This is a genomic window from Priestia sp. GS2 (genome assembly GCF_036409025.1).
Lineage (GTDB): Bacteria > Bacillota > Bacilli > Bacillales > Bacillaceae_H > Priestia > Priestia aryabhattai_A.
The window spans coordinates 2,434,095-2,491,765 of the sequence record NZ_JAZGJX010000001.1 but is presented as its reverse complement, the minus strand read 5'-3'; the positions used below and the strand labels follow the sequence as shown (position 1 = coordinate 2,491,765).

Genomic DNA, 57,671 nt, shown 5'->3' with positions numbered 1-57,671 from the left:
ACAATGATCATGACATGACAAAGGAATTTATGACATTTGCGAGAGCCCAAGAAGAAGTAGAGGTTATTGATTGTCAAAAAGCGATGACGGGAGAAGATTTCGGTTATATGCTAAAAGAGATTCCAGGCTTTATGTTTTGGCTTGGGGTAAATTCTCCGTATGGCCTTCATCATTCAAAGCTTCAGCCAGATGAAAAAGCAATTGAGGTGGCCATTTCTCTTATCACTAGCTACTTTGAAATGAAAGGCAACGCATAAGAAAACCCCGGAAGCTTCCGGGGTTTTTTATTATCCGTTATCTTTAGCAAGCTGTGTTGATTCGCCATTCGACTTTTCAACGTATACTTGGTGTGGGAACGGGATTTCAATTCCATGCGTGTCAAAAGCTTCTTTAAACGCTTTACGAAGCTTACGTTCTACGCCCCACTGTTCGCCGTTTTTCGTTTTTCCAACAACTCGTAACACAACGTCCGATGCACCTAGGCCCTGAACGCCAAGGACGTTTGGTCCATCTACAATGTTCTCATCTTCTTGTGCAATACGATCACACACTTCTTGTAAGATGGAAGCTGCGCGATCAATATCGTCATCATATGAGATGCCGATGTCCACAAGTGCTCGCATATTTCCACGAGAGTGATTGCTTAGGCTTGTAATCTCACGATTTGGCACGTAGTGCAATGTGCCATCAAATCCGCGGATTTGAGTTGTACGAAGTCCTACAGATTCAACAATACCTGAAAAACTCCCTGTTGTTACATAGTCGTCTACATCGATTTGTTTTTCCAGCAGTAAGAAAAATCCTGTAACGATGTCGCTCACAAGTCCTTGAGCGCCAAAACCGATTGCTAACCCCACTACTCCAGCACCGGCAAGAAGTGCGGTCGCTTGTACGCCAACAGTTTCAAGTAACATCACAACAACAATAAAGATAAGAACGTATGAAAACACATTTACCATTAAGCTTTTAAGCGTAAGTGCTCGACCTTTTGATACAGTATCACGTTCCATCATACGGTTGAAAGAACGGTCAATAATACGCGTTCCAATGGAACGTACGATTAAGAAACCAATTAAGATGAGGACAAGCTTTAAAACAACTAATCCTGCAACCGTCAGAAGCTGTTCCCAATTGACTTCTGAAAAATTTAACATAAAAAATTCATCCTTTCTAAACATAAAACACTTAACTGGAAATAAATCAAAAAGATAACCATATGTAATGTAAAAACTTGCTTAGTTTCTGGCTCTTTCAGTACATTATTTTATTCCCGCTATTAGACATGCTAAACTTAATTTGTCCCTTTTTGCAAGTCATTAATGCTATTTTTTCTAGAAGTGAACAAAAAAAGTTCGTTTATCTTAGATAAAAATAGGGCATACCATGTATGTCGTCCTATTTCATGTAGTTTATAACTAATTAATAGGTATAATTTACTATATTTAAATGAAAAGCAGAATAAACATGAGCTTATTATTATGTTGGAGGGATGATTCATGCCAGAACGCATGGTAGCCAAGCAGGCCCCACGCTTTGAAATGGAAGCAGTACTGCCGAATAAAGAGTTTGGAAAAGTAAGCTTAGAAGAGAATATGAAACAAGAGAAATGGACAGTTCTTTTCTTTTACCCTATGGATTTTACAGCAGTATGTCCAACTGAAATTACGGCTTTGTCAGATCGCTACGATGAATTTAAAAAGCTAGAGGCAGAAGTAATTGGTGTTTCAACAGATACTATTCATACGCATTTAGCTTGGATTAAAGCAGATCGACGAGATAACGGACTAGGCCCAGTTAATTATCCTTTAGCCGCAGATACAAATCATATTGTTTCACGTGAATATGGCGTTTTAATTGAAGAGAAAGGCGTAGCTTTACGCGGGTTATTTATCATTAGTCCTCAAGGAGAACTAATGTATGCTGTTGTCAACCATAATAATATCGGCCGAGATGTAGATGAAACGCTGCGAGTGTTACACGCTCTACAAACTGGTGAGCTTTGTCCCGCAAATTGGAGACCAGGACAAGCAACGTTATAAAATCACGAAAAGCGTATGCTAAACATGAACATAAGAGATTTCTTACAGCTAAGTTCAGCTGTAGAGTTAGGTAAAACCAAGTGAAAATACATAAATGCTGATGTTTCTGAAAAGTAGACATCAGTGTTTTTTATGTTTTGTTTGTTCAGAAAGTGGAAAATACGTTTGAAGATGCCGAATTTATATCATACTAACGATAATTTAGTATTGAAGGAGGAATTTAGATGCAAATTGGAATGATTGGTTTAGGAAAGATGGGAGCTAACCTTTCTCTAAACTTGATGGAATACAACCATGCAGTTGTAGCATTTGACGTGAATAAAGAAGCAGTTAAAACGTTGGAGGAACAAGGAGCTTTAGGAGCTCATTCAGTAGAAGAATTAGTTAAAAAGTTAGAAAAGCCTAAAGTAGCTTGGGTTATGGTACCAGCAGGCGATCTTACAGAAAAGGTAATCAATGAACTTCACGACTTGCTTGATGAAGGAGATATTATTATAGATGGTGGAAATTCAAAGTATCAAGATTCTGTTCGTCGTGCTGAAAAAGCTCATCAAAAAGGAATTCACTTTTTTGATGTCGGAACTAGCGGCGGGATGGAAGGAGCACGAAATGGAGCTTGCATGATGATTGGTGGAGACAAGGAAGCTTTCGCACACATTGAACCTATTTTTAAAGATATCAATGTAGACAAAGGCTATCTATATGCAGGAGATGCAGGAAGCGGCCATTTCTTGAAAATGGTGCATAATGGAATTGAATATGGCATGATGCAAGCAATTGCAGAAGGATTTGATGTCTTGGAAAAAAGTCAGTTTAATTATGACTATGAAGCAGTTGCAAGAGTATGGAATAATGGCTCTGTTATCCGCTCATGGTTAATTGAACTGATGGAACGTGCCTTTTCAAAAGATCCTCGTTTGGATGATATCCGAGGTGTGATGCACTCTTCTGGAGAAGGAAAATGGACCGTTGAATCAGCTTTAGATTTACAAGTTCCAACACCAGTTATTGCTCTTTCACTAATGATGCGCTATCGTTCATTAGAAGATGATACCTTTACAGGAAAAGTTGTGGCTGCCCTTCGGAACGAATTCGGTGGTCATGCTGTAGAGAAGAAGTAAAGGAAAGCCTAAAAGCTGTGGAAATCCGCAGCTTTTTTTCTGCAAGCTGCTATGTAAAAAGGAAAGAAGCCTTACATTATGGTAAAATAAAGTAGTATATGGACTTCACTTGTTACTTTATGGAGGATTTTTCATGAAAAAGGAATTTGCAGTAATTGGATTAGGGAGATTTGGCGGTAGCATTTGTAAAACACTAAGCGATCAAGGCATGGAAGTACTGGCAATTGATACGGATGAAGAGAAAGTAAATGAGTATGCGAGTATTGCTTCACATGCTGTAGTAGGAGATTCTACGGATGAAGGTGTATTAAAAAGTTTAGGTATTCGCAACTTTGATCATGTCATAGTAGCAATTGGTGATAATATTCAAGCAAGTATCTTAACCACGCTGATTTTAAAAGAGCTAGGCGTAAAGAAAATTACGGTAAAAGCGCAAAACGATTATCATGCTAAGGTACTATCAAAAATTGGAGCTAACTTTATTGTGCATCCAGAGCGTGATATGGGTAGAAGAATTGCCAATAGTATGATTTCCAATAGCGTACTTGACTATTTAGAGCTATCGGATGAACATAGTATTGTTGAGTTAGTTGCTAGTAAAAGAATGGCGGGAAATACGCTTATTGATTTAGATATCCGTGCCAAATATGGTATCAATATTGTGGCAATTAAGAGGAACCAAGATATTATTGTCTCTCCGCAAGCATCAGAGTCAATCAAGCAGGGTGACATTTTAATTGTTATTGGTGCAGATGTAAATATTAATCGATTTGAAAATAAATTCGCAGATATGTAATGAAAACCTGCTTTCATCAATGGAAGCAGGTTTTTTACTATGTATTTATAGAAAATATGGATTTTATTGGTGTTTTGCTAGTACAATAGTAATCGGAGGAATGAAAGGTGAAAAAATTTTTAATACAAACCACTATTTTTTTAGCAATATGGATTACGCTTTTTATTTCAGTGTATGAAAGCGTAAATACTCTTGAATTACTTTTTTTAAATTTCCTCTCAATGCTTATTTATTTTACAAAACCGCTGTGGAAGCAGAAGTTTGGAAATCAAATGTGTCAGGTATTGGTACTATCAACCTTAGGGTTCTTTCTATCGTTCTCTCCACTTTTAATTGCACTTTTTCTATATGTTAGTGTTGAGACAGCTAGTGAAGTGAATGGGGGTTATTTTCGAATCTATGCTGTATGTACAATGGTTGCTTTTTTACTCTTAAGCTGGATTAAGCTAGAAGTGCCATTACTGCCAACAGTTATCATAACTGTACTAATTGGCGTCGTCTTGTATCAATTATGTATAAGCAGGGAAGATACGCAACAAAAACAGCTTTTATATGATGAGCTAAGAGGGGAATACCGTTCTCTCAAACGAATGAGTTTGGAGGCAGAGAAAGCTGCTCGAAATGAAGAAAGAACAAGAATTGCTCGAGATATTCACGATTCTGTCGGTCATAAATTAACGGCTTTATTATTAAATATTCAGGTGTTAAAGATGAGTCAAGAGTTAGAAAGTGTACAGTTGGACCAATTAAAACATTTGGCGGAAGAAAGCTTAGCGGAAACACGTCATGCTGTAAAAGAGTTGGATAAATCAACTTTACAAGGAGTAGCATCTGTTGTTCATTTAATTAGAAAGTTAGAATCAGAGAGTCATATGAACGTGTCGTTTACAGTGAAGCAACGAGTATTATCGCTGGCGTTGTCTAATATTCAAAGCGTTGCGTTGTATCGCGCTATTCAAGAGGGGTTTACAAACGCCATGCGTCATGGTAGTTCAAGAGAGTTAGCAATCACTTTAATGCTATCACCAGTAGGTGATTTATCTTTCCAGATAAAGAATAGCATTGCCACTGATACACCGCCTTTTCGAGAAGGGTTTGGGTTAAAATCACTAAAGCAACGGATTGAAAGTATCGATGGGCAAGTAAGTTACTTTCAAACACCTGAACATTTTTTTATAGAAGGCATTATTAAACTAGATTAATGAACGTGAAGAAGGTGAATTACTTGATTCATATTTTACTTGTAGAAGACCAAAGTATTGTTCGATCAGGAATTAAAATGATGATTGAACAGGATGTTTCGCTTTGCGTGCGAGCAGAAGCGAGTAATGGCAAAGAAGCGCTAGAGCAGTTGGAACGCCATTTGATTGATCTTGTAATCATGGACGTATCAATGCCAATTATGAACGGAATTGAATCGACACAGAGAATAAAAGCGCAGTGGCCGACAATACGCGTGCTAATGTTAACGACCTTTAATGATGAGGAGTATGCCATGCAGGCTCTTCAATATGGAGCAAATGGGTTTATGCTAAAAACCGCTGACCCTGAGCATCTCATTCAATCCATTCATAGCTGTATGAACGGTGGTTTAAGTATTCACGATCATGTAACAGCTAAAATTATGCCAAGGCTATTAAGGCAAGAGTCAACAGAGCCTATACAAGTTGAACTTACAAAAAGAGAACGAGAATTAGTCAAGCTTGTGGGGGAAGGAAAGACGAACAAAGAAATTGCAACAGAGCTTTATTTATCAATTGGAACGGTTAAGAATCATCTTACACAAATTTTACATAAGTTTGAGCTACGTGATCGCACTCAGTTAGCTATTTATGCTGTAAAAAATCACTTAGCGTGAAGAAATCTTCTGACAATCGATCAGAAGATTTTTTGTCATGTGACGGAGGTCATAGTTTGGGGAAGAAGAAGTGACGGAGGTAAGTGGTGAAGAAAGTGTTGAATTTATAAGATGAAGTAAGAAAGAAAATAAGGGAGTGAAGCCTCATGCTAGAAGTTGTCGAACTAAATAAAGTATACAAAAAAACGAAAGTAGTAAATAATGTTAGCTTATTTTTGGAACGCGGCGAAACAATTGGATTATTAGGGCCAAACGGTGCAGGAAAGTCAACAACCATTTCTTTGATTTCGTCTCTTATTAAACCGTCAAGCGGTGACATACGTATCAATGGGAAAAGCAGCATAGGTAATCCAAGTCATATGAGAAAAGTACTGGGCGTTGTACCTCAAGAACTAGCTTTATATGATGAATTAACCGCAAGAGAAAACCTAGACTTTTTTGGAAGAACTCAAAGGATGAAAGGAAAACACTTGGCTGAAAAAGTAGATGAAATTTTAAATATGATTAGCTTAACAAATCGCCAGCATGATCGTGTCAAAATCTTTTCTGGAGGAATGAAAAGACGACTTAATATTGGTATCGCTCTTCTTCATAGTCCAAAGCTTTTAATTATGGATGAACCAACCGTTGGAATTGATCCGCAGTCTAGGTTTCATATTTTAGAGTCAGTTAAGCATTTAAATCAGCACTATGGTATTAGCGTAATCTATACAAGCCACTATATGGAAGAAGTGGAACAGCTTTGCCATCGCATTTACATTATGGATAAAGGAAATATTATTGCTTCTGGTACAAAAGAAGAGCTTCGAAGTATTTTATCTTCTGAACAAGTTATTCATTTTAAGGCCGATTGGATTAAAGAAGGACTTATTCATAAGCTACAGTCTCACCCAGCTGTTTCAAAGTTAACGCATACGGATGGATCTGTTCAGTTCTCTGTTCCCAAAAATGTGAATATACTAGCCGATTTATTTAAGTTTGCTGAGGAACAAGAGATGATGATTTCTTCTGTTCAGATTGAAGCACCTACGCTTGAAGATGTGTTTTTACATTTGACTGGTCGAACGTTAAGAGATTAATGAGGGGGAATCAGGATGTTTTTTGCGCTTTTAAAAAAGCAGTTCATACAGTTTGTTAGACGCCCTCAAGAACTTATTATTTTATTATTAATGCCATTTGTTTTAATTGTAATCTTAGGGTTTTCTCTCGGAAGTATTATGTCTGATAAGCCTGGTTTTGAAGCTACTATTGGGATAGTTGTTAAAGGAGATGAAGAACAAGAAATAGAGAACTTTAAGGAAGAATTAGCCCAACAAGCGTTACCTGAGGAAGCGAAGAAGCAGATGCTTGCGACTGTTAATCACATGAAGCCAATAGAGTTTTTGCTGCAAAATACGTTTCAACACAAAGAAGTCATGCAGTTTATTAAGGTCAAACACCTTTCAAATAAAGAACTTGAAAAAGCTAAGCGAAGCAATGAGTATAACGTAATTGTAGTATTTCCTAAAGGTTTCTCATATGAAGTGTTACAAAAGCAGTTTTTTAATAAAGATTTTGAGAATCCACCGCTAACCATTATTCGAAATGAAGATAAATCGATTGGGGCAGATACAGCAACTAGTATAATGGAAGCTTATCAGCAAAGGTTATCTCTATACACATATGCTAGTCAAGTAAATCCTGAAAAAGCAAGTAATATCGAGATAGCAGGTTCTTTAGGAGAAAAAGAAACGGCGAACAAAGAAAAGCCAATCTCAGCTCTTGCTTACTATGCTATAGGAATGAGCATGATGTTTGTTCTCTATATTGCTCCTAGCTTAGCTACGAACGCTTATGTAGAAAAAGAAGCGCATAGCTTGTCACGAATCATTCTTGCTAACGTATCTCCAACTCTTTATTATTTTAGTATTTTCTGTACGGGTTTCTTGCTAGCTCTATGTCAATTGCTTATTTTATATAGTCTCGTGGCGATATGCTTTGGGGTTATCTGGTCGAACTTAGTAGGTTTTATTATCATTACTGTTTCTGTGAGTATGGCTGTAGGTGGAATTAGCGCATGTCTATCCTCTGTTGTTCATCGCTTGAATTCAGAAGATATGGTTTCAATTTTTCGAAATGTTGTAGTTACGATATTAGCATTTTTAGGAGGAAGCTTTTTTCCGACTGAACAGCTTTCAAGCCAGCTTGCAACAATTGGAGGAATCGTTCCAAACGGAGCTGGTACGCAAGCTTACTTGCGCGTATTGCAAGGAGAATCCATTCAAAACATTAGAGGAGAACTCTTTACGTTGTTTGTGACGACTGTCGTCATGTTTAGTACTGTCTGGTTGTTTGGAAGGAAGGGGTGGAAAAGGTGAATACGATTTTAATCGGTCGATTTAAGCAGCTGCGTAGAAATCCATGGGCGGTGTTGGTGTCCCTCTTTTTAGTTATTGTATTCGCGTACTTAATGGGAAAAGTTGATCAAACGAGCACTACGATTCTTGTGTATAGTAATGATCAACAAGAAAATATTACATCCCTTGTTCAGGACTTAAACCAAACCAAGCATTTACTATTTAAAGAAAGCAATGAAAAAGAAGCGAGAGAGCAAGTGAAAGAAGGTAAAGCAGAAGTAGCTTTAGAAGCAGGAATAAATGATTTTAAGTTGATTTTAACATCCGAAACAACACTTACAGAAAAAGTACATCAGCATGTGAAAACATATTACGAAAAGCGCATGCAAACCAAAGCACTTGCTCGAGAGTTTACAGCTAAAGAAGCAGAAATAATTAACAAACAAATTAAAGAGGCTCCTGTCTTTGAAATTAATATAGAAAGTATGCAAAAAACAGAAGGAATTATGCTTCAAGAGAATATGCAGGCCCTCTTTGGCTTTACACTATTTTTTATCATATATACCATTGGATTTAGCGTGCTCAAAATTTTGCAGGACCGTAAAATTGGAGTTTGGGACCGCCTTCTTATTTCAAGACTTTCAAGAGTGGACCTTTACTCAGGAAACTTGGTATATGCATTTTTAATTGCCTATATAGAAGTCATTGTTATTTTTAGTATCTTTCATTTTGGCCTGGGAATAGACTTTAACGGTCGATTTGCACTTAGCTTACTCGTTGTGATTCCTTACTTATTGGCAACTGTTGCTCTATGTATGTTCTTAGCAGGAGTAGTCAAAAGCATTGCTCAGTATCACGTGCTGATTCCGCTATTAGCGGTGAGTATGGCAATGATAGGAGGGGCATATTGGCCTCTTGAGATTGTCACATCTCCAGTTATGCTCACACTTTCAAAGTTTGTACCATTAACATATGGAATGGACCTTTTAAAGCAAGTTGTGCTCTATAATCATGCATGGCAAACAATTATGTATTCAAGCCTCTTATTATGCATTATTACAGTGGTATTAATGGCTCTTGGAATTAATATTTTAGAAAAGAAACATACGTAAAAAGGATTCGCGTGAGCGAATCCTTTTTCTTATACTTCCATAATGATTGGTAAAATCATTGGACGACGTTTTGTCTTTTCGTAGAGGAATGGAGCTAATGTATCTGTAATTTCATTTTTAATTTCAGACCATTGAGACGTACGGCGCTCCATTACTTTGTTTAAGTGCTTTGTAATTAATGATTGTGCATCGTTAATTAGGTCACCAGACTCGCGCATGTAAACAAATCCACGTGAGATAATATCTGGACCCGCTGCAATTTTAAAGTCTTTCATATTGATGCTAACAACAACGATTACAAGGCCTTCTTCGGATAGAATACGGCGATCTCGCAGTACGATATTACCAATATCACCAATGCCACTTCCATCAATATAAACAGAACCAGATGGGATTTTACCAGCTACAGATGCCTCATTTTCGCTTAGTGCTAATACTTCACCGTTATCCATAATGAAACAGTTCTCTTCTTGCACACCGCAGTCAGTTGCTAGCTTGATATGCATTTTTTGCATGCGATACTCACCGTGAATTGGCATAAAGTACTTTGGTTTCATTAAGCGAAGCATTAATTTTTGTTCTTCTTGTCCACCGTGACCTGACGTATGAATATCATTCAGTTTACCATGAATAACTTCAGCACCAGCACGGAATAACATATCAATTGTTTTGCTTACGCTTACTGTATTACCTGGGATTGGTGATGAAGAGAAAACAACTGTATCTCCAGGAATAATTTGAATTTGACGGTGTGTACCGTTTGCAATACGTGATAAAGCAGCCATTGGTTCACCTTGACTACCCGTACATAAAATTGTTACGCGGTTAGCAGGAATACGATTAATTTGAGATGGTTCAATAAACGTATCTTTTGGACAAGAGATATAGCCAAGCTCCTGGCCAATATCGATTGCGGCTTCCATGCTACGACCAAAAACAGCAATTTTACGGTTGTTTAATACAGCGGCTTCAACAACTTGTTGCAAACGATGAATGTTAGATGCAAACGTTGCAAAAATAATGCGTCCTTCAACTTTACGGAAAATGTCATGAATGCTGTCACCAACGCGACGCTCAGACATTGTAAAGTTAGGGATTTCACTGTTTGTACTATCTGATAGTAGACATAATACGCCGTCTTTACCGATTTCAGCCATCTTTGTTAAGTTCGCTGGCTCTCCTACTGGTGTAAAGTCAAACTTAAAGTCACCTGTATGTACAATTTGTCCGTTTGGTGTTTTAACAACAATACCGTATGAATCAGGAATGCTGTGCGTTGTACGGAAAAACGTTACCGATGTTTTGCGAAACTTAATTACGTCATCTTCTGTAATTTCATGAAGCTGTGCGCTTCTAAGTAATCCGTGCTCATCAAGCTTGTTACGCAGTAATCCTAATGCTAATTTTCCAGCATAAATTGGAATATTTACTTGGCGTAAAAGATAAGGAATTCCACCAATGTGATCCTCATGGCCATGTGTTACGAAAAGTCCACGAATTTTATCTGCGTTTTTTACTAGATAGCTGTAATCCGGAATGACATAGTCGATACCCAGTAGTTCATCTTCTGGAAACTTAATTCCAGCATCGATAAGGATAATTTCATCTTGAAACTGTACGGCATAGGTATTCTTACCGATTTCACCTAGTCCACCTAGAGCGAATACCGCCGTCTGATTATTTTTTACAAATTTCATTTTTATCATATCTCCAATACTTTAAAATCTTCGCTGTGTTGCTCATATTCTAAATAGTCTCCGTCCACTAGTTGAACAAATTCAATGTTAATTGAACGCGATTTTAACTTTTTACGAACGTCGCGTTCAGAATCTCCTTCTACATAAACAGTCTGTGTGTTTTCACGAACTGGTACTTCTGTTAATTTTTCTTGAAAATATACTTTAAAAATCATAACTTCATTCTCTCCTTAAATCCGAAATTCAAATAACTTATTTTATTATAATATAAAATGTGTATGTATTTCATGTATTTTCTAAAGAAACTTGCTTTCACTACATTTTAGACATCAAAATAACACAAGTCAATTCGTTAGGAGCAAAATAATGGCTATTTCTACAGATAAAACCTAAAAAATATTAAGAAACCATATGATTAGCTGATACAAAAATATTATTTTGTGAAAAAATTTGGATGATAGAGCTGCTTGTTTAAATAGAAAATAAGGGCTATTCTATTTTACGATGCAGACACACCCCCTGCAAATGTATTGATAGAAAGCCCTTAAATAATTAATTAAGCAATTGATTTCTTTCGCAATAATTCATTCCAACGTCTTAAAAGACGCTTTCGAAAATCTTTTAACATGAATTTCATCTCCTTTATATCTGGTGAATGCCTGTCTATATTTATAGTTGTAGTATATGAAAAAATACTTCAGACTTTCGTGGGTATATATGGAAAGATGGAGAAAGTGAATACGGTTTGTTATAATGACGTGAGAAACGAAAAAAATAGAAAAGTTAGGTGAAACAATGGACAAAAAAATAGTGTTTTTTGATATTGACGGTACATTGTTAGATCATGATAAAAAATTACCTCATTCAACAAAACAAGCGGTCAATCAGCTCAAGGAAAAAGGCTATGAAGTAGCGATTGCAACAGGTCGGGCACCGTTTATGTTTAAAGAGCTTCGAGATGAGCTCGGTATTGATACATATATTAGCTTTAATGGTCAGTACATCGTATTAAATGGTGAAGTTCTATATAAAAACCCATTGGATGTACAAGAGCTTCAGGCTCTTACCGCGTTTGCTGCTCAAAAAAATCACCCGGTTGTTTATCTAGATCATGATGATATGAGATCCAATATTGAATTTCATCCACATATTGAAGCAAGCATTAGCACGTTAAAGCTTGGTATTACACATCCAAATCACGACCCTATGTACTACGAAAATCGCGAAATTTATCAATCACTTCTTTTCTGTACAGATGGTGAAGAGAAACCTTATGAAGAAAAATTCAAGAAATTTGATTATATTCGTTGGCATGAATTCTCCACGGATGTGCTTCCTGCTGGTGGGTCAAAAGCAAAGGGAATTGAGGTTATGATTGATAAGCTAGGTTATAAGAAAGAGAATGTGTATGCATTTGGAGATGGCTTAAATGATATTGAAATGCTCTCATACGTAGGGAACGGCATAGCGATGGGGAATGCCCATGATGAAGTAAAAGAAGTGGCAAAGTATATAACAAAAGATGTGGCTGATAATGGGATTGCACACGGTCTTCAGCTTGTAGGATTACTGTCTTAACAGAAAAGTAGGAACCTGGACCGGTTCCTACTTTTTTAGCGCATATAAGGGTTTGCATTTTCAGGTTCTTTAAAGGGCTCTGTTTTATTAATGTGATCATAAAACATAACGCCATCAAGGTGGTCAATTTCATGCTGAAAGACCACGGCTAAGAGGCCTTTTAAACGAATTTTAACCTCTTCTCCTTCTAACGTGGTGCCTTTTACAGTAATACGCGCATACCTTGGGACAAACCCAGGTATTTCTTCATCTACGGACAAACAGCCCTCACCGCTTGTTAGATACGTTTTTTCAACAGAGTGGCTTACAATCTTTGGATTGAAAAGCGCATAGCTTTGTACGTTTCCACGCTCATCAGGTGCTTGAATAGCAATCATTCGCTTTGATACGTTGATTTGAGGAGCAGCTAATCCAATGCCAGGACGTAAATTATACTTGGCTGCAATTTCAGGGTCTTGGCTGTTTTGAACATACTCAAGTAGTTGTCTAAGCGTTTCTTTATCTTCAGCTGTTGCTGGAAGCTTTACTTCTTGTGCTACTTTGCGTAGAGTAGGGTGGCCATCCCTAATGATTTTATCCATTGTAATCACTGTTCACATCTCCCTAACGATATATGGTACTAATAGTTATGACATATACGTGTCAATTTAGTACTATAAAGTGTATCAAAAGACATATGAAAAGTCATCCGGGTTGCTATATGTAGAAGAGAAAGCCGTTTGACTTTCTCTTTTTTAACTAATTAACAGCCGCCCCAATTGCCTCCCCAGCTGCAGCCGATAATAACAAGTAGAATGAATAGTACAATTAAAAGAACGAAGCCTTTATTTGAACCGCCACAACCAGTTCCACATCCGTATCCATATCCTCCGTAATACATACCTAACACACTCCTGAACAGACAGAATCCCAAAAAACACAAACGATTGAACCGTTTTTTCTTGATGGGTTAGTATAATATATTAAAAGATAATAAAATGGTGTAGATGAATTGCTTAATTCGGCCAATAAAGATAAAATAGTGCTGGTATAAGGGAGGATTTACCAGGTATGAAGACTAAAAAAATAGTAAGTGCAATGGGTATAAGCATGATGCTTTTAGCAGGATGTTCAGCAGAAAGCGGAGAAGAGCTAGAGGTTTATAAAGCGCTTGAGAAAGTTGCTAATCAAGAGAAGCAGTTTATAAAAGAGCAACAACCGATGGTCGAACTCGAAGACAAAGAGAATGTTCTATATGAAGAAATCTTATCCATTGGAATGAAAGAAAAAGAAAAAGTGGATGAAAAAGCAGCGGAAGCGCTCCAGCTATTAGATGAACGAGAAGGGCATTTAGTGAAAGAGCAGGAGAGTATGCAGCGTTCAAAAGAGGAATTTGAAAAAGCCAAAGGGAAAATTGAACTGGTAAAAGATGAAGATATAGAGAAGCAAGCCAACAAGCTCGCTACTTTAATGGAAAGTCGCTACAAAGCATACGACTCGTTGTATGCTTCATATGAAGAATCGCTGGAGCTAGACAGAGAGCTATATACAATGTTTCGAAAAAACAACGTCAAGCTAAACGATTTAGAAAACCAAATTTCTTCTATTAATGAGATATACGAAAAGGTGCAAGAAAATAGTGAAAAGTTTAATCAAGCAACGGATGCTTATAATGAAGAGAAAAAGAGCTTTTATAAAAAGGTGAAATCAGATCAAGAATAAAAGCAGAAAACAGCCAAAGAAACAAGTCTTGGCTGTTTTTTTATTTGATATACAACAGTATTCGACACGAGTTAAAAAATTATAAAACGCTTTCATTCAAAGGGTTTGTAAGAAATTAAGGGGTAACATTAAGTAAGTTTTTTAACAGTTATTATAAGACAAGTAGTACAGAAGATGTTTGTGTAATAGCACAGGTGAATTTATCGTTTTTTTAAAGTAGAATAACGGAAAAAGCTTAAATTTATAAGCGTAAATAGATTGACGAACCGTTTTGATGTGGTGTACACTATTTAGCGTAGTAAGTGTTGTATTAATCATTTTGTTGAAATAATTAATACAGTTTAACGGAATGAAAGTTTCGCTTAAACTTTCCTTTTACTTAAATGTTTGAATCGAGTGCGCCCGGGAATACATAAAACATGTTGAAACAGGTAGCGGACTCAAATGAAATTCTAGTCGACAAAAAATGACTTTTAGGTGCTCGTTTTGGGTATCCTAGCAATGTGTATTTTTTGTTTGATTAGCACATTGAAAAGTAAGGCTTAAATGAAAGGAAGAGGTGACTTAGATGGCTGCTAAAACTAAAAAAGCTATTATTGATGTATCAAAGCAACTTGATAAAATTGCTGAGCAGTACCAAACGTTCCAAATTCTTAATGAAGAGGGCGAAGTAGTAAATAAATCAGCAATGCCGGATTTATCTGATGAACAATTAAAAGAACTAATGACTCGTATGGTGTACACACGTATTCTTGACCAACGTTCAATTTCATTGAACCGTCAAGGTCGTTTAGGTTTCTATGCACCAACAGCTGGTCAAGAAGCTTCTCAAATTGCATCTCACTTTGCATTAGAGAAAGAAGACTTCATTTTACCTGGATACCGTGATGTACCACAATTAATCTGGCACGGTCTTCCATTATACCAAGCGTTCTTATTCTCTCGTGGTCACTTACACGGTAACCAAATGCCAGAGGATCTAGGCGCACTTTCACCACAAATCATTATCGGTGCACAAATCGTTCAAACAGCGGGTGTTGCATTAGGTCTTAAAAAACGTGGTAAAAAAGCAGTAGCAATCACTTACACTGGTGACGGCGGAGCTTCACAAGGTGACTTCTACGAAGGTATGAACTTTGCGGGTGCGTTCAAAGCTCCAGCAATCTTCGTTGTTCAAAACAACCGTTTTGCAATCTCAACACCAGTTGAAAAGCAATCTGCAGCTAAAACAATCGCTCAAAAAGCAGCTGCTGTAGGTATCCCAGGGGTACAAGTAGATGGAATGGATCCATTAGCAGTTTATGTTGCTGTAAGCGAAGCACGTGAGCGCGCAGTAAACGGCGAAGGTCCAACATTAGTTGAAACATTAACTTACCGTTATGGTCCACATACAATGGCTGGAGATGACCCAACACGTTATCGTACAGCAGAGCTTGATACTGAGTGGGAAAAGAAAGATCCACTAGTACGCTTCCGTAAATTCTTAGAAGCTAAAGGCATCTGGAATGAAGAAGAAGAAAACAAAGTAATCGAGCAAGCTAAAGAAGATATTAAAAATGCAATCAAAAAAGCAGATGACTATCCAAAACAAAAAGTAACAGACTTAATGGATATCATGTATGAAGAAATGCCTTTCAACTTGAAAGAGCAGTATGAAATCTACAAAGAGAAGGAGTCGAAGTAAGCCATGGCGCAAATGACATTGATTCAAGCAATCACTGATGCGTTACGCACAGAAATGAAAAACGACGAAAACGTATTAGTTTTTGGTGAAGACGTTGGCGTAAACGGTGGGGTATTCCGTGCAACAGAAGGTCTTCAACAAGAATTCGGTGAAGATCGCGTTTTCGATACACCACTTGCTGAATCTGGTATCGGTGGTCTTGCTGTTGGTCTATCGACTCAAGGTTTCCGTCCAGTACCTGAAATTCAATTCTTTGGTTTCGTATATGAAGTTCTTGATTCAGTTTCTGGTCAAGCAGCTCGTATGCGCTACCGTTCTGGCGGTCGTTGGAACGCACCAATCACGTTCCGTTCACCATTCGGTGGTGGCGTGCATACACCAGAACTTCACGCTGACAGCTTAGAAGGTTTAGTAGCATCTCAACCTGGTTTAAAAGTTGTAATTCCTTCAACTCCATATGATGCAAAAGGTCTTTTAATTTCAGCAATCCGTGACAACGATCCTGTTGTTTACTTAGAACACATGAAATTATACCGTTCATTCCGTCAAGAAGTACCTGAAGAAGCTTACACAATTGAAATTGGTAAAGCTGACGTAAAACGTGAAGGTACTGACGTTTCAATCTTCGCTTATGGTGCAATGGTTCATTCATCATTAAAAGCAGCTGAAGAATTAGAAAAAGAAGGCGTATCTGTAGAAGTTGTTGACTTACGTACAGTTCAGCCTTTAGATATCGAAACAATCATCGCATCAGTTGAAAAAACTGGTCGCGCAATTGTTGTTCAAGAAGCTCAAAAGCAAGCTGGTATCGCTTCAAACGTTGTAGCTGAAATCAACGACCGCGCAATCTTAAGCTTAGAAGCTCCAGTATTACGCGTAGCTGCTCCAGATACAGTATTCCCATTCTCTCAAGCAGAGGGCGTTTGGTTACCAGACCACAAGGATATTGTAGCAACTGCTAAAAAAGTTCTTGAATTTTAATTGATTGTTACTCTATAGAAATCAGCATTTTGCTGATTTCTATTGTAAATAAGGTATAAAAACCAACTAAACATATTGCAACTAACTAGGAGGTTGAAGACACGTGGCATTTGAATTTAAACTGCCGGATATCGGTGAAGGTATCCACGAAGGTGAAATCGTAAAATGGTTCGTAAAAGCTGGAGATGAAATCGATGAGGATGATGTACTTGCCGAAGTACAAAACGACAAAGCTGTTGTTGAAATCCCATCTCCTGTAAAAGGTAAAGTATTAGAAGTTAAGGTTGACGAAGGTACAGTAGCAACTGTAGGTCAAGTTATCGTAACTTTTGATGCTCCTGGTTATGAAGACTTAAAATTCAAAGGCGACGACCATGACGATGCGCCAAAACAAGAAGAAGCTCCAAAAGAAGAAGAGCAAGTTCAAGCAACAGCTGAAGCTGGACAAGACGTAGAAAAAGCAGCAGCTAACGCACAACCACAAGCTGAAGTAGATCCAAACCGCAAAGTTATTGCTATGCCTTCAGTTCGTAAATATGCTCGTGAAAAAGGTGTAGACATTAAAGCTGTTCCAGGATCAGCGAAAAACGGCCGTATCGTAAAGGAAGACATCGATAGCTTCTTATCTGGTGGCTCAACTGCAGCAGCTTCAACAGCAACTGAAGAAGCTCCAGCGGCAACTGAAGCAGCACCAAAAGCAGCAGCTACAGCTACAGCAATTCCAGAAGGTGACTTACCAGAAACTCGTGAGAAAATGAGCGGTATTCGCCGTGCAATTGCAAAAGCAATGGTTAACTCTAAGCAAACAGCGCCTCACGTAACATTAATGGACGAAATTGATGTAACAGCACTTGTTGCACACCGTAAGAAGTTCAAATCAGTAGCAGCTGACCAAGGTATTAAATTAACATTCTTACCTTATGTTGTTAAAGCATTAACTTCTGCACTTAAGAAGTTCCCAGCTCTTAACACATCTATTGATGATTCTACTGATGAAGTAATCCAAAAACACTACTACAACATCGGTATCGCGGCTGATACTGAAAAAGGTCTTTTAGTACCTGTAGTGAAAAATGCTGACCGCAAGTCTGTATTTGAGATTTCTGATCAAATTAATGACCTTGCTGGAAAAGCACGTGAAGGTAAGTTAGCTCCTGCTGAAATGAAAGGCGCTTCTTGCACAATCACAAACATCGGTTCTGCTGGTGGACAATGGTTCACGCCAGTAATTAACCACCCAGAAGTTGCAATCTTAGGTATCGGACGCATTGCTGAAAAACCAGTTGTACGCGACGGTGAAATTGTAATTGCTCCAGTATTAGCATTATCTCTAAGCTTTGACCACCGTATCATTGATGGTGCAACAGCTCAAAACGCTCTTAACCAAATTAAGCGTTTATTAAATGATCCAGAATTATTATTAATGGAGGCGTAATAAATGGTAGTAGGAGATTTCCCAATCGAAACTGATACTCTTGTCATTGGTGCTGGCCCTGGTGGTTACGTTGCAGCAATTCGTGCAGCTCAACTAGGACAAAAAGTAACAATCGTTGAAAAAGGTAACCTTGGTGGTGTATGCTTAAACGTTGGTTGTATTCCTTCAAAAGCATTAATCGCAGCAGGTCACCGCTTCGAAGAAGCAAAACACTCAGAAGATATGGGTATTTTTGCTGAAAATGTAACTGTTGACTTTACAAAAGTTCAAGAGTTCAAAAACGGCGTAGTAAACAAACTTACTGGCGGTGTTGAAGGCTTACTTAAAGGGAATAAAGTAGACATCGTAAAAGGTGAAGCTTACTTCGTAGATAGCGAAACTGTACGTGTAATGGATGAAAATTCTGCACAAACGTATAAGTTTAAAAATGCAATTCTTGCAACTGGTTCTCGTCCAATCGAGATTCCAGGATTCAAATTCTCTGAGCGTGTAATCAACTCTACAGGTGCTTTAGCGCTTAAAGAAGTTCCTAAAAAATTAGTTGTAATCGGTGGAGGTTACATTGGTACTGAGCTTGGTACTGCTTATGCTAACTTCGGAACTGAAGTAACATTTGTTGAAGCAGCTGATGAAATCTTAGCTGGTTTCGAAAAACAAATGAGCTCTCTTGTAAAACGTAACCTTAAGAAAAAAGGAAACGTTGAAATCTTCACTAAAGCGATGGCTAAAGGTGTAGAAGAAACTGCTGATGGCGTTAAGGTAACGTTTGAAGTTGGTGGAGAAGCAAAAACAGTTGAAGCTGATTACGTATTAGTAACGGTTGGTCGTCGTCCAAACACTGACGAGCTTGGTCTTGAGCAAGTTGGCGTAAAAATGACTGAACGCGGTGTAATCGAAACTGACAAGCAATGCCGTACGTCTGTAAGCAACATCTATGCAATTGGTGATATCGTTTCTGGACCACCACTTGCACACAAAGCTTCTTACGAAGGTAAAATTGCTGCTGAAGCAATCGCTGGTGAGCCAGCTGAAATTGACTACTTAGGAATTCCAGCTGTTGTATTCTCTGAGCCTGAGCTTGCAAGCGTAGGTTACACAGAAGCACAAGCGAAAGAAGAAGGTTTAGCAATTCAAGCTTCTAAATTCCCATTCGCAGCTAACGGACGTGCACTTGCACTTAACGCTGCAGAAGGATTCTTAAAGCTAATCACTCGTAAAGAAGATGGCGTTGTAATCGGTGCTCAAATTGCTGGTCCAAGCGCATCTGACATGATCGCTGAACTTGGTCTTGCAATTGAGAGCGGTATGACTGCTGAAGATATTGCATTAACAATCCATGCTCACCCAACATTAGGTGAGATTACAATGGAAGCAGCTGAAGTAGCAATCGGAAGCCCAATTCACATTGTAAAATAATATATGAAAAAGCTCGTGCCTAAAGGCACGAGCTTTTTTGTTGTAAAACGTGGGCAAGCTGCATATAAGTGATGTAAGTGCATGATTTAAAAGTGAGGAATGAGCTATGATAAAACCCTTTTTATATGGCTTACAGCTGATAGTTTGGACCGGCTATGCGACGGTGGAGCTGTTATCAAAACGTGATGAGCTAACAGCGAAAGTTATTCTTTTCTTCGTATTTGCTTATTTAGCATATGGAATTGCAGAGATGAATGTACACTCTAAAAGAAAAGCGTTCTTTTTGACTTGTAGCTCTCTTTTTGTGTTTTTTCTGGGGTATACTATCCTTTTTTTATTTATTAATTGATAATAAAAGGATTATTTCGTTTAATGTGAAATTATAACATAGTGAAAGAAGCATTCCAAAAAAGGGAATGCTTCTTTTCTTAAATTTTTTTAGGATGTATATTTGCCTTTTTCAATTCTTCTCTAAACGATTTGATGAGGGAGAAGACCGTAAGTACCAATACGATTGAAAATGGTAGTGCGGCAATAATGGCGGCTGTCTGAAGCGCATCTAATCCACCAGTCCAGAGTAAAATAACGGCAGTTAAAGTTTGAACCAGTCCCCAAATGAACTTCACGGAATTTGATGGATTTAAGTCACCGTTCGTCGTTTGCATGCCAAGAACAAATGTTGCAGAGTCGGCTGACGTAATGAAAAAGGTAGCAATTAAACAAATAGCAATAATGGACATGACCGTTCCGAATGGAAATTGTTCTAATACATAAAAAAGAGCTACTTCTGAACCTCGTTCGTTAATGACATCCATAACCGGTATGTTTTTAAAGTAATCTAAATGAATAGCCGATCCACCGAATACAGAAAACCATAATCCACCAAATATTGTTGGGACTGCTAACACGCCAATTAAAAACTCTCGAATCGTACGTCCGCGGGAAATACGCGCTATAAAGGTTCCAACAAATGGAGCCCAAGCAATCCACCAAGCCCAATAAAAAATCGTCCAATCCTGAACCCACGTATTGTTATCAAATGGACTTAAGCGGAAACTCATGGATGGTAAATATTGAATATAAGACCCGATTGTTGTGACGAATAGGTCCATTATAAAGTTTGTAGGGCCAGCAAACAGCAAGAACAGCATTAATAAAATAGCTAAGACAATATTGGTATTGCTGAGATATTTAATCCCTTTATTAAGCCCTGTTTGTGCAGATAGCATAAATAGGACTGTAACAGAAATAATGACAATTAGCTGTGTAGTAAAGTTGTTATCAATAGCTGGAGATAAATAAGAAAGGCCACCTGTAATCTGAATGGCTCCCAAACCAAGAGATGTGGCGACACCAAATACCGTTGCAAACACGGCAATAACGTTGATAAGCGTACCTAACCCTCCGTCTAAGCGTTTACCTAGGAGAGGACGCAAAATGTTACTGATTACAAAAGGATACCCCTTACGAAATTGGAAGTACGCAAGTGCCAAAGCAAGCACGGAATAAATAGCCCAAGGATGTAATCCCCAGTGAAAAAAAGAATACCGCATGGCCGCTCTAGCAGCTTCTGCTGTATTTCCATCTCCGGAAGGGGGCGTATGAAAATGGTTAATAGGTTCAGAAGCTCCCCAGAATACTAACCCAATTCCCATCCCTGCACTAAACAGCATGGCAAACCAAGATATATAGCTGTATTGAGGTTCGTCTTCTGTCTTACCTAACTTAATATTCCCATAGCGTGAGAAAATTAAAAATAGCGTAAACCCTAAAAATAGGGTAGCAGCTAATAAGTAATACCAGCCAAATTTTTCAATAATAAATTGATGAATAGAATTGGTAACAGGTGTTAAAGCAGCACTTCCAAGGGTGCTTTCTGGAATGACTCCCCAAATAATAAACAAAACGGCAATAATAACAGAAAACAAAAACACTGGCGTCAGCTTTTTCAATTAGCTCGCACTCCTTTCGTGAAACAAATCTCTTATGTACAGTTTCTCTTTTAACCTTTTTTACTATACATGAAACCATCTTTATGATGTCTCTATGCAATACGATTCATCTTTCGTTTAAGACAATGTCAAAGAGGACAAAATGACGTAATAATAGAAAGGGGAGTCCGTATGAAAAAAAGAGTATGGCTAACTGTAGCAGTTTTAATGGCGTGTACCGTCTTTTTATTTATGAAGTTAAGTACCGAAGAAAAAGTAGGGTATGTATATAAGAAAGGAAAACCCTATTTAGATATGACGACTGAATCACCTGCTTATAATTCTGTATACAGCCCAATTGATCGTCAGCTTCAGCTTGTTGTTGCAGACAACGTTTACACATTTATTGAAAATGTACCCGTAGTCCAGATCAATAATGAACTTGTTCCACTTGCAAAAAAAGACTTTTTTATTCAAAACAACCGAGCTTTTTTGTCAGCATCATTTTTGGAAAAACATGAACCTAGCTACGTTAAAATGAAGGCATCTTATGCTATTTTAAAATCATCTGAAGCAAATGAATCAGCAGCTCAAGCTGTTAGTACTAGGCAGTTTACAAGAGAAGAAGTAATGCAATATATGAGTGGGTTAACATCGCCGTTAGAAAATGCCAAAGCAGATACGTTTCCTTCTCATTTACCAGGAGCTAATCGTACATATCGTCATGGCTTTCATGAAGGGTTAGATTGGTATACATACTCAGCAGGGGTAGTTGTCAATAAAGAAACTGAAGTATACGGAATGGGGAAAGGAAAAGTGGTACGGGTAGATCATGATTATAAGCCTTATAAATCGGTCGAGCAGCGAAATAAAGATTTAGCATATTGTAAAGAGGTTCAAAAGACTCCTGCTTATATTCTCGATAGGCTGCGTGGGAGACAAGTATGGATTCAATATGACAATGGCATGCAGGCACGATTTGCTCACCTGAATCAAGTCGATTCAGAGTTAAGCGTAGGTGACGCGGTTACAGAAGAGACGTTAATTGGTTATGTTGGCAATTCAGGTACAAGCGGAGAGGTGCAAAAGGATAATACAGAATTACATTTGCATGTGGACTTGCTAATTAACGGTACGCTGTTTTGGAAAGGGTTATCACAAGAAGACGTTAAGCATGTATTAATTAGCCAACTGAACAATAATGAATAGCTTATCTTATAAAGGCATACATATGTGTATGCCTTGTTTATGTTTGAATGTCGAAAAAAGACGGTTGAAAAAATAAATGTGACATACTAATTTGGTATTGACAGAATAAATGTTACATACTATTATAATATCAAGAAGAATAAAACGCTTTCAAAAATCTTTGAAACCAAAGGGGAGTTATACATGGGAACTATTGTATGTCAAACTTGCAACTGCACAATTGAACATTTTGAAGATGAGAAAGTGACGCGATTATATTCAAAATGTAAAGATGGAGAATGTCAAGCAAACCATGAAGATTTAGACTAATAAATAGAAAAAGGTGCGCATTATAGCGCACCTTTTTTATTGAATTGCTTTATGTTCTTTAATTACACGGAGTGTTTTTAGTTCAAAATCTTCCGGACCTTGAACGGGTAGACCAGCTTCTAAGTTTGTTTGAATATAACTCAAATTCTCTTCTGTAATAATTTCTCCAGGAATAAAAATTGGAATTCCTGGTGGATACACCATCACGAACTCAGCAATAATTCGACCAGCTGATTCGTGGAAGGGCACGACCTCCGTTTCAGCATAAAAAGCATCGCGAGGAGTAACTGCTAAGACTGGAATGTCAGGGAGTAAGATAGCTGGTTTTATTGCTTTTTCAGCTAAATGATGAACGTCCCTCGACAGCTGCTGTAAAGCATTAAGTAAGCGATCGATGTCTTCTTTGCTGTCTCCTGGTGTTACAATACATAAAACGTTATATAAATCGGACATTTCAACTTCAATATTGTGTGTCTCGCGCAGCCACTTCTCCACGTCATATCCTGTAATTCCAAGGTCTGATACGGAAATAATAAGCTTTGTAGGATCTAAATCGTACGTTGCTTTTGTTCCTAAAATCTCACGACCAATACAGTGAATATGTGCGATTTTGTTAAGCTCCGTGCGCGCATACGCAGCTAATGCAATGGCTTGATTAGCTAGCTTTTCACCTTCTGTAGCTAATCGTTTACGAGCTACGTCCAAAGAAGCCAGTAAGACATACGATGTAGAAGTCGTTGTTAACATACTTAGGATTGCTTGAACGCGCTGCGGCGATACAAGCCCCTCACGAACGTTTAAAATAGAACTTTGGGTCATTGATCCCCCAAGTTTGTGAACACTTGTAGCAGCCATATCTGCCCCTGCTTGCATAGCTGATAGCGGTAGCTCATCGTGGAAATGAATATGAACACCGTGAGCCTCATCAACCAAAACAGGCACTTTATAAGAATGAGCTACTTCAACAATTTTACGTAAATCACCTGAAATTCCGAAGTAAGTTGGGTTAATAACGAGTACTGCTTTTGCATCGGGATGCTGAGCTAGTGCTTTTTCAACCGCGTCAGTTGTAATTCCATGAGATATACCAAGATTTTCATCAATTTCCGGATGAATAAAAACAGGGGTAGCTCCAGAAAACACAACGGCGCTCATAACGGATTTATGAACGTTTCTAGGAACAATGATTTTATCTCCGGGTCCACAAGTTGTCATGACCATTGCCATGATAGCTCCGCTTGTTCCTTGAACAGAAAAGAAGGTATGATCTGCTCCGAACGCTTCAGCGGCTAAGTCCTGCGCTTCTTTAATAATGCCTTTTGGCTGATGTAAATCATCAAGTGGACCAATATTAATTAAATCAATTGAAAGTGCGTTGTCGCCAATAAAATCTTTAAATTCAGGGTCCATACCGTTTCCTTTTTTATGACCAGGAATATGAAACTGAGTAGGATTTTTTTTTGCATGTTCCACTAACCCTGTGAATAATGGAGTTGAGAATTGAGAAGTCAACTTTGCTAAACACCTCTTTAATAAAATAATGAGTGGAGCCAGCTTTTGTATGAAGGTCTCCCGTGCGCTATATTGCTATAACTAAGAATCAGTGGAGATTCATTCTCCACTGATTAAATGTGCATGACATGTAAACTGTTTTATAAAAATAAAAACAATAAGAAGAAATGTAATTTCATACGTTTTCTTCGTTATGTATTCAATAAAACAAATGAATTATAGCACTTATTAATATGTTTGCAAAGGGATTTTTTAAACATATTCGCATTATAAGAAATGAATGTAAGCTTGTGCATAGTGATAAAGTTTTGTGAAGCTGAATTCATATGATAAAGTATTATTTGAAAGTCCTAGGACAAATACATAAAAAAGTGAGCGGAGGAGTTAGATGGAATATCAATATCCTATCTCCCTTGATTGGAGTACAGAAGAAATTATTGATGTGGTTAAATTTTTTGAAAGCATTGAAAAAGCGTATGAAAAAGGAATTGAACGTGAACAGCTAATGAGTATTTACCGTCGATTTAAAGAAATTGTTCCAAGTAAAGCAGAAGAAAAAACAATTTGCAATGACTTTGAAGATCAAAGTGGATATTCATCTTATCGAACAATTCAACAAGCAAAAGCCGGAGAATCTGGTGACATTATTCGTATGAAGAAATGAAGAAAAGCCGCAAGATTGTTCTTGCGGCTTTTTTTTACGCGTGCGCTTTTTTACTTAGTTCATATAAAGGAGTCAACGTCTTAAATGTATCATCAATTAAATCAATCCATTGTTGGCCAGTCATGTTAACTGCTTCTTCTTTTGATACGTTAATTCCGCATAAAATCTCTGCTTTTTTAACATGTTCTAATCGCTCAAATAATCCCTTAAGTTCTGTCTCAGACAGGGCGCTCATTTTTTCAACAGCGGGTTTTGTATGGTCTTTTGACCAAACGAATGATTGAGGAATTTTCTCTTTAATGTGGTCTATTTGGTCAGCGAGTATTCTGCCGTATACAGACTTAATTGGTGCTTCGTATATAACTGCAAACCAAACGAAAACGTGAGTACCCCAAAGGCCAATTTGGAAGTGCGGCAACATCTTATAGCCACGTTTATTAGGAGCGAATGCTACCCATGTATCTTTTGGTGGATTAACCGTTCTACGCGCATGCTTTGCTACATGGACAAACATTTCATTGCCCGTTAATGAGGAAAGTGTAGGAGCAAAATGTGTACTTAATTCTTCGAATTTAGGACGGATTTGTGTTTTTATTGCTTCCATACGTTCATCTAAACCATCTATTGTAAATACGTTAAAATCAGCTTCTGAAAATCCTGCAAACAAATTCAATACCTCCAATATCTAATAATAGATAATTCATCTCATATTTCGTAGTGATTTTACCATAGAAAGGGCATAATCACCAATTTATTCGCATATGCTTGTCAAAAACACGTCTATCATTTTTTTATAGGTAATCACACAATTTAGTTACATGAAATTGTGCTTCAACATAGACTATACTAATCTAATAAAATTCTGAAAATTTAGTTTTATTGAAGCCGTTTGGAGACCATTCATTATTATTGAGAGGGGTGTTTCATCAATGAAACAAGTGGTGAATATGTATAAGAAGAATGATGGGCAAAAGAGACTAGGAGTTATTCGATTAGAGCTTGATTACGAATTAGCTACGCTTTATGAGGCAATGGTTGAAAATAATGAAGAGAAAAAGAATCAGTGCAAACAAAAGCTAGAAAAGCTTCGTCAAGAAATGATTGCTCTGCAATAAAGATAGCTTACTCTGGAATGAGAGTAGAAAAAACTGGCGAATATAATAGTAAAGGGAATGGAGAGAAGGGAGAGTACTTCTCTCCTTTGTTCTGTGAATTGACATCTTGCAATCGTTTTTTTAAGCTTAATATAAGACATCTAAAAAGAGGGGGAATAATAAATGAGCGATTTTTGGAATCAAGTTGATACATATGCAAAGCAATGGATTAAAGAAGCAGGTAATCGAATTAAAGCTTCTTTTAGTAGAGAGCTCATGATTGAAACAAAATCAAACCCTAATGATTTAGTTACCAATATGGATAAAGATATTGAACAGTTCTTTATTTCGAAGATTAAAGAAGTATTTCCAGACCATCGTATCTTAGGTGAGGAAGGGTATGGCGAAAAAATTGAAACATCTGAGGGGGTTATTTGGGTCATTGATCCGATTGATGGAACGATGAACTTTGTTCATCAACAGCGAAATTTTGCTATTTCCGTAGGTATTTTTGAAAATGGAGTTGGACAAGCTGGATTCATATATGATGTTGTACATGATGAGCTGTACCATGCTAGAAAAGGGAAGGGAGCATATATAAATGATCAACAGCTACCGCCTTTGAAGCAAGTTAGCATTGAAGAGTCTATTGTCAGCTTAAACGCAACGTGGGTAACGGAAAACAGAAGAATCGATCCATCTGTGCTTTCACCTCTGGTAACACGTGTGAGAGGAACAAGGTCGTATGGGTCCGCAGCGATTGAACTTGCATATGTTGCATCAGGAAGGTTAGACGCTTATATTACGATGCGCTTAGCGCCGTGGGACTTCGCAGCAGGGAAAATTTTAATTGAGGAGCTGGGGGGCGTCGTAACCGATTTAAAAGGGAAGCCTTTAGATATTTTAGACAGAAGCAGTGTATTTGTCGCAAAGCCGGGTTTACACGAAGAAATTTTGTCTACGTATCTTTCTAAGTATAAAGGCTAAAAAAAACACCCTTAGAATAAAATTGTTCCAAGGGTGTTTCGTTTTTTCTCTCTCATTTAGAAAAAAATTATAGCTGATTTTTTTCACGCATTTTCTTTTTCGTTGTAAATCCGAAGCCCATAATTGCAACGAGGACAACGAGAGATCCAATTACACCGATAGCGCTTCCTTCCCCGATAAATATACCAATTGCCATAATTGAGAACGTTGCTAGCATTGCATATAAAACAAATACCCACTTAATGTTTTTCATGTTGATTCCTCCCAAATTTATTCAATAAGTATAGTGTACAACAAAATCATTCAGCAATTCTAGATTTAGTGTGATATAATAGCTTAGTTATTACAAGCATAGGAGTGAAATGCGTGAACATTCGTAAAGATTTACGTAATATTGCCATTATTGCCCATGTAGACCATGGGAAAACAACGTTAGTAGATAAATTATTACATCAGTCCGGAACTTTCCGTACAAACGAGCACGTGGAAGAGCGTGCGATGGACTCAAATGACCTAGAGCGTGAGCGTGGAATTACAATTTTAGCTAAAAATACAGCTATTAATTATAAAGATACGCGTATCAATATCATGGATACGCCAGGACATGCCGACTTCGGTGGAGAAGTTGAACGTATTATGAAAATGGTAGACGGTGTTCTACTTGTTGTTGATGCGTACGAAGGTTGTATGCCTCAAACACGTTTTGTATTAAAGAAAGCATTAGAACAAAAATTAACACCAATTGTTGTTGTAAACAAAATTGACCGTGACTTTGCTCGTCCAACTGAAGTTGTTGATGAAGTGATTGACTTATTTATTGAGTTAGGTGCAAGCGAAGAGCAAATTGAATTCCCAGTTGTATACGCATCAGCAATTAACGGAACTGCAAGCGTAGATCCTGAGAAGCAAGATGACAACATGGAAGCATTATTTGATGCAATTGTTGAACACATTCCAGCACCAGTTGACAACAGCGAAGAGCCGCTTCAATTCCAAGTAGCGATGCTTGATTATAACGATTACGTTGGTCGTATTGGAGTAGGACGCGTATTCCGCGGAACAATGAAAGTAGGACAGCAAGTTGCTTTAATGAAGCTTGATGGTTCAGTTAAGCAATTCCGCGTAACGAAGATGTTCGGTTTCCTAGGATTAAAGCGTGTAGAAATCGAAGAAGCAAAAGCTGGAGATCTAATTGCCGTATCGGGAATGGAAGACATTAACGTGGGTGAAACGGTTTGTCCGTCAGAACATCAAGAAGCACTTCCAGTATTACGTATCGATGAGCCGACATTACAAATGACGTTCCTAGTAAACAATTCACCGTTTGCAGGACGTGAAGGTAAATTTGTTACATCTCGTAAAATTGAAGAGCGCTTAATGTCTGAACTTGAGACAGACGTAAGTCTTCGTGTTGAAAACACGGACTCTCCAGACGTATGGGTTGTATCAGGACGCGGTGAGCTTCATTTATCTATTTTAATTGAAAATATGCGTCGTGAAGGCTATGAAATTCAGGTGTCAAAACCAGAAGTAATTGTACGTGAAATTGATGGCGTACGCTGTGAGCCTGTAGAGCGCGTTCAAATCGACGTACCAGAAGAGCATACTGGTTCTATTATGGAATCTATGGGTGCTCGTAAAGGTGAAATGGTTGATATGATTAACAACGGAAATGGGCAAGTTCGCCTTATTTTCATGGTACCAGCTCGTGGATTAATTGGATATACAACAGAGTTCTTATCATTAACTCGTGGTTTTGGTATCATCAACCACTCATTTGATAGCTATCAGCCAATGCAAGCTGGTCAAGTTGGCGGACGTCGTCAAGGTGTACTTGTATCAATGGAAACAGGGAAATCATCAACTTACGGAATCCAAGGTGTAGAAGACCGCGGTACAATCTTCTTAGAGCCAGGTACGGAAGTTTATGAAGGAATGATCGTTGGTGAGCATACGCGCGAAAATGATCTTGTTGTTAACATTTGTAAAATGAAACAAATGACAAATATGCGTTCAGCTAATAAAGATCAAACAACAGGTATGAAAAAGCCTCGTATCATGTCTTTAGAACAATCTCTTGAATACTTAAACGATGATGAGTATTGTGAAATTACGCCAGAATCTATTCGTTTACGTAAAAAGATTCTAGATAAAAACGAGCGTGAAAAAATCGCGAAAAAGAAAAAATATGCTGATATGAAATAAGCAGTAAAAAAGTTGCTAAAGCGCTATGCTCTAGCAACTTTTTTGCTTTTTATAGAGGTGAAAAACCCTTTATTGTCGAATATTGTATATGTTGATAAGAAAAGAAGTCTACCTCAAAAACGAGACGTTGGTAGAATGACATAGAAGGAGGGAAACTAGGGTGAACGTAGAAGATCGTCTGTCTTTTTTTGCAGCTTTATATCGTGTTGATAAGAACTCGGATGTGGGAATGTGGATGCTTTATCTTACGATTTTATTGCTGTCAATTGTTGTATATAAATTGGGGTTTGCGAAAAAATTGCCTCTTTTAAAATCCATTATCATTTACTTGTTTTTAGGATTCGGCTGTACTGTTCTTACGTTTTTAGGTATCTTTTTGCCTGTAGCAGAAGGGTTAGTTGTGGCAGCGCTTATTTTAATTATTTATAAGATTCGGCTGTATCAATCTAAAAAAGAAGACTCAACGATAAATATGTAAAAGCCGCTAAGCACAAATCTTAGCGGCTTTTATAAATGAAGCTACATATCCATAAAGACAGAGCAAAAAGAATATGGCCCACCGTCCAATAGAAGAAAGCCAACATGTCATCAATACGTGGAGTATCTTTAATCGCTAAAGCTGTAAGAGGAAAATATAAAGGAATGGTAGGTAAAGTTAAAAAAATGGCTACAATAAGCATGCGGCCTGAAGATAAGTAATGAAATCGATTTTGAATCCACATAAAAACAATTCCAATAACTACTGCAATGACTAGATGAAAACAAAATTCAATCCATTCAGACCATTTAATGTCTCCTATAAAGGGGATAAAATCGACGTTTAACAAGAGTGTATAAACCTTTTTAGACGTCAGCTGCTCTATCCATTTTAAGATCAAACCTAGCACAGTGCCGCTTATTACTCCTACAACCATTCCTTTATAAAACATGCTTACCAGTCCTCCTCCGTTTGTTTGGATTGATATAGCTTAAAGTTTCCGGTAGCAATTCGTTCTTTTGTACGCTCTTCAATACGTTCTGAGCATTCATTGCACATATATGTATGTATAGGACGATTACGAAGTCTTTTTGCTACAACCGTTTCATCCTCAATTGATTCAATTTTATCGCATAGAACACATTTTACTCTCATCTGTCTCACCTCTTTTTCTCTATACAACATTCTAGCCCAAAGTACGTTGTTTATAAAGCTGTAAAATGTATTTAGTCATTATTTTAACGTAAAGCATTTATCTTTAAGCGTATAAACGGCGTAATCTAAAGATAAGTGCCCGGAATAGTTCACCAATGTAAAAGTTTTGAAAACAAGGAAAAGTAAGCAGGTAAAAGGATTCTCTGTCTAGAAAACAAGTAAGTATACATAAACGGGGGGAGGGATATAAATGGCAAATGAAGTTGAATCCAGTTTAGTCGAAGCACTGTACGAAGAGCTACAAGCAGAACGTTTTGTAACAGTTTCAACCGTTGATTACGAAACAAAAGGACCAAATGTAAGTGCCATTTCATGGATTTATGCTCCAACCAATGAAATCATCCGTTTTGCTGTCGCAAGCAAGTCCCGAATGGTTAAAGATATTTCGCAGTGTAAGGATGTTGTTATTAATTTAATTGCAAATGAATCTTGCTACGCTATCAAAGGACAGGCAGTTGTTGCGCAAAAGCGAATGGAAGACGTTCCAATTAAGCTGGCGCTGATTGAAGTAAGCATAAAAGAAGTAAGGGATGTTATGTTTTATGGGTCTAAAATCTCTGTCAATCCGACTTATGAAAAAACGTATGATCCAATAGCTGCTTCTAAATTAGATAAACAGGTAATGAGTGCATTAAAACAAGCTTAGCATAAACTAAGCTTGTCCATTCCTTATTCATTCTTTTGAAGATGATGATTTGATTGTTTTTCTTGCTTATCTCGTAATTGTTGCTGCTGCTCATTGTTTAACTTTTCATCATTTGTTTTAGTAGGTTCTGGATTACGGCGAATTTCTTCCGCTACTTCTGGCATCACGCGATTTACGATGGCAGCAAGTTCATCGAGAAAGCCTGTAACTGGTCGACCACGTCTAATTTCTCTGGCAATTTCTTTTAATCGCGTTACGGTATCAGGATCGGCAATAACAACGGAATTTGCTCCGTATGGGTCTGCTTTTAAGCTTTCTGCTACCGTATATTTAATCGAACTTACTTCGGAGCGATCAATTTCATTATTTACATCAATACCAACGATTGCATATTTTCCTAACACAATAACAGTGGCATCATTTACGTTTGGAACGCTTGTTGCTAAGCCTACAAGATGCTGAGAAATTTGCCCAGCAGAGCGTTTTGTTGTAGTTTCAGGCGTTGAGTTTTTCACCTGAACGATGCGGTCTGTTTTTTGTCCTTCTTCAATCTGTGATTGATTGTTGTTACAACCTGCTATTGCAAAAAAAGCTAAGCTAGCAATAAGTAATCCTTTTTTCATTGGGAGATACCTCCTTTGGTAATGGCTCATTTTTTGTAGCAATTTGTGTTTAGTTTTCAATAGTTCTTCTATCTTTATGCATATGTTCATATATTTAAAGCAAATGGTCCGTCCATTCACTCGAACTTCACGCGTGCGGTTTACATAAGATAAAAGTGAATGGATTCCTTGTTACACTCCTTAACTGGAAACCAAATGGAGTAGGAGGCTGAGTTGTTGGGAAAAATCTACGTTTTAGATACAAATGTGTTATTGCAAGATCCGCATTCAATCTTTTCATTTGATGATAATGAAGTTGTAATACCAGCTGTAGTATTAGAAGAAGTAGATTCAAAAAAGAGAAATATGGATGAGGTTGGAAGGAATGCGAGACAAGTATCAAAGCTCATTGATAACTTGCGTCAACATGGGAAATTACATGAGAAAATTCCTTTGGAAAATGGGGGACATTTACGAATTGAGCTCAACCACCGTTCATTTCATCAACTACAGGAAATCTTTGTAGAGAAAACAAATGATAATCGTATTTTAGCGGTGGCAAAAAATTTGTCGCTCGAAGAGGAAACCAAGGAAGATGGTCGTGAAGTTATTCTTGTTAGTAAAGATGTATTGGTACGCGTGAAGGCCGATGCGATCGGTTTGAAAGCAGAGGACTTCTTAAGCGATCGAGTTGTCGAGTTTAACAGTATATATACAGGATTTGTGGAAGTGTATATTCCTAGAGAAGTGTTAAATCATTTCTATGAGAATGGGGAGATTCTCACGTCTCAAATTGCAAATCATCCATTCTTTCCAAACCAATTTCTCGTTATGAAAGATGCATTTGGAGGTTCAGGTTCGGCTATTGGTATCGTAGATCAAACCGCTACAAAAGTAAAAAAACTTCTCTTTGAATATGACCATATTTGGGGAATTAAGCCGCGAAATGTTCAACAAATCATGGCCCTTGAATTACTTTTACGAGATGATGTTCAGCTTGTTACCCTTATTGGAAAAGCTGGAACCGGTAAAACGTTATTAGCTTTAGCATCAGGATTAATGCAAACAGAAGATTTAGGTTGCTTTAAGAAGTTGTTGGTTGCACGTCCAATTGTACCGGTAGGAAAAGACTTAGGTTTTTTACCAGGTGAAAAGCAAGAAAAGCTTCGACCATGGATGCAGCCGATTTATGATAATTTAGAGTATTTATTTAACACAAAAAAACCTGGGGAACTGGATGCTATCCTAGCGGGCCTTAGTTCAATTGAGGTAGAAGCCCTTACGTATATTAGAGGAAGAAGTATTCCAGAACAATTCATTATCATTGACGAAGCACAAAACTTAACAAAGCATGAGGTTAAAACAATTTTAACCCGCGTTGGTGAAAAGAGTAAAATTGTGCTGATGGGTGACCCTGCTCAAATAGATCATCCATATCTTGATGAATACAATAATGGATTAACATATGTAGTTGAAAAATTTAAAGAACAGAAAATATCAGGTCATGTAAGGCTAGTTAAAGGGGAACGTTCAGGTCTCGCACAGCTAGCTGCTGATATTTTATAAGTAGAGAAAAATGAGCGCGCAGCTTTTCCAGTCTGCGCGCTCGTTCATTATGTAATAATAATTTCTTTTAAGTACGTAAGCGGTTTGTTGCGGTTAGAGCCGTCGCGCTCATAAACATGTACTGGGCCATCTTCTGTTAATGGCTTTCCATTTTTGCTAAAACCAAAAATAAGCGTTTTAGCCTCTTCTAGTGGGTAGCTAACGGACTGATTAGCTGTTACAAACGTAACGGCTGTTGCACCTTCTAGAGGCTCAGCATTTTTCAAAAAAGGAGCAAAAGAGATACCGAACGTACCGTTCAATAATTTTTGTTTTTCGTATTTTTTTTCTGTTTTTAAAGTCGGTGGGAATACGGCTCCTTCTTGAATTTCTCGATCCCAATGTTTTGAAACAGCCTTTGTGTATTGTTCATTTTCATCTACGTTTTCGATTTCAATATCAAAAAAAGTAGTTAAGTCTACTTTTCGATCATCAAAAATCCAAACTCCAGGATCTAACGTAAGGGGATAACGTACTTTCCCATGTAGCGAAATAATTGAATTCATAAAAACGCCTCCTTACTAAAAGTATAAGCGCTTTCTTGTAATTTGTCATCCATACTCGGGATTTTGGTAGAAGTACTAAAATAGAATGTGCTATAATAAATCTATATTAATAAAGCGAGAGTTGCGATGAATAATACGCGTAATTTGTAAGAGAATTCGTAGGTCTGATGACATGCATGTTAGTTCTTGCTTTTTTACGAGTAAAGCCTTACTATTAAGAGATAGATTAGGTAATCGCTCGGAAACGGAGGGATTGAGTTTGACGCCTGAGACAATGATAGATCATCGTGAAAAAGCTTATGCATTGTTAAAAGCTGATGCAGATAAGATTTTGCAATTAATTCAAGTTCAAATGGATAACTTAACAATGCCACAATGTCCTCTTTACGAAGAGGTTTTAGATACACAAATGTTTGGTTTATCAAGAGAAATTGATTTTGCAGTTCGTTTAAATTTAATTGATGAGCATGTCGGAAAAACATTGCTAGATCGACTTGAGCGTGAACTTTCTGCATTGCATGAAGCGTTTACAAAAAAATAAAACACACGGTGAAACTCAAACTATTAGAAGGATAGTTTGAGTTTTTTGTTACAGCTCGTTTACATTCTCACGTGAGAAAAGCGAAAGCAGATAATATATAGTAAAATGAGTAAAGGCATCACTTATTAACGTTTAAAGGAAGAGGTTTATGCTAAAAAAAATCTTTAAGCACTATGATTATTCTATCATTATTACCATTGCGCTCCTTTGCACCATTGGCCTCGTGATGGTATACAGCTCTAGCATGATTACGAGTATTACGCGATATGGACAGGACAGTGATTTTTTCTATGTTAAACAAAAAGGCTGGCTTATCATTGCGGGAATCGTATTTTTAGCAACCATTTTATTCCCGTACAAGCTGTACCAAAAGCTTCTACCTTTAGCTGTTCTTGCTACGTTTGGGCTCTTGGGGCTTGTGTTTTTAATGGGACATACGGCAGGAGGCGCTCAGAGCTGGTTGAAGTTAGCTGGAGCGAGTTTACAGCCCGCTGAGTTTGCCAAATTAACGGTTATTTTATACTTAGCGCTTGTATTAGGAAAACGCCAAGAATACATAAATGATATTAAGCGTGCTTTTATTGGCCCGATTGGCTTAACAATGGGTATATTCATATTCGTAGCAATTCAACCTGATTTAGGAACAGGTATGATTATTTTAATTATTGCTGTTGCAATCATGCTTTGTTCGGGCATATCTCGAAAAACATTTTTTAAGCTTATTTTATTAGGGATTGTCATGTTAACTATAATGGGAACAATTGGTGTGTTAACAGGGCAAGTGACTGAAAATCGTGTCGGACGTTTTACAGGAGCATCAGATCCATTTCAACACGCACAAGGTGTGGGGTATCAGCTTGTAAATTCTTATTTAGCTATCGGTTCTGGTGGCTTAAAAGGGCTTGGTCTGGGTGAAAGCGTGCAGAAGTATGGCTATCTCCCAGAGTCACATACCGATTTTATCATGGCGGTTATTGCAGAAGAGCTTGGTTTCTTTGGCGTATTTCTTGTTTTAGGTTTACTAGGCTTTTTAATCTATCGCATTCTGACCCTTGCCAAACGATCAACCGACCCTTTTGCTAGCCTTATTTGTATCGGTGTAGCAACCATGCTTGGAATTCAAGCGTTTATCAATCTAGGTGGTTTAACCGGCCTTATTCCGATTACGGGCGTAACGCTTCCGTTTATCAGCTATGGTGGATCTTCGCTGCTGAGTTTAATGATTGCAATGGGGATTGTCGTTAATATTTCGTTCTTTGTTAACTATCAAGAAAAAAATAGCAAAAAGGCGAACAATGTTGTTTCTTATCCGAATAATGCTAATCCTGACTTATCTTAACATTCGGATATATATATCATCTCAAAAAAGCAAAAATGAACGGGTAATTTATAACTTTCCGTTCATTTTTGCTTTTCTTTTATCCAATTTTGCTATATATTGAAGTTTATATAAAGATTGAAGGGAGAATTCGATGTGAGTCTGGTAACTAAAAAAATAAAAAAAGTACTAGTTGCAAATCGTGGAGAAATCGCAATTCGAGTATTTCGAGCTTGTACGGAGCTAAATATTCGAACGGTGGCAATTTATTCAAAAGAAGATGCGGGTTCCTATCACCGATACAAAGCAGATGAAGCATATTTGGTTGGTATGGGTAAAAAACCAATCGATGCATATTTAGACATCGAAGATATTATTAAAACGGCAAAGCTACATGATGTTGATGCGATACACCCTGGCTACGGTTTTTTGTCAGAAAATATCCAATTTGCAAAACGTTGTGAAGAAGAGGGCATTATATTTATTGGACCAAAGTCTAAGCATTTAGATATGTTTGGAGATAAAGTAAAAGCTCGTCATCAAGCAATTCAAGCCAATATCCCTGTCATTCCAGGAACGGATGGACCAATTGATTCATTAGATGAAGCAAAAGAATTTGCTGCACAGCACGGGTATCCTCTCATGATTAAAGCAGCTTTAGGTGGAGGCGGTCGCGGCATGCGCGTCGTTCGCGATGAAGCAAGCCTAGCAGAATCGTATGAACGTGCTAAGTCAGAAGCGAAAGCTGCATTTGGAAGCGACGAGGTATATGTGGAAACGCTTGTTGAAAACCCAAAACATATTGAAGTGCAGATTTTAGGGGATCACAGCGGAAATGTTGTTCATTTATATGAGCGTGATTGTTCCGTACAGCGTCGCCATCAAAAGGTAGTAGAAGTTGCACCAAGCTTGTCGCTAAGTGAAGACCTTCGCGATCAAATTTGTGATGCTGCGGTACAGCTTATGGCTAACGTGAGCTACATAAATGCGGGTACTGTAGAGTTCTTAGTTTCAGGTAAGGAGTTTTACTTTATTGAAGTAAACCCTCGGGTACAGGTGGAACACACTATTACAGAAATGATTACAGGTGTTGATATCGTTCAATCTCAAATTTTAATTGCAGATGGTTATGATCTTCATAGTGATGTTGTTGCAATACCGAAACAAGAAGAAATTATCACGCATGGTTATGCTATTCAATCTCGTGTAACAACAGAAGATCCACTAAACAACTTTATGCCAGATACGGGTAAGATTATGGCGTATCGTTCAGGCGGTGGATTTGGCGTGCGTCTTGACACGGGCAATAGCTTCCAAGGAGCAGTCATTACGCCTTACTACGATTCTCTTCTTGTAAAAGTAACAACGTGGGCCTTAACGTTTGATCAAGCAGCGTCTAAAATGGTTCGTAACTTAAAAGAATTTCGAATTCGTGGTATTAAAACAAATATTCCGTTCCTTGAGAACGTGGTCAAACATGAAAAGTTCTTAACGGGAGCATACGATACGTCCTTTATTGATACTACGCCAGAATTATTTGTATTTCCTAAGCGTAAAGACCGTGGTACTAAAATGCTAACGTACATTGGAAATGTTACGGTTAACGGTTTCCCAGGGGTAGCTGAAAAGAAAAAACCAATCTTCACAAAACCTCGCGTTCCTCAATTAGACTTATCGATGCCAGTACCAAATGGAACGAAGCAAATCTTAGATGAACAAGGTGCTGAAGGGCTTGTTAACTGGGTGAAGGAGCGTAAGGAAGTACTTTTGACAGATACCACGTTCCGAGATGGACACCAGTCTTTACTAGCAACACGTGTGCGTACAAATGACTTAAAACAAATTGCTAATCCAACAGCAAGACTCTTACCGGATTTATTTTCTCTTGAAATGTGGGGAGGAGCGACGTTTGATGTAGCGTATCGCTTTTTGAAAGAAGACCCTTGGGATCGTTTATTGACGCTCCGTCAAGAGGCGCCAAATGTTTTATTCCAAATGCTACTGCGTGCGTCAAACGCTGTAGGATATAAAAACTATCCTGATAACGTTATTAAAGAGTTTGTAGAAAAATCAGCGTATGCAGGAATTGACGTGTTCCGAATTTTTGATAGCTTAAACTGGGTTGAAGGTATGACGTTAGCGATTGATTCCGTACGACAAACAGGTAAAATTGCCGAAGCAGCAATGTGCTATACGGGCGATATTTTAGATCCATCTCGTCGCAAGTATGATTTAACGTACTACAAAAATCTTGCAAAAGAACTAGAGCAATCTGGGGCCCATATCTTAGGGATTAAAGATATGGCAGGTTTATTAAAGCCTCAAGCAGCTTACGATTTAGTATCTGCATTAAAAGAAACGGTGGATATTCCAATTCATCTTCACACGCATGATACGAGCGGAAACGGGATTCTAACATATGCCAAGGCAATTGAAGCAGGCGTTGATATTGTGGACGTAGCAGTAAGCGCAATGGCAGGTTTAACATCGCAGCCAAGTGCCAATTCGTTATATTACGCTTTAGAAGGAACGGAGCGTAAGCCGAAATTAGACATCCAAAACCTTGAACAGCTATCTTACTATTGGGAAGATGTACGTAAGTACTATCAAGATTTTGAAAGTGGCATGAATGCTCCACATACGGAAGTTTATGTTCATGAAATGCCAGGTGGTCAATACAGCAACCTTCAACAGCAGGCGAAAGCAGTTGGTCTTGGAAACCGCTGGGATGAAGTAAAAGACATGTATTCACGTGTGAACCAGTTATTTGGTGATATTGTCAAAGTAACGCCTTCTTCCAAAGTTGTAGGAGACATGGCTCTGTTTATGGTTCAAAATAACTTAACGGAAGAAACGCTATTTGAACGTGGTGAATCATTAGACTTCCCTGATTCAGTTATTGAATTATTTGAGGGGTATTTAGGTCAACCACACGGTGGGTTCCCTGAGCAGCTTCAACAAATTATTTTAAAAGGTAAAAAGCCAATTACGGTGCGTCCGGGTGAACTGTTAGAAGATGTTGATTTTAATGCCCTTAAGGAAAAGCTATTCCATGAGTTAGGACGTCAAGTTACAAGCTTTGATGCCTTAGCCTATGCTTTATATCCGAAAGTATTTATGGATTATCACAAAGCCGTTGAGCAATATGGTGATATTTCCGTACTTGATACGGCTACTTTCTTATATGGAATGCGCCTTGGAGAAGAGGCTGAAATTGAAATTGAAAAAGGGAAAACATTAATTGTTCGCCTTGTATCAATCGGAGAAGCGCAAGCTGACGGTAATCGTACAATCTACTTTGAATTGAATGGTCAACCTCGTGAAGTTGTCATTAAAGATGAAAGTGTGAAGACAACGGTTGTATCAAAAATGAAGGCTGATCCAACAAATCCAAATCAAATTGGAGCATCTATGCCTGGAACAGTCATTCGCGTTATTGTTGAAAAAGGTGATAAGGTATCAAAAGGTGACCACCTCATGATTACAGAAGCAATGAAAATGGAAACAACGGTACAAGCACCGTTTGATGGTATTGTGAAAAATATTCATGTAGGAAGTGGAGAGGCGATTCAACCAGGCGACTTACTTGTTGAATTTGAAAGCTAAAAAAAGTACGAGCAGAATTTCTGCTCGTACTTTTTATTTTGTCTTTTTACTGCGGGTAGCTAGGAGAGTCAAGTAGCTCAAGACGCCGAATAATAGAGAGATAATTAAAGCGTGCGCTAAAGCTAATCCTAAGTTTAGACGAGTAACCACAACGAGCATACCTGAAATAGCTTGAAGTGTTACTAACACCAAAGCAATTAGCCAGCTATAATAAATGTTCTTTTGGTCACGATAGTGCTTAAATGCATGAATAAATGCAATTAAGATCCAAACAAAAATCAAAGTAGCAGCTGTGCGGTGTCCCATTTGAATCCACTGGTTAATATCCCCTGGCAGCCAATTGTTTGCATTGGAGCAAAATGGGATGTCAGGACAAGCTAGGCTTGCTTCTTTATGGCGTACCAGCGCTCCTGTATAGACAACAACGTACGTATAAAGGATAGACCCATAAATATGCTTTTTCATAGTGGAACCGATGACGACGCTGTCTGCATCAAACTTTTTATCAACCTCAAAAATGATGAGGGTTAATAACAGAACGGATGCAAATGAAATTAGTGAAATTCCAAAATGTAGTGCAAGTACGGCATCCGATTGTCCCCACATAACTGCAGCGGCACCGATTAGCGCTTGCAAAACTAAGAAGAAAAATGAGATAAAAGCAAGTGGTCTTACCTCACGAATATGCCCTAGTGCAATCCAAGCCCATACACAAAGTAAAAGTACTAAGATGCCTGAAGCCCCCGATACAAGTCTGTGACTAAGCTCAATGACGAGTTCAAATGTTATGTTGCTGGGTATTAGTTCACCGTTACATAGAGGCCAGGAGTCACCACAGCCATCTCCTGATCCAGTTTTGGTTACAAGTGCTCCTCCAAGTAAAATCAGGAGCATTGCTAACGTTACAATAACCGAAAGCCCTTTTAATCCACGTTTCAATGTATTCACCTTCCTAAAGTATGATAATTAGTCCGCTAAACGTTTCCTTTAGACAGGAAGACGAATGGAAGTACATGGCTAAGATGAGAGCAAACGCTTTAAGGTTTCATTGAAAAAGTTTGAATAAACTCCCATAAGCATGTATTCATTTGTTATAATGGTAGAAAGTGTAAGGTTGTATTGGTAGAAAGATAAGTTATTAAACTCATTCGACAAGATACAACACCTTATTCTACTTATAATAGTATACAATAATCAAGTAGAAGATAGGGTTTTAGACAAGGTGACAAAAAAAATCCATATTTATTTCAAAAAAATTTCACATAAACTTTCCAAAATATGCTTTAATAAACAGGAGAAATATAGTGATTTACATCTTTACATGTTCATACATCAGGCTGTAAGATTTCAGAAATCTGAAACAAATGTGAAATGTTTGTGAATGGATGGTTTTTGTGATGTCAAAACTGTAAACGGATTCTTCATACCACTGCTTCAACAACATATGCTTACCTAAAGAGACCGCTAAGAAATCATCTATTTTGCGTAACGAGCTCCTAGACACCGTAGTCCTACATAAAAATTTAAATACAGGGGATTTCTTCTAATCTAGAATTTATTATAGAAGGAAGAAAGTTTATTTATAGCAGCTGTCTGCTATAAATAAGAAAATCACGTCCATGAAAGAGAGGTTGGAAAAGCTATGAGAAAATGGCGATTAAACTTTCGTGTTTTATCGTTGTTTAGTCTGGTAGCCGTGCTATTAGCTGGCTGCGGAGAGCCTTTTTTATCAACGCTTCGTCCTGCAGGTGAAGTGGCAGAAAAGCAGTATTCACTTATGCTGCTTAGTACAGCAATTATGGTTCTTGTAATTATTGTTGTTACAATCATCTTTGTGTATGTAGTTGTGCGTTTTAAACGCCGCAAAGGTGAGGAAGATGTGATTCCGAAACAAGTAGAAGGAAACCACAAGCTAGAAATTCTTTGGACTGTTATTCCTATTATTCTACTTGTTATCCTAGCAGTTCCTACAGTAGCTGATACGTTTAAATTAGCTGATGTGAAAGGAATGGAAAAGGAAGACGCCATTGTCGTCAATGTAAGAGCTAACTTGTATTGGTGGGAGTTTGAGTATCCAAACCAAAAAATTATTACATCCCAAGACCTTGTTGTGCCAACGGATACAAAAGTGTATTTTAACGTGAAAGCCTCAGATGTCAAACACTCCTTTTGGATTCCTTCAGTGGGCGGAAAAGTAGACACGAATACAGAGAATGAGAACAAGTTTTGGCTTGTGTTTGATTCAGAAAAAGCTGAAAGCGCTAACGGACTTTTTTATGGGAAGTGTGCAGAGCTATGTGGTCCATCTCACGCCTATATGGACTTCAAAGTTAAAGCTCTTCCAAGTAAAGAGTTTGATACATGGGTTAGCGATATTAAGGATGTAAAACCAGACGTATCGACTGCTTCAGCAAAAGCAGGGGAAGAAATTTTTACAGAAAGCTGTATTGGCTGTCACGCTGTTGAAGCGCAGGATGGTCGACCAGAACAAGCGCGTCAGGCTCCAAATCTAGCTGGATTTGCAGATCGTGAGCGTATTGCAGGTGTTTTAGAACATAATGAAGAAAATTTAAAACAATGGCTCAAAAACCCTGAAGAAATTAAGCCAGGAAACAAAATGAGCAATACATATCCTGACTTAACAGATGAACAAGTCGATCAGCTAACCGAGTATTTATTGGAGCTGAAAGAAAAATAAACGGTAATTAGCTTTCAAAAGGGGAGGTCTAGCTATGAGTACGCTCACTCAAAAAAGGGGTATAGGGGCGACGATATGGGACTATTTAACAACCGTTGACCATAAGAAAATCGCCATTTTGTATTTAATTGCGGGAGGTTTTTTCTTCATAGTTGGAGGGATTGAAGCACTTTTTATTCGAATTCAACTGGCTGTTCCTGAAAATAACTTTGTCGCAATGGGAACATATAATGAAATCTTAACAATGCACGGTACAACGATGATTTTCTTAGCAGCCATGCCGTTGTTATTTGCGCTAATGAATGCAGTTGTACCGCTTCAAATCGGCGCTCGTGACGTAGCATTTCCATTTTTAAATGCACTTGGCTTTTGGCTATTTGCTTTTGGTGGATTGTTTCTAAACTTAAGCTGGTTTATAGGAGGTGGAGCACCTGATGCAGGCTGGACATCATACGCTTCACTATCGCTGGCATCGCCTACGCACGGAATTGATTTTTACGCATTAGGTCTACAAATTTCCGGTGCCGGAACGCTGATTGCAGGTATTAACTTTCTTGTTACAATCATTAACATGAGAGCACCTGGTATGACTTACATGAGAATGCCGCTGTTTACATGGACTACATTTGTGGCATCAGCACTTATTTTATTTGCATTTCCTGCTTTAACTGTTGGATTATTTTTAATGATTTTTGATCGCTTGTTTGGTGGGAATTTCTTTGATCCAACGATGGGTGGAAACACGATTATTTGGGAACATTTATTTTGGATTTTCGGACATCCAGAAGTATACATACTAATCTTACCAGCATTTGGAGTTTTCTCTGAGATTTTACCAACGTTTGCTAGAAAGAGACTGTTCGGATACTCTTCTATGGTGTTTGCAACAGTGCTAATTGGGTTTTTAGGATTCATGGTTTGGGCTCACCATATGTTCACGACGGGCCTTGGGCCAATTGCAAACGCAATCTTCGCAGTAGCGACGATGGCGATCGCTGTACCAACAGGAATTAAGATTTTTAACTGGCTGTTTACGCTTTGGGGAGGAAGTATTGAATTTACATCACCGATGCTGTACTCTGTAGCGTTTATTCCATCATTCGTTATTGGTGGTGTGACGGGTGTTATGCTTGCCGCGGCACCAGCGGACTATCAGTTCCATGACACGTATTTCGTCGTTGCTCACTTTCACTATGTTATTGTAGGGGGAGTTGTGTATGCTCTCTTTGCAGGAGTAACGTTTTGGTGGCCAAAAATGTTTGGTCGTATGCTGAATGAAACGCTTAGTAAAATTACGTTTTGGCTATTCTTTATTGGATTCCACTTAACGTTCTTTATTCAACATTTCTTAGGTTTAATGGGTATGCCTCGTCGTGTAGCAACATTTTTACCAGGACAGGGCTTAGACCTTGGAAATGCAATCAGTTCAGCTGGAGCAATCTTTATGGCAGTGGCGACAATTGTATTAATTATTAACGTAATCAAAACAAGCATTAACGGACCAAAAGCAAAAGGTGATGCATGGGGAGAAGGGCGTACGTTGGAGTGGGCAATTTCATCTCCGCCACCAGAATACAACTTTAAACAAACTCCGCTTGTCCGTGGATTAGACACTTTCTGGTTAGAAAAACGTGCTGGAAACAAAGACGGTATTACACCAGCTGAGCCGCTTGGTGATATTCATATGCCAAACTCATCAATCATTCCATTTATTATCTCCTTTGGTTTGTTTGTTTCAGCATTTGGCTTCTTGTTCCGTAACGACTATGGTTGGGGAGACTTAGTCGGAATTATCGGCTTAGTGATCACCTTTATCTCCATGTTCTTCCGTTCATGGATTGATGATCATGGCTATCATATTCATAAAGAAGACTTGCTTGATGAGGAGGCGAAATAAAGATGGAAGCAGAACAAAAGTTAACGCCTGAAACTTTTCCAGATTCGCCTGAGAAATCAACCCTTGAAGGGAAAAATAAGTTCATAGGATTTTGGCTTTTTCTTGGGGGAGAAACAGTACTTTTTGCTTCGCTTTTTGCAACTTACTTAGCGTTAAGAAATTCAACGCATACAGGTCCAAAAGCAGAAGAGTTATTTGATATTACGCTTGTATTTATTGCCACAATGATTTTATTAACAAGTTCACTAACAAGCGTATATGCAATGTATCATATGAAAAACTTTAATTATAAGAAAATGCAGCTCTGGATGTGGATTACTTGGCTGTTGGGGTTAGCATTCTTACTATTAGAGATTTATGAGTTTAAGCATTATGTTCATGAAGGCCATACGTTTACGAGTAGTGCGTTTGGATCTGCATTTTATGCTTTAGTAGGAACACATGGAGCTCACGTAACGTTTGGACTATTGTGGATTGGTTCATTACTTATCCGTAATTCAAAACGAGGCTTGAATTTATACAACGCGCCAAAGTTTTATGTAGCAAGCTTATACTGGCATTTCATTGATGTTGTATGGGTGTTTATTTTTACAGTTGTATACTTAATGGGAATGGTGGGATGAAGAGATGGCAACAAATCATTCTGACACAGGTAACCCAAAGGTAGACTTACAGTATCGTAAGAAGAAAAACGCTGAAGATATGCGAATGCAGTTAATCTCGTTTGCGTTAATGATTTTCCTTACGCTCGTAGCTTTTTTTGCAGTATGGAGCGATAGCTTTACCGGGTGGTTTACCGTACCAGTTATTATTTTGTTAGCAGTTGTGCAAGTTATCTTTCAGCTTTATTACTTTATGCATATGAATCATAAAGGACATGAAGTGCCAACGATGTTTCTATATTCAGGAGTGCTTGTAGCACTTATAACAGTTTGGGCATTTGTTACAATTATTTGGTGGTAAGTTAAAGAAGAGCTAGCGCTTGCTAGCTCTTTTCAAGCATGTACGATTGGCAACTAAGTAAAGGAGGGACGGATTGTGATTAATAATTTAAGAATGTTTGGATTCGAAGCGCTATGGAGTCCGTATTTCTTCTTGGTTATTTGTGCGGTTACAGTTGTTTATTTGCTGTTCACAGGTCCGTATCGATATAAGGTTGAAGGAAGTAAAGAAGTTGATCGCAAAACAAAAGCGTTTTTTATATCTGGAATGGCGCTGCTATACATATGTAAAGGCGGTCCGTTAGACTTACTAGGGCACTTGATGTTTAGTGCACATATGGCTCAAATGGCATTGGTTTATTTAGCTATTCCACCTTTACTTATCCTTGGAACACCCCCATGGATGGCGCGATTAATAGTTCACCAAAAAGGTCTTAAGCCAGTGTTTCGCTTTTTGACAAAGCCACTCATTGCTTTGCTGGTCTTTAACGGATTATTTTCCCTTTATCATATCCCGCTTATTTTTGACACTGTGAAGACGGATATGACACTTCACGCAATTATTAGCATATTGCTATTTATAGCTTCTTTTTGCATGTGGTGGCCACTTTTAAACAAGCTAGAGGAGTATCAGACATTAAATGGCGTGAAAAAAATTGGTTACATTTTTGCTGATGGAATGTTATTAACTCCTGCTTGTGCGTTAATTATATTTGCTGATACGTCGCTGTATGCAACATATACGGACTCACAGGCATGGGTGAATGCTTTAGCACTTTGTGTATCACCAGACGTTATTCAAGCAATGGGTGCATTAGCTCCAGAAATGTTTAACGTATTGCCTCCGGTAGAAGATCAGCAGCTTGGTGGTGTCATCATGAAAATTATTCAAGAAATTGTATATGGTATCATTCTTGGTTATACCTTTTTTAGGTGGGCAAAGAAAGAGCGTGAAAAAGATAAGAAGCAGGAAATGGAACTCGAAGCAGGTTATGATACTTCATCTCCGATTTCTTCTCAATAAAAAGAGTGCTTACAGTGTTGTAAGCACTCTTTTTATTAGGAAGCTTGAACGCTTTGGAGTTCAGAATGAATCTGGCTTAAAATTCGCTTACATTGATCAACTAGCGTAGAAGGAAAGTTTTCTCCTTCTCCATACTCTACGCCGTGCGGATAATAGTGTTTACCAAGCAATGGCGTCATAAATTGAATTAACGCATGTCTGCCGCCAATATCTCCTTCAGCAGCATAACCTTGTACGCGCAAATAAAAGGTATGGTGCTGAATTTCAAACTTTCGATCATACGTTACCCGCTCGTAGTCCCACTGTCCAGCTCGCACTAGTCCAAATCTGCTCATAATTTCATCAGCATGCTCTAAATCAACTTTTACATCAGTAAAATCCACATCTTCTAATTTCATTCCATTTCCCCCTTTAAACCAAATGTTTCTCCCATTTTCATCATAGTATGATTGGATAAAACTTGCAATGCTTATCCGAATTTTCAGTTAAAAAGACCAAGAAATCTTAAATGAAGTGAAAGTTTTCGGGGAAAACGGTCAAACTAACGTTGAATGTAAAGGAGGAGAGTCAATGAAATATGTTCGTGACGTAATGACAACAGACGTTGAAACATGTACGACGTTAGATAATGTATATGAAGTTGCTTTAAAGATGAAAGAGTTAAACGTTGGTAGTATTCCAATTGTTGATCAAGATCGATTAATTGGGTTAATAACTGATCGAGACTTGGTTATTCGAGGCATCGCTGAAAAGAAACCAAATTCCAGTAAAGTAACTGACGTCATGAGTGATAAGCTAGTAACCGTATCCAGCGAATCAACGGTAGAAGAAGCTGTGAAAATTATGGCTAATCACCAAATTAGAAGACTTCCAGTTGTAGAAGGAAACAAGCTGATTGGAGTTGTCGCTTTAGGAGATTTATCGACGTATCGCTTTACAGATGAACAAGCAGGTCAAGCTCTTTCTCGTATTTCCAATCAACTTCATTAATTAAAGAAAAGCTGTCGGCATCAATGGATGTTGATAGCTTTTTTATTAGCTATTTTTACGTCAATACATGTATAATAGCTTTACAAACCCTTGAAAAGGTAAGGAGAGGAACTGACGCTGAAAAAAATTATATTTGTTCTCGTGTTAATCGTTGCATTTGTATACGCTGATGAATATATCCCTTTATTGGAGCAGTATGTGAATGAATCAGTACAAGAAGAAGTTTCAAATAATGAGACTAAAAATAATCGTGCAGTTGAAACAGCTGCACCGGAAATAGAAGGGGAAAATGTCATTGATTTAATTGGCTTACACCCTGAACAGGTTATGGGCATGTATGGTGAACCAATGCGTGTTGATCCTTCGGCCTATGGCTATGATTGGTGGATATATAAAAGCGACACTAACTCCTATATGCAAGTAGGAGTTGATGGCGATCGAGTAGTAAGCGTATATTCTATTGGTCAAAGTGTAAATACCGCACCATTTATAATTGGTCAATCTCGATCTGAAGTAGACAAAGCTGTTGAAATCGAGCGAGAAGTTGAGTTAAGAGAAGGGCTGAATTCCTATCAATTTCAACTGAATGATGAAGATTTAAAGATGCGCCCATTAGTAAAGTACGATGATGTATATATTCAGCTTTATTTTGATCAATTTTTAAATACGTTATCAAGTATCCGCGTGATGGATAGTGAAACTTTAGTGAAGCAAAAGCCGTATGAAGTAATGTATAGAGGGAGCCTGCCTGAAGCACCATCAATTTCTCCAGAAGAGTGGAAAGAGATTGAAGAGGGAGCTTCCCAGCAAATTATCGACTTAACGAATGTGATTAGAAAGCGCCATGGAAAAGATTCGTTATCATGGGATGAAGACACGGCGAAAGTAGCTTATTTACACAGTAAAGAAATGAGTGATTTAAAATATTTCGCTCATGAGTCTCCAGTTCAAGGTGATTTAGGAAATCGTCTGCAAAAAGGAGACGTCTTGTATCGGATGGCTGGTGAAAACATTGCATCTAACTATACGGATGGTCCAGCTGCGGTTGAAGGTTGGTTAAATAGTGAAGGTCACCGTAAAGCGCTTTTAAATAATGATTTTACTCATCTTGGTGTTGGCGTGTATGAAAAGTTTTATACGCAAAACTTTATTACACCTTTGAAGTAGGGATTTAATAGGTCTACTCTTGTCCTATTCCTCATAAGTTTCTAATAGAAGCTAGAGGAGGGACAAGAATGAACAAGAAAATATCTGTCATCGCCATGCTTATTTTTTTACTATTAACAACATCAGTTAATGCGGCTACACAGCAAACTTGGGATAAGTTAAATGAACTTGCTGATGAAACATTAGACCTTGCTCAGCAAGAAAAATATGATGAAGCACGTAATTTAGTGAAACAATTTTCACATGAAGTTTCTAGCGTAAATATACATGATTTAGATTTATCCGCTAAAGAATATCAAGTGCTGGTCGTAACGGCTCAAAATGTTGAGAGAGCACTAGGGGATGAAAACAGTAACCCTGTAAGTACAACATTACAGTTTCGGTTACTAGTAGATGCTTTATCAAGTGAGTATCAACCCCTCTGGACAGAAATGGAAAAAGAAGTTATTACCACGTTTCAAGATATGAAAATGAGTATATCAAAAGGTGAAGATGGGCAGTATCAAGAAGAGCTTCAAAGTTTACTGCAAGCCTATGAACTGATTTCTCCAAGTGTTCAAGTAGATGTCGATGATAAGGATATTGAACGTGTTGAACAGCATATCGAAGATTTAAAGCAAGATAATGCAATGGTGATGTCTTCACAAGAATTAGTAGCAGCAGAAGAAGATTTTCAGTCTTTGTTTGAACACTTAAAAGAAGATAAGGTAGATCCATCACTTATATGGGTGATGATCACGACAGGAAGTATTATTGTATTTACTTTATCGTATGTTGGTTTTCGTAAGTATCGAGCAGAGCGTGTTCAAAAGGCTGAGCCAGAGCGAAATGATTGACGGACATATTCGAATTGTCTAAAATGAAAATGTACCAACCATACAAGTAAAGGAGTGTGCAGATGGGGTTTTTGGTTTATTTTCTCATCATTATTTTAGTGCCGATTTGGGCACAGTTTAAAGTGAAAAGTGCTTATAAAAAATATTCAAAAGTAAGCAGTTCTTCTGGAATGACAGGTGCTGAAGTGGCACGACGTATCTTGGACGAAAACGGCTTGTACAACGTTCAAGTTGAGCCAGTTCGCGGCGTGTTGTCTGACCACTATGATCCACGTTCAAAAGTAGTACGATTATCTGAAGATAACTACTTCGGAACATCCGTGGCAGGCGCAGCGGTAGCAGCCCACGAAGTAGGGCACGCAATTCAAGACGATGAAAACTATTCGTTTTTACGCATGCGTCATGCCCTAGTACCGGTAGCGAACATCGGGTCAAATTTTTCATGGATTTTAATTATGATTGGAATTTTTGCTCAGATGAGCGGCCTACTACTGCTAGGTATTGTATTTATGGCAGCAGCTGTTTTATTCCAGGTTGTAACGCTTCCAGTTGAGTTTAACGCATCAAATCGTGCGATGAACCTACTCGTATCAAGCGGTGTGATTCGCAATGACGAAGAGCGTGAGACGCGAAAAGTACTAAACGCAGCGGCTTTAACATACGTTGCAGCAGCAGCGGTTGCAGTACTAGAGCTTGTGCGTTTAATCTTAATTTACACAGGAATGAACAACGAAGATTAATTGAAATAAGTCTGAACAAAAGTATTTCAGTCAATGAGATATCCGAATTATCGGGAGTTAATTACTTTCGATAGCTCGGATATTTTTTATTGATTTTGCAAGATAATTAAAAAAGAGAGGAATGAAGGCAGGATACTCGACTCCTGCGTGAGAAGGAGGAAAGACTGAGACACCCCTGCACTGGGGTGTCTGCAGCACAATGAAACAAGCCTGTTCTTATAATTAAACTATTGTAGAAACGTTATAATTCCTCTCCTGAGAAAGGAGCATTTAGTTATGTAAAGTCTCTTTGTATGGATAACTTAACGTTCTAAAGGTTTTTTATTTTCATCTAATGTGAAGCCTTCACCTAGTACATCGTGAACGTCACTCACCGCTACAAACGCATATGCATCAACAGAAGTGATGACCTGTTTTAATCGAAAGATTTCATTTTTACTTACGACACAGTACAATACGTTAGTTTCTTGTTTAGAGTAAGATCCTTGGCCTTTTAAAATCGTCACTCCACGCTCCATTTCTTGCATGATTTTTGCTGAAATCTCTTCGTTATGAGTAGAGATAATGGTTGCTCCTTTTGCAGCGTAAGCGCCGTCTTGAATAAAATCAATAACTTTAGCAGCGACAAATACGGCTACGAGTGTATACATTGCCTCTGTATAAGTCAAGTAATAAATAAGGGAAGTAATAATAACAAGAAAGTCGAATAAAAACATTGTTTTGCCCATGTTCCATCCAATATATTTCTGAACGAGACGAGCGATAATATCAACTCCACCCGTTGTGCCTCCGTATCTAAAAATAATTCCAAGGCCAACTCCAATAAATACACCCGCAAATAAAGCAGCAAGCGTCATGTCATCTTTTAAAGGCATATCGACTGGAAACCGTTGAAAAACCCATAAGAACACAGAAAGACTAATAACTCCGAGTATAGTGTAGTAAAATGAAGTTCGTCCTAACAGCTTCCATCCAACAAAGAATAGTGGAATGTTAAGCACTAAGTTTGAATAGGAAGGGTCGATGTTAAATAAAAAGTATAAAAGCAGTGTAATACCAGTAAATCCTCCCTCTGCCAGGTTGTTTTGCATGTTGAAATTCACAAGTCCAAACCCAAAAATAGCTGAACCTAACAAAATAAAAAAGATATTCTTAAACCTTAGTCCTTTCACAATAAAAACCTCCTTTTATAAACATGAGTCTATTCTTTCCTATCATACTAGATGAATAAGAGAAGTGTCATCATCCAAATGAACCGTCCAGAGCGCTTTGTTTGTATCATACACGTTTAAAGATTTAATCATGCACGGTTAAAGAGAACAGCTTTATTCATTTATAATGTTTGTTAATCAAACTTTTCTATTAAGAAATTTAGGAAAGAGATGTTATAATATGAAGTTGAATGTACAAAAAATGAAAAGTTAAATATCTATTATTTAATGAGACAGGCATAGAAGGTAAAGAGGTGAATACATATGACGGACAAATCAATGAAGGAAATGCAGGCTGAAGTTGATCAATATATTGGACAGTTTAAAGAAGGCTACTTTAGCCCTTTGGCGATGCTGGCTCGTATGACTGAAGAAATTGGAGAGTTATCGCGTGAAATTAATCATTATTACGGAGAAAAACCTAAAAAGACAACGGAAGCAGAGCGGACAGTTGAAGAGGAAATGGGCGATATTTTATTTGTATTAATTTGCTTTGCCAATTCGCTAAATATCGATTTAGAAGAAGCACATAATCGCGTTATGGAGAAATTTAATACGCGTGATAAAGATCGTTGGACAAAAATTGATGAACAAGGAGAGAATTAACATGAAAAAAATTCGAATTATACTTGCAGGTCCTCGTGGGAGAATGGGAAAAGAAGCTGTGACATTAATTCAAGAGACGGAAGCATTTGAATTAGTAGCTGCAGTTGATCGCGTTCATGAAGGGAAGTTAATTAGTGAAGTAGAAGGAATGCCAAATATTCAGGCTCCTATCTTTACAGATATTGAAAAATGCTTTCAAGCTGTTGAAGCTGATGTATTAGTTGATTTAACAACGCCTGAAATTGGAAGAGTACATACGAAAAAAGCGTTAGAATACGGCATCCGTCCAGTAGTCGGAACAACAGGTTTTTCGGAAACTGATTTAGCGGAATTAAAAGAATTAGCAGAGGAAAAAGGAATCGGCTGTATCATTGCTCCAAACTTTGCAATCGGTGCTATCTTAATGATGAAGTTCTCTCAAATGGCGGCAAAATATTTTGACGATGTTGAAATTATTGAGCTTCACCATGATCAGAAGCTAGATGCACCTTCTGGAACAGGGTTAAAAACAGCAGAGCTTATCAGCGAAGTTCGTGAAACGAAACAGCAAGGTCACCCAGAAGAAAAAGAAATTTTAGCGGGGGCAAGAGGAGCTACGTATGATGGGATCCACCTTCATAGCGTACGCTTACCTGGGTTAATTGCTCACCAGGAAGTACTATTTGGCGGTTTTGGACAAGGACTAAAGATTCGTCATGATTCGTATAATCGTGCATCCTTCATGTCCGGTGTAAAGCTTGCAGTTGAAGCAGTAATAAATGTTGATACGCTTGTATATGGTCTGGAAAATATCATTGAATAAGGAGAGGCATATATGAAAATAGCATTAATTGCACATGATAAAAAGAAAAATGACATGGTTCAATTTACAACTGCTTACCAACATATTTTAAAGGAACATGAGCTTTTCGCAACAGGCACAACGGGAATGCGAATTTCTGAAGCGACTGGGTTGGCCATTCATCGTTTTCAATCTGGACCATTAGGTGGAGACCAAGAAATTGGTGCCCTTGTTGCGCAGAACAAAATGGATATGATTATTTTTTTTCGTGACCCGCTTACAGCTCAACCTCATGAGCCAGATGTATCAGCACTTATGCGCCTCTGTGATGTATATGCTATTCCACTTGCGACCAATATGGGAACAGCTGAGGTTCTAATTCATGGTTTAGAACGAGGAGATTTACAATGGCGTTCAATTTTAAAACAATAGGGTGAAATAAAATGATTGAAAAAATAGATGTTCTTGCTTTTGGAGCTCATGCTGATGACGTTGAAATCGGCATGGGTGGTACCATCGCCAAGATGACTGAGCAAGGTTTAAAGGTTGCTATCTGTGATTTGACAGAAGCAGAACTATCGTCAAATGGAACAGTAGAGCTACGCAAACAAGAGGCTGAAAAGGCAGGACAACTTCTCGGTGTACACAAGCGAATTCAATTACAGCTACCGGATAGAGGACTGTTCTTACAACAATCCTACATTAGAGAAATTGTATCAGTAATACGTAAATGTCAGCCGAAACTTGTGTTTGCTCCTTATTTTGATGATCGTCATCCTGATCATGGAAACTGCGCGCGTCTAGTCGAAGAAGCCGTATTTTCAGCTGGAATTCGTAACTACACGGCAGAACAAAACATGGGGGCTCATCGAACGGATGGACTGTATTTTTATATGATTAATGGTTTCCATAAACCTGACTTCGCTGTTGATGTAACGAATACATTCGAAAAGAAAAAACAAAGCTTACAAGCATATGAAAGTCAGTTTATCAAACAGAAAGGAAGCGTGGAGACGCCGCTGGTTAACGGATACATAGAAACCATTGAAAGCCGCGAGCGCATGTTTGGAAAAGAAGTAGGCGTTCAGTATGCAGAAGGTTTTCTTTCTAAGAAGCCCCTACTTATTTATGATGACCTAGTAGGTGGCGTTAGATGAAACTAAAAATTGGTATCACGTGTTATCCTTCAGTTGGTGGCTCTGGCGTTATTGCAACTGAATTAGGAAAGCTCCTTGCAGAAAAAGGACACGAAATTCACTTCATTTCATCAAGTATGCCTTTTCGCTTAAACAAGGTGTACTCAAATATTTATTTCCATGAAGTAGAAGTGAACCAGTATTCGGTATTTAAGTATCCACCTTATGATTTGGCACTAGCAAGTAAGATGGCAGAAGTTGCACAGCGTGAGGAACTAGATTTAATTCATGCTCATTATGCCATTCCCCATGCGGTGTGTGCGTTTCTAGCTAAGCAAATGGTGTCACCTAATCTAAAAATAGTAACAACGCTCCATGGGACGGATATTACAGTTCTTGGAGAAGACTCATCGCTAACAGAACTAATTAAATTTGCAATTGAAAAATCTGATTGTGTGACTGCCGTATCTGACGCGTTAATTGAGCAAACGAACCAGCTCATTAGTCCAGATAAAGATATTTGCACAGTTTATAACTTTATTGATGAGCGAGAATATTATCGAAAAGATGTAGGGAATTTAAAGCAGGACTATGGAATTTTAGAAGATGAAAAGGTCATTATTCACGTTTCAAATTTCCGTCAAGTTAAGAGAGTGCAAGATGTTGTGCGCGCGTTTAAACGAATTCATGAACGTGTTCCTTCTAAGCTGTTGCTCGTTGGAGACGGTCCAGATATGAGAAATGTAAGTCAGCTTGTAAAAGAATTGGAACTTGAGGATGCGGTGTTGTTTTTAGGAAAGCAAGATAACGTAGCAGAACTCTATTCAATTAGTGATTTAAAGCTATTGTTTTCTGAAAAAGAAAGCTTTGGTCTTGTGTTACTAGAAGCAATGGCTTGCGGAGTACCTTGTATTGGTACAAGAATCGGTGGAATCCCAGAGGTTATTGAAGATGGCGTAACGGGTTATATTTGTGAATTAGGAGACGTTGAAACAGCTGCAGATAAAGCCGTTCAGCTGCTAAGTAATCAACAGCTTCATCAACAAATAAGCAGAGGCGCTTTACAGGCAGTGAATCAAAAATTTCATTCAACGGAGATTGTAAATCAATATGAACAGCTTTATTACAATCTTGTACAACGTTAAGGAATGGAGGATATTATGAAAGAGCCTTTCATCCATCCATTATTTATTATTCACACACTACAGCAAGCTGGACATGAAGCTTATTTTGTTGGTGGTGCTGTTCGAGATATGATCTTACAGCGAAAAGTAGGTGATGTAGATATTGCAACATCTGCTCTTCCTGACGATGTTATGAGTCTATTTTCAAAAACAATTCATGTGGGGATTGAGCATGGAACCGTTGTGGTGCTTCATGAAGGAGAGCAATATGAAGTTACTACCTTTCGATCAGAAGGGGAATATGAAGATTTCAGGCGTCCTGCATCCGTTCAGTTTATTTCATCACTGGTAGAAGATCTAAAACGTCGTGACTTTACTATCAACGCCATGGCTATGAATGAAAAAGGTGAAATTATTGATCCGTTTAACGGTAGAGAAGATTTGCGGAATCAGCTTATCCGTACGGTAGGAAATCCAGAAGAACGTTTTCACGAAGACGCGCTGCGAATGATGAGAGCGGTTCGGTTTGTTAGTCAGCTAGCATTTTCTATTTCAGATAAAACGAAGAGAGCTATTTCAGAGCATGGAAATCTATTGAAGCACGTATCAGTTGAAAGAATTACCATTGAGTTTGAGAAGCTTCTTTTGGGTAAACGCCCTTCTTTAGCGCTTGCGCTCATAGCAGACACTAAATTATATGAGCACTTGCCAGGATTAGATATTGGTGAAGAAGCTTTTCGCCGCTTGTGTAAATACGACTGGATGATGCTTGAAGATATATCGGAATGCTGGACACTTCTACTTTATTTGCTAGGGGTTGATCCTGATCCATTTTTACGTCAATGGAAGCTTGCTAATCGACAAATAAAGGCTGTGAAGCTTCAGCTTGGTGGACTTGAGGACGTCTTAGAAAATGGTTGGTCAAAAGAAACATTGTATCAACTTGGAGAAGAGTCTGCCCTAAGAGTAAACCGAGTTCTGCAATTAGTAAGAAGCACTAACTATCTTCATACAACTTTGCTTATTTCTCGTTATCGAGAGCTTCCTATTCACTCTATGAAGGAACTTGCTATTACGGGCCAAGATGTTATGACATGGGTAGATCGTAAGGGTGGTCCATGGCTTTCAACTTTGTTACAGGATATAGAGAAGAAAGTGTTGAATGGTGAATTACAAAATAGCAAAGGGTCGATAAAGGAGTGGGTACAGTCTTGCAAACAGATATTAGAAGAACGTTATTAGAGATGTTTACAAACGCAGAAGGTGAATATGTATCTGGGCAGCGCATTAGCGACTTGCTAGGCTGTTCAAGAACTGCAGTTTGGAAACATATTGAAGACTTAAGAAAAGAAGGCTATGAACTAGAAGCTGTTCGAAAGAAAGGGTATCGCATCGTTACTAAGCCTAATAAAGTAAGTACAAATGAGCTGCTTCTTGGTCTGCAAACGAAAAAAATCGGTCAAAATCTTTACTATGAAGAAACTGTGGAGTCAACACAAAAAATTGCACATCGTCTTGCTCAAGAAGGAGCTGTCGAAGGAACGGTAGTTGTAGCGGAAGAGCAAACAGCTGGTCGAGGTCGCTTGGCTCGTAAATGGTACTCTCCAAAATACACGGGAGTGTGGATGAGTATTATCTTGCGACCTGCAATTCCACCACAGCATGCACCACAGCTGACACTATTAGCCGCCGTAGCAATTGTACAAGCAATACAAGAAGTAACAAATGTACTACCCGATATAAAATGGCCAAACGATATTTTAGTGAACAATAAAAAGCTAGTAGGAATCTTAACTGAGATGCAAGCTGATGTTGAGCAAGTTCACTCTGTTATTATTGGAATTGGAATCAATGTGAATCAAAAGCTAGAACATTTTGATTCTGATATTCAACACTTGGCGACATCTTTATCAATTGAAGAGCAAAAAGAAGTGAATCGTGCAGCTCTTATGCAAGCGATTTTCTTAAAGATGGAATCTTTGTATGAAGATTATTTAGAAAATGGTTTTGGGTTAGTAAAGCACTTATGGGAATCTTATTCTATTAGCATTGGAAAGCGGATTGTTGCACGCACTTTGAAAGCAACAATTGAAGGGTACGCAAAAGGGATTACAAACGATGGCGTCCTGCTGTTAGAGGATGATTATGGAACGGTTCATCATATTCATTCTGCTGATATTGAAATCTCTTCGAAATAAAACTAGAAAATGTAAGAATATTTCTTTATAATACGAGTATCAGGGTAGTATCGACAGAACTTCACCTGATACTCTTTTTTATAATTTATCGTTTACGAACTGCCTTGATCTAAAAAAGACTAGGACAGAGGGATGACAATATATAAGGACAAGCGTGTGCTCTTAAGCACGCTGTTTAGCTATAGACTGCTTTTGTCAAAAACCTTCTTCCTTTTTAAGTGTAAGAAGGTTTTTTTTGCGTTGTCATCTCCTCTAGTATAGGAGGAGATTTATTGTGAAAACGAAGCTTGATTTCTTAAAAATGAAACAGCAACAAGAACCGATTGTTATGCTTACTGCTTACGACTACCCGTCTGCAAAATATGCGGAAGCATCAGAGGTGGACATGATTTTAGTAGGAGATTCATTGGGAATGGTTGTATTAGGGTATGACTCAACTATTCCAGTGACGGTCGATGACATGATTCATCATACAAAAGCAGTGAAAAGAGGAGCGCCTAATACATTTATCGTAACGGATATGCCTTTTATGTCTTATCATATTTCAAAAGAAGAAACGATGAAACAAGCAGCTCGAATTATGCAAGAAAGCGGGGCGCATGCTCTAAAGATAGAAGGCGCAGACGATGTTATTTTTACGA

60 protein-coding genes (2 of these 60 cut by a window edge) are annotated in these 57,671 nt (G+C 38.1%); 44 read left to right on the top strand and 16 right to left on the bottom strand.

Annotated features, from left to right (window positions below):
- On the top strand, window positions 1-257 hold the 3' end of the coding sequence (locus tag V2145_RS12845) for an N-acetyldiaminopimelate deacetylase (RefSeq protein ID WP_094911559.1). 871 nt of this gene lie to the left of the window's left edge; the window shows 257 of its 1,128 coding nt (coding positions 872-1,128); its start codon lies beyond the left edge, outside the window; the stop codon is at window positions 255-257.
- Between the two features lie 30 nt (window positions 258-287).
- Here V2145_RS12845 and V2145_RS12840 read toward each other — a convergent pair whose 3' ends face one another.
- A complete protein-coding gene (locus tag V2145_RS12840; protein ID WP_094911558.1) occupies window positions 288-1,154 on the bottom strand; it encodes a mechanosensitive ion channel family protein in 867 nt (288 codons plus the stop codon).
- 342 nt (window positions 1,155-1,496) lie between these two features.
- On the opposite strand from V2145_RS12840, the gene V2145_RS12835 reads away from it, so the two are divergent.
- The 8 genes from V2145_RS12835 (at window position 1,497) to V2145_RS12800 (ending at window position 9,262) form a co-directional block, all read left to right on the top strand.
- The gene (locus V2145_RS12835) at window positions 1,497-2,039 is read left to right on the top strand and encodes a peroxiredoxin (RefSeq protein WP_094911557.1); all 543 of its coding nucleotides are present in this window, start codon (window positions 1,497-1,499) and stop codon (window positions 2,037-2,039) included.
- Window positions 2,040-2,263: 224 nt separating this feature from the next.
- The gene (gnd, locus tag V2145_RS12830; RefSeq protein ID WP_094911556.1) at window positions 2,264-3,160 is read left to right on the top strand and encodes a phosphogluconate dehydrogenase (NAD(+)-dependent, decarboxylating); all 897 of its coding nucleotides are present in this window, start codon (window positions 2,264-2,266) and stop codon (window positions 3,158-3,160) included.
- A 133-nt stretch (window positions 3,161-3,293) separates the two neighbouring features.
- The gene (locus tag V2145_RS12825; RefSeq protein ID WP_094911555.1) at window positions 3,294-3,956 is read left to right on the top strand and encodes a potassium channel family protein; all 663 of its coding nucleotides are present in this window, start codon (window positions 3,294-3,296) and stop codon (window positions 3,954-3,956) included.
- Between the two features lie 107 nt (window positions 3,957-4,063).
- Complete coding sequence (locus V2145_RS12820) at window positions 4,064-5,158, top strand: sensor histidine kinase (protein ID WP_094911554.1); 1,095 nt, start codon at window positions 4,064-4,066, stop codon at window positions 5,156-5,158.
- A gap of 23 nt (window positions 5,159-5,181) precedes the next feature.
- Window positions 5,182-5,814: a response regulator gene (locus V2145_RS12815; RefSeq protein WP_094911553.1), complete on the top strand. Its 633-nt coding sequence runs from the start codon at window positions 5,182-5,184 to the stop codon at window positions 5,812-5,814.
- 146 nt (window positions 5,815-5,960) lie between these two features.
- Window positions 5,961-6,893, top strand: coding sequence for an ABC transporter ATP-binding protein (locus V2145_RS12810; protein ID WP_094911552.1), 933 nt, complete (start codon window positions 5,961-5,963; stop codon window positions 6,891-6,893).
- A gap of 15 nt (window positions 6,894-6,908) precedes the next feature.
- Window positions 6,909-8,171: an ABC transporter permease gene (locus V2145_RS12805; RefSeq protein ID WP_311858673.1), complete on the top strand. Its 1,263-nt coding sequence runs from the start codon at window positions 6,909-6,911 to the stop codon at window positions 8,169-8,171.
- Entirely contained in the window at window positions 8,168-9,262 is a 1,095-nt protein-coding gene (locus V2145_RS12800; protein ID WP_330987823.1) for an ABC transporter permease, read from the top strand. The genes V2145_RS12805 and V2145_RS12800 overlap by 4 nt, the downstream gene beginning before the upstream one ends.
- A 29-nt stretch (window positions 9,263-9,291) precedes the next feature.
- On the opposite strand, the gene rnjA is transcribed toward V2145_RS12800, so the two are convergent.
- Both rnjA and V2145_RS12790 read right to left on the bottom strand, forming a co-directional pair.
- On the bottom strand, window positions 9,292-10,959 hold the full coding sequence (gene rnjA, locus V2145_RS12795; RefSeq protein WP_094911549.1) for a ribonuclease J1: 1,668 nt from the start codon (window positions 10,957-10,959) through the stop codon (window positions 9,292-9,294).
- 5 nt (window positions 10,960-10,964) lie between these two features.
- On the bottom strand, window positions 10,965-11,174 hold the full coding sequence (locus V2145_RS12790; RefSeq protein ID WP_094911548.1) for a DNA-dependent RNA polymerase subunit epsilon: 210 nt from the start codon (window positions 11,172-11,174) through the stop codon (window positions 10,965-10,967).
- A gap of 580 nt (window positions 11,175-11,754) precedes the next feature.
- Between V2145_RS12790 and V2145_RS12785 the strand changes: the two genes are divergently transcribed.
- Window positions 11,755-12,537: a Cof-type HAD-IIB family hydrolase gene (locus V2145_RS12785; protein WP_094911547.1), complete on the top strand. Its 783-nt coding sequence runs from the start codon at window positions 11,755-11,757 to the stop codon at window positions 12,535-12,537.
- A 35-nt stretch (window positions 12,538-12,572) separates the two neighbouring features.
- Here V2145_RS12785 and def read toward each other — a convergent pair whose 3' ends face one another.
- Window positions 12,573-13,127, bottom strand: a complete 555-nt coding sequence (def, locus tag V2145_RS12780; RefSeq protein WP_094911546.1) for a peptide deformylase — start codon at window positions 13,125-13,127, stop codon at window positions 12,573-12,575.
- A 152-nt stretch (window positions 13,128-13,279) separates the two neighbouring features.
- Window positions 13,280-13,417: a YjcZ family sporulation protein gene (locus V2145_RS12775; protein WP_094911545.1), complete on the bottom strand. Its 138-nt coding sequence runs from the start codon at window positions 13,415-13,417 to the stop codon at window positions 13,280-13,282.
- Between the two features lie 170 nt (window positions 13,418-13,587).
- Here V2145_RS12775 and V2145_RS12770 point away from each other — a divergent pair, with 170 nt between their 5' ends.
- The 5 genes from V2145_RS12770 (at window position 13,588) to lpdA (ending at window position 19,754) form a co-directional block, all read left to right on the top strand.
- A complete protein-coding gene (locus V2145_RS12770; RefSeq protein WP_330987822.1) occupies window positions 13,588-14,238 on the top strand; it encodes a YkyA family protein in 651 nt (216 codons plus the stop codon).
- Between the two features lie 568 nt (window positions 14,239-14,806).
- Window positions 14,807-15,922 carry a pyruvate dehydrogenase (acetyl-transferring) E1 component subunit alpha gene (gene pdhA, locus V2145_RS12765; RefSeq protein WP_131886965.1) on the top strand — a complete coding sequence of 372 codons (1,116 nt, stop codon included), beginning with the start codon at window positions 14,807-14,809 and terminating at the stop codon, window positions 15,920-15,922.
- A 3-nt stretch (window positions 15,923-15,925) separates the two neighbouring features.
- Window positions 15,926-16,903 carry an alpha-ketoacid dehydrogenase subunit beta gene (locus tag V2145_RS12760; protein ID WP_094911542.1) on the top strand — a complete coding sequence of 326 codons (978 nt, stop codon included), beginning with the start codon at window positions 15,926-15,928 and terminating at the stop codon, window positions 16,901-16,903.
- Window positions 16,904-17,006: 103 nt separating this feature from the next.
- Window positions 17,007-18,338, top strand: coding sequence for a dihydrolipoamide acetyltransferase family protein (locus tag V2145_RS12755; RefSeq protein ID WP_311858670.1), 1,332 nt, complete (start codon window positions 17,007-17,009; stop codon window positions 18,336-18,338).
- Window positions 18,339-18,341: 3 nt separating this feature from the next.
- Window positions 18,342-19,754: a dihydrolipoyl dehydrogenase gene (gene lpdA, locus V2145_RS12750; protein ID WP_330987821.1), complete on the top strand. Its 1,413-nt coding sequence runs from the start codon at window positions 18,342-18,344 to the stop codon at window positions 19,752-19,754.
- A gap of 428 nt (window positions 19,755-20,182) precedes the next feature.
- On the opposite strand, the gene V2145_RS12745 is transcribed toward lpdA, so the two are convergent.
- Window positions 20,183-21,706, bottom strand: a complete 1,524-nt coding sequence (locus V2145_RS12745; RefSeq protein WP_330987820.1) for a glycine betaine uptake BCCT transporter — start codon at window positions 21,704-21,706, stop codon at window positions 20,183-20,185.
- A gap of 171 nt (window positions 21,707-21,877) precedes the next feature.
- Between V2145_RS12745 and V2145_RS12740 the strand changes: the two genes are divergently transcribed.
- Entirely contained in the window at window positions 21,878-22,894 is a 1,017-nt protein-coding gene (locus V2145_RS12740) for a M23 family metallopeptidase (protein ID WP_330987819.1), read from the top strand.
- Window positions 22,895-23,077: 183 nt separating this feature from the next.
- Window positions 23,078-23,203 carry a GapA-binding peptide SR1P gene (locus V2145_RS12735; protein WP_094911537.1) on the top strand — a complete coding sequence of 42 codons (126 nt, stop codon included), beginning with the start codon at window positions 23,078-23,080 and terminating at the stop codon, window positions 23,201-23,203.
- A 36-nt stretch (window positions 23,204-23,239) separates the two neighbouring features.
- Here the strand turns inward: V2145_RS12735 and V2145_RS12730 are convergent, their stop codons facing one another.
- Window positions 23,240-24,715: an aminotransferase class I/II-fold pyridoxal phosphate-dependent enzyme gene (locus tag V2145_RS12730; protein ID WP_094911536.1), complete on the bottom strand. Its 1,476-nt coding sequence runs from the start codon at window positions 24,713-24,715 to the stop codon at window positions 23,240-23,242.
- Between the two features lie 388 nt (window positions 24,716-25,103).
- On the opposite strand from V2145_RS12730, the gene V2145_RS12725 reads away from it, so the two are divergent.
- Window positions 25,104-25,379: a UPF0223 family protein gene (locus V2145_RS12725; RefSeq protein ID WP_094911535.1), complete on the top strand. Its 276-nt coding sequence runs from the start codon at window positions 25,104-25,106 to the stop codon at window positions 25,377-25,379.
- 34 nt (window positions 25,380-25,413) lie between these two features.
- Here the strand turns inward: V2145_RS12725 and V2145_RS12720 are convergent, their stop codons facing one another.
- Window positions 25,414-26,046, bottom strand: a complete 633-nt coding sequence (locus tag V2145_RS12720; protein ID WP_330987817.1) for a YktB family protein — start codon at window positions 26,044-26,046, stop codon at window positions 25,414-25,416.
- 262 nt (window positions 26,047-26,308) lie between these two features.
- Between V2145_RS12720 and V2145_RS12715 the strand changes: the two genes are divergently transcribed.
- Window positions 26,309-26,494 carry a hypothetical protein gene (locus V2145_RS12715; protein ID WP_094911533.1) on the top strand — a complete coding sequence of 62 codons (186 nt, stop codon included), beginning with the start codon at window positions 26,309-26,311 and terminating at the stop codon, window positions 26,492-26,494.
- A 162-nt stretch (window positions 26,495-26,656) separates the two neighbouring features.
- On the top strand, window positions 26,657-27,460 hold the full coding sequence (locus V2145_RS12710; RefSeq protein ID WP_094911532.1) for an inositol monophosphatase family protein: 804 nt from the start codon (window positions 26,657-26,659) through the stop codon (window positions 27,458-27,460).
- A gap of 67 nt (window positions 27,461-27,527) precedes the next feature.
- On the opposite strand, the gene V2145_RS12705 is transcribed toward V2145_RS12710, so the two are convergent.
- Window positions 27,528-27,713 (bottom strand): YlaF family protein, encoded by a 186-nt coding sequence (locus tag V2145_RS12705; protein WP_311858662.1) that lies wholly within the window; start codon window positions 27,711-27,713, stop codon window positions 27,528-27,530.
- A 113-nt stretch (window positions 27,714-27,826) separates the two neighbouring features.
- Here V2145_RS12705 and typA point away from each other — a divergent pair, with 113 nt between their 5' ends.
- Both typA and V2145_RS12695 read left to right on the top strand, forming a co-directional pair.
- Window positions 27,827-29,665, top strand: a complete 1,839-nt coding sequence (gene typA, locus V2145_RS12700) for a translational GTPase TypA (protein ID WP_094911530.1) — start codon at window positions 27,827-27,829, stop codon at window positions 29,663-29,665.
- 160 nt (window positions 29,666-29,825) lie between these two features.
- Complete coding sequence (locus tag V2145_RS12695; protein WP_025909114.1) at window positions 29,826-30,143, top strand: YlaH-like family protein; 318 nt, start codon at window positions 29,826-29,828, stop codon at window positions 30,141-30,143.
- 19 nt (window positions 30,144-30,162) lie between these two features.
- Here the strand turns inward: V2145_RS12695 and V2145_RS12690 are convergent, their stop codons facing one another.
- Both V2145_RS12690 and V2145_RS12685 read right to left on the bottom strand, forming a co-directional pair.
- Window positions 30,163-30,594, bottom strand: coding sequence for a hypothetical protein (locus V2145_RS12690; protein ID WP_131886962.1), 432 nt, complete (start codon window positions 30,592-30,594; stop codon window positions 30,163-30,165).
- 2 nt (window positions 30,595-30,596) lie between these two features.
- The gene (locus tag V2145_RS12685) at window positions 30,597-30,797 is read right to left on the bottom strand and encodes a YlaI family protein (protein ID WP_094911527.1); all 201 of its coding nucleotides are present in this window, start codon (window positions 30,795-30,797) and stop codon (window positions 30,597-30,599) included.
- A 250-nt stretch (window positions 30,798-31,047) separates the two neighbouring features.
- Between V2145_RS12685 and V2145_RS12680 the strand changes: the two genes are divergently transcribed.
- Window positions 31,048-31,503: a pyridoxamine 5'-phosphate oxidase family protein gene (locus tag V2145_RS12680; protein WP_094911526.1), complete on the top strand. Its 456-nt coding sequence runs from the start codon at window positions 31,048-31,050 to the stop codon at window positions 31,501-31,503.
- Window positions 31,504-31,526: 23 nt separating this feature from the next.
- Here V2145_RS12680 and V2145_RS12675 read toward each other — a convergent pair whose 3' ends face one another.
- On the bottom strand, window positions 31,527-32,126 hold the full coding sequence (locus V2145_RS12675; RefSeq protein ID WP_094911525.1) for a YhcN/YlaJ family sporulation lipoprotein: 600 nt from the start codon (window positions 32,124-32,126) through the stop codon (window positions 31,527-31,529).
- A gap of 216 nt (window positions 32,127-32,342) precedes the next feature.
- Here V2145_RS12675 and V2145_RS12670 point away from each other — a divergent pair, with 216 nt between their 5' ends.
- Window positions 32,343-33,671, top strand: coding sequence for a PhoH family protein (locus tag V2145_RS12670; protein ID WP_025909109.1), 1,329 nt, complete (start codon window positions 32,343-32,345; stop codon window positions 33,669-33,671).
- 47 nt (window positions 33,672-33,718) lie between these two features.
- Here V2145_RS12670 and V2145_RS12665 read toward each other — a convergent pair whose 3' ends face one another.
- Window positions 33,719-34,216: a hypothetical protein gene (locus V2145_RS12665; RefSeq protein WP_094911524.1), complete on the bottom strand. Its 498-nt coding sequence runs from the start codon at window positions 34,214-34,216 to the stop codon at window positions 33,719-33,721.
- A gap of 274 nt (window positions 34,217-34,490) precedes the next feature.
- Here V2145_RS12665 and V2145_RS12660 point away from each other — a divergent pair, with 274 nt between their 5' ends.
- The 3 genes from V2145_RS12660 to pyc all read left to right on the top strand — a co-directional run bounded on the left by V2145_RS12660 (window position 34,491) and on the right by pyc (window position 39,681).
- A complete protein-coding gene (locus V2145_RS12660) occupies window positions 34,491-34,757 on the top strand; it encodes a YlaN family protein (protein ID WP_373688708.1) in 267 nt (88 codons plus the stop codon).
- A gap of 148 nt (window positions 34,758-34,905) precedes the next feature.
- Entirely contained in the window at window positions 34,906-36,096 is a 1,191-nt protein-coding gene (locus V2145_RS12655; RefSeq protein WP_330987816.1) for an FtsW/RodA/SpoVE family cell cycle protein, read from the top strand.
- Window positions 36,097-36,231: 135 nt separating this feature from the next.
- Window positions 36,232-39,681 (top strand): pyruvate carboxylase, encoded by a 3,450-nt coding sequence (gene pyc, locus V2145_RS12650; protein ID WP_442956784.1) that lies wholly within the window; start codon window positions 36,232-36,234, stop codon window positions 39,679-39,681.
- Window positions 39,682-39,714: 33 nt separating this feature from the next.
- On the opposite strand, the gene V2145_RS12645 is transcribed toward pyc, so the two are convergent.
- Window positions 39,715-40,620, bottom strand: a complete 906-nt coding sequence (locus V2145_RS12645) for a COX15/CtaA family protein (RefSeq protein WP_094911522.1) — start codon at window positions 40,618-40,620, stop codon at window positions 39,715-39,717.
- A 703-nt stretch (window positions 40,621-41,323) separates the two neighbouring features.
- Here V2145_RS12645 and coxB point away from each other — a divergent pair.
- The 5 genes from coxB (at window position 41,324) to ctaG (ending at window position 46,241) form a co-directional block, all read left to right on the top strand.
- Entirely contained in the window at window positions 41,324-42,379 is a 1,056-nt protein-coding gene (gene coxB / locus V2145_RS12640) for a cytochrome c oxidase subunit II (RefSeq protein WP_311858656.1), read from the top strand.
- Between the two features lie 34 nt (window positions 42,380-42,413).
- Entirely contained in the window at window positions 42,414-44,276 is a 1,863-nt protein-coding gene (ctaD, locus tag V2145_RS12635) for a cytochrome c oxidase subunit I (RefSeq protein WP_094911521.1), read from the top strand.
- Window positions 44,277-44,278: 2 nt separating this feature from the next.
- Complete coding sequence (locus V2145_RS12630) at window positions 44,279-44,899, top strand: cytochrome (ubi)quinol oxidase subunit III (RefSeq protein WP_094911520.1); 621 nt, start codon at window positions 44,279-44,281, stop codon at window positions 44,897-44,899.
- 4 nt (window positions 44,900-44,903) lie between these two features.
- Window positions 44,904-45,239: a cytochrome c oxidase subunit IVB gene (ctaF, locus tag V2145_RS12625; RefSeq protein ID WP_094911519.1), complete on the top strand. Its 336-nt coding sequence runs from the start codon at window positions 44,904-44,906 to the stop codon at window positions 45,237-45,239.
- A gap of 75 nt (window positions 45,240-45,314) precedes the next feature.
- Window positions 45,315-46,241: a cytochrome c oxidase assembly factor CtaG gene (ctaG, locus tag V2145_RS12620; protein ID WP_330987815.1), complete on the top strand. Its 927-nt coding sequence runs from the start codon at window positions 45,315-45,317 to the stop codon at window positions 46,239-46,241.
- 35 nt (window positions 46,242-46,276) lie between these two features.
- Here the strand turns inward: ctaG and V2145_RS12615 are convergent, their stop codons facing one another.
- Complete coding sequence (locus tag V2145_RS12615; protein ID WP_094911517.1) at window positions 46,277-46,639, bottom strand: YugN family protein; 363 nt, start codon at window positions 46,637-46,639, stop codon at window positions 46,277-46,279.
- 172 nt (window positions 46,640-46,811) lie between these two features.
- Between V2145_RS12615 and V2145_RS12610 the strand changes: the two genes are divergently transcribed.
- The 4 genes from V2145_RS12610 to V2145_RS12595 all read left to right on the top strand — a co-directional run bounded on the left by V2145_RS12610 (window position 46,812) and on the right by V2145_RS12595 (window position 49,974).
- Entirely contained in the window at window positions 46,812-47,231 is a 420-nt protein-coding gene (locus V2145_RS12610; RefSeq protein ID WP_094911516.1) for a CBS domain-containing protein, read from the top strand.
- 198 nt (window positions 47,232-47,429) lie between these two features.
- On the top strand, window positions 47,430-48,398 hold the full coding sequence (locus V2145_RS12605) for a CAP domain-containing protein (protein ID WP_330987814.1): 969 nt from the start codon (window positions 47,430-47,432) through the stop codon (window positions 48,396-48,398).
- 68 nt (window positions 48,399-48,466) lie between these two features.
- Complete coding sequence (locus V2145_RS12600; protein WP_330987813.1) at window positions 48,467-49,234, top strand: sporulation protein YpjB; 768 nt, start codon at window positions 48,467-48,469, stop codon at window positions 49,232-49,234.
- Between the two features lie 62 nt (window positions 49,235-49,296).
- A complete protein-coding gene (locus tag V2145_RS12595; protein WP_025907342.1) occupies window positions 49,297-49,974 on the top strand; it encodes a zinc metallopeptidase in 678 nt (225 codons plus the stop codon).
- A 302-nt stretch (window positions 49,975-50,276) separates the two neighbouring features.
- On the opposite strand, the gene V2145_RS12590 is transcribed toward V2145_RS12595, so the two are convergent.
- A complete protein-coding gene (locus V2145_RS12590) occupies window positions 50,277-51,146 on the bottom strand; it encodes a YitT family protein (RefSeq protein ID WP_413691085.1) in 870 nt (289 codons plus the stop codon).
- 303 nt (window positions 51,147-51,449) lie between these two features.
- Between V2145_RS12590 and V2145_RS12585 the strand changes: the two genes are divergently transcribed.
- From V2145_RS12585 to panB, 8 genes are all read left to right on the top strand, one after another.
- Window positions 51,450-51,791, top strand: a complete 342-nt coding sequence (locus V2145_RS12585; protein WP_330987812.1) for a nucleotide pyrophosphohydrolase — start codon at window positions 51,450-51,452, stop codon at window positions 51,789-51,791.
- Between the two features lies 1 nt (window position 51,792).
- Complete coding sequence (gene dapB, locus V2145_RS12580; protein ID WP_330987811.1) at window positions 51,793-52,593, top strand: 4-hydroxy-tetrahydrodipicolinate reductase; 801 nt, start codon at window positions 51,793-51,795, stop codon at window positions 52,591-52,593.
- 12 nt (window positions 52,594-52,605) lie between these two features.
- On the top strand, window positions 52,606-53,004 hold the full coding sequence (mgsA, locus tag V2145_RS12575; protein WP_094911510.1) for a methylglyoxal synthase: 399 nt from the start codon (window positions 52,606-52,608) through the stop codon (window positions 53,002-53,004).
- A gap of 14 nt (window positions 53,005-53,018) precedes the next feature.
- Window positions 53,019-53,729 carry a bacillithiol biosynthesis deacetylase BshB1 gene (bshB1, locus tag V2145_RS12570; protein ID WP_330988140.1) on the top strand — a complete coding sequence of 237 codons (711 nt, stop codon included), beginning with the start codon at window positions 53,019-53,021 and terminating at the stop codon, window positions 53,727-53,729.
- Complete coding sequence (gene bshA / locus V2145_RS12565) at window positions 53,726-54,853, top strand: N-acetyl-alpha-D-glucosaminyl L-malate synthase BshA (protein ID WP_330987810.1); 1,128 nt, start codon at window positions 53,726-53,728, stop codon at window positions 54,851-54,853. Before bshB1 ends, bshA begins: the two co-directional genes overlap by 4 nt.
- 15 nt (window positions 54,854-54,868) lie before the next feature.
- Window positions 54,869-56,074, top strand: coding sequence for a CCA tRNA nucleotidyltransferase (locus V2145_RS12560; RefSeq protein ID WP_330987809.1), 1,206 nt, complete (start codon window positions 54,869-54,871; stop codon window positions 56,072-56,074).
- Window positions 56,044-57,030, top strand: coding sequence for a biotin--[acetyl-CoA-carboxylase] ligase (locus tag V2145_RS12555; RefSeq protein WP_330987808.1), 987 nt, complete (start codon window positions 56,044-56,046; stop codon window positions 57,028-57,030). Before V2145_RS12560 ends, V2145_RS12555 begins: the two co-directional genes overlap by 31 nt.
- 274 nt (window positions 57,031-57,304) lie before the next feature.
- Window positions 57,305-57,671 carry the 5' portion of a 3-methyl-2-oxobutanoate hydroxymethyltransferase gene (gene panB, locus V2145_RS12550; protein ID WP_094911505.1) on the top strand. It continues 467 nt past the right edge of the window, so only the first 367 of its 834 coding nucleotides appear in the window; its start codon is at window positions 57,305-57,307; the stop codon falls past the right edge of the window.

Excerpts from the sequence above, each read along its gene's own strand:
- V2145_RS12805 (WP_311858673.1), top strand. The coding sequence starts at position 6,909 with ATGTTTTTTGCGCTTTTAAAAAAGCAGTTCATACAGTTTGTTAGACGC.
- V2145_RS12770 (WP_330987822.1), top strand. The coding sequence starts at position 13,588 with ATGAAGACTAAAAAAATAGTAAGTGCAATGGGTATAAGCATGATGCTT.
- mgsA (WP_094911510.1), top strand. The coding sequence starts at position 52,606 with ATGAAAATAGCATTAATTGCACATGATAAAAAGAAAAATGACATGGTT.
- lpdA (WP_330987821.1), top strand. The coding sequence starts at position 18,342 with ATGGTAGTAGGAGATTTCCCAATCGAAACTGATACTCTTGTCATTGGT.
- V2145_RS12655 (WP_330987816.1), top strand. The coding sequence starts at position 34,906 with ATGCTAAAAAAAATCTTTAAGCACTATGATTATTCTATCATTATTACC.
- V2145_RS12585 (WP_330987812.1), top strand. The coding sequence starts at position 51,450 with ATGACGGACAAATCAATGAAGGAAATGCAGGCTGAAGTTGATCAATAT.
- rnjA (WP_094911549.1), bottom strand. The coding sequence starts at position 10,959 with ATGAAATTTGTAAAAAATAATCAGACGGCGGTATTCGCTCTAGGTGGA.
- V2145_RS12840 (WP_094911558.1), bottom strand. The coding sequence starts at position 1,154 with ATGTTAAATTTTTCAGAAGTCAATTGGGAACAGCTTCTGACGGTTGCA.
- V2145_RS12680 (WP_094911526.1), top strand. The coding sequence starts at position 31,048 with ATGGCAAATGAAGTTGAATCCAGTTTAGTCGAAGCACTGTACGAAGAG.
- V2145_RS12690 (WP_131886962.1), bottom strand. The coding sequence starts at position 30,594 with ATGTTTTATAAAGGAATGGTTGTAGGAGTAATAAGCGGCACTGTGCTA.
- V2145_RS12600 (WP_330987813.1), top strand. The coding sequence starts at position 48,467 with ATGAACAAGAAAATATCTGTCATCGCCATGCTTATTTTTTTACTATTA.
- pdhA (WP_131886965.1), top strand. The coding sequence starts at position 14,807 with ATGGCTGCTAAAACTAAAAAAGCTATTATTGATGTATCAAAGCAACTT.
- V2145_RS12595 (WP_025907342.1), top strand. The coding sequence starts at position 49,297 with ATGGGGTTTTTGGTTTATTTTCTCATCATTATTTTAGTGCCGATTTGG.
- V2145_RS12705 (WP_311858662.1), bottom strand. The coding sequence starts at position 27,713 with ATGAAAAACATTAAGTGGGTATTTGTTTTATATGCAATGCTAGCAACG.
- V2145_RS12685 (WP_094911527.1), bottom strand. The coding sequence starts at position 30,797 with ATGAGAGTAAAATGTGTTCTATGCGATAAAATTGAATCAATTGAGGAT.
- V2145_RS12560 (WP_330987809.1), top strand. The coding sequence starts at position 54,869 with ATGAAAGAGCCTTTCATCCATCCATTATTTATTATTCACACACTACAG.
- V2145_RS12835 (WP_094911557.1), top strand. The coding sequence starts at position 1,497 with ATGCCAGAACGCATGGTAGCCAAGCAGGCCCCACGCTTTGAAATGGAA.
- V2145_RS12775 (WP_094911545.1), bottom strand. The coding sequence starts at position 13,417 with ATGTATTACGGAGGATATGGATACGGATGTGGAACTGGTTGTGGCGGT.
- bshA (WP_330987810.1), top strand. The coding sequence starts at position 53,726 with ATGAAACTAAAAATTGGTATCACGTGTTATCCTTCAGTTGGTGGCTCT.
- V2145_RS12715 (WP_094911533.1), top strand. The coding sequence starts at position 26,309 with ATGAAACAAGTGGTGAATATGTATAAGAAGAATGATGGGCAAAAGAGA.
- V2145_RS12660 (WP_373688708.1), top strand. The coding sequence starts at position 34,491 with ATGATAGATCATCGTGAAAAAGCTTATGCATTGTTAAAAGCTGATGCA.
- V2145_RS12725 (WP_094911535.1), top strand. The coding sequence starts at position 25,104 with ATGGAATATCAATATCCTATCTCCCTTGATTGGAGTACAGAAGAAATT.
- V2145_RS12740 (WP_330987819.1), top strand. The coding sequence starts at position 21,878 with ATGAAAAAAAGAGTATGGCTAACTGTAGCAGTTTTAATGGCGTGTACC.
- V2145_RS12760 (WP_094911542.1), top strand. The coding sequence starts at position 15,926 with ATGGCGCAAATGACATTGATTCAAGCAATCACTGATGCGTTACGCACA.
- coxB (WP_311858656.1), top strand. The coding sequence starts at position 41,324 with ATGAGAAAATGGCGATTAAACTTTCGTGTTTTATCGTTGTTTAGTCTG.
- V2145_RS12615 (WP_094911517.1), bottom strand. The coding sequence starts at position 46,639 with ATGAAATTAGAAGATGTGGATTTTACTGATGTAAAAGTTGATTTAGAG.
- V2145_RS12790 (WP_094911548.1), bottom strand. The coding sequence starts at position 11,174 with ATGATTTTTAAAGTATATTTTCAAGAAAAATTAACAGAAGTACCAGTT.
- V2145_RS12610 (WP_094911516.1), top strand. The coding sequence starts at position 46,812 with ATGAAATATGTTCGTGACGTAATGACAACAGACGTTGAAACATGTACG.
- V2145_RS12710 (WP_094911532.1), top strand. The coding sequence starts at position 26,657 with ATGAGCGATTTTTGGAATCAAGTTGATACATATGCAAAGCAATGGATT.
- V2145_RS12665 (WP_094911524.1), bottom strand. The coding sequence starts at position 34,216 with ATGAATTCAATTATTTCGCTACATGGGAAAGTACGTTATCCCCTTACG.
- V2145_RS12675 (WP_094911525.1), bottom strand. The coding sequence starts at position 32,126 with ATGAAAAAAGGATTACTTATTGCTAGCTTAGCTTTTTTTGCAATAGCA.
- V2145_RS12630 (WP_094911520.1), top strand. The coding sequence starts at position 44,279 with ATGGAAGCAGAACAAAAGTTAACGCCTGAAACTTTTCCAGATTCGCCT.
- dapB (WP_330987811.1), top strand. The coding sequence starts at position 51,793 with ATGAAAAAAATTCGAATTATACTTGCAGGTCCTCGTGGGAGAATGGGA.
- V2145_RS12785 (WP_094911547.1), top strand. The coding sequence starts at position 11,755 with ATGGACAAAAAAATAGTGTTTTTTGATATTGACGGTACATTGTTAGAT.
- V2145_RS12825 (WP_094911555.1), top strand. The coding sequence starts at position 3,294 with ATGAAAAAGGAATTTGCAGTAATTGGATTAGGGAGATTTGGCGGTAGC.
- gnd (WP_094911556.1), top strand. The coding sequence starts at position 2,264 with ATGCAAATTGGAATGATTGGTTTAGGAAAGATGGGAGCTAACCTTTCT.
- V2145_RS12810 (WP_094911552.1), top strand. The coding sequence starts at position 5,961 with ATGCTAGAAGTTGTCGAACTAAATAAAGTATACAAAAAAACGAAAGTA.
- ctaD (WP_094911521.1), top strand. The coding sequence starts at position 42,414 with ATGAGTACGCTCACTCAAAAAAGGGGTATAGGGGCGACGATATGGGAC.
- ctaF (WP_094911519.1), top strand. The coding sequence starts at position 44,904 with ATGGCAACAAATCATTCTGACACAGGTAACCCAAAGGTAGACTTACAG.
- V2145_RS12735 (WP_094911537.1), top strand. The coding sequence starts at position 23,078 with ATGGGAACTATTGTATGTCAAACTTGCAACTGCACAATTGAACATTTT.